The sequence below is a fragment of the Mammaliicoccus sp. F-M27 genome, from assembly GCF_022387115.1.
Classification (GTDB): Bacteria; Bacillota; Bacilli; order Staphylococcales; family Staphylococcaceae; genus Mammaliicoccus; species Mammaliicoccus vitulinus.
The window spans coordinates 1-57,671 of the sequence record NZ_JAJNIE010000010.1 but is presented as its reverse complement, the minus strand read 5'-3'; the positions used below and the strand labels follow the sequence as shown (position 1 = coordinate 57,671).

Below are 57,671 nucleotides of genomic sequence, written 5' to 3'. Positions count from 1 at the left end.
TGGGAATAGATTATGCCCTGTTTATATTATTTAGATATAGACAAATTATTAAAACTGAGAAGGATCATATTAAAGCAATCGGTTTAGCTTTAGGAACAGCTGGTAGCGCAGTTATATTTGCAGGCGTAACAGTTGTCATTGCAGTATGTGGGCTTGCATTAGTAGGCATAGGTTTCTTAGCTACAATGGGCTTTGCTTCTGCATTAAGTGTCATCTTTGCTGTACTCAGTTCAATTACGTTACTTCCGGCATTAATTAGTGTGTTTCATAAACAAATACACCCTAAAAAACGTAAAATTCATTCAAATGAAAGTTTAGACACACCTTGGTCTAAATTTGTAGTAGGTAAACCGTGGATTGCAATTCTTATCGGTTTAATTATCTTAATTGCTGCTGCACTGCCAGCTTCACATATGCGATTAGGTATACCAGATAATGGCATGAAACCTGATAGTTCAACTGAGAAAAAAGCATATGATATTATTTCTTATGATTTTGGTGAAGGGTTTAATGGACCAATTGTGATGCTCGTAGACACATCAGATAAAAAAGATGATCAACAAGCATTACAAAAAGATTTACAAAATGTCATGAAAGACGTTCAAGATATCAAAAATGTTGAAACAGTTACACCACCTCAACTCAATAAAGATAAAGATTATGCGCTAGTCACAGTTCTGCCAGAAAAAGGACCAAATGCAGAATCAACATATGATTTAGTTCATGATTTAAGAGATTATAATAAAGACTCGAAAGATAAGTATGATTTAAGTACGGAAATATCTGGTCAAAGTGTAATCAATATAGATATGTCAGAAAAACTTAATGACGCCATTCCATTATTTGCAGGTGTTATTATCTTATTAGCATTTGTACTATTAATGGTTGTGTTTAGATCGATTATTATTCCGCTTAAAGCAGTGTTAGGATTTGTATTATCATTAGTAGCAACGTTAGGATTTACGACGCTTATTATGCAAGATGGATTTATGAGTGGCGTATTTGGAGTAGATTCAACGGGTCCATTGCTCGCATTCTTACCAGTCATTACAATAGGACTGTTGTTTGGATTGGCAATGGACTACGAAGTATTCTTAATGTCCAGAATTCATGAAGAATACGTGCGTACAATGAACAATACGAAATCAATTAAAGTAGGACTTAAAGAAAGTGGACCTGTAATCGTAGCAGCCGCACTTATTATGTTCAGTGTATTTATAGGTTTCGTATTCCAAGATGATGTCATGATTAAATCTATGGGAATTGCATTAGCATTCGGCGTATTATTCGATGCCTTTATTGTAAGAATGACGATCATACCAGCACTTACTCAACTATTCGGCAGAGCATCATGGTACTTACCAAACTGGTTAAACACAATTTTGCCTAAAATAGACATTGAAGGACATGCACTTAGTGAAAATAATCATGTTGCACAAAGTTCTGAAGATACAAGTGTAGCTACAATAGAAGTCAGTCCAAAAACGAAAGCATTATACGATAAGATTGATTCAAATTCAAAAGACGAAGTATTATATGAAGCATTGCGTCAGTACGACAACGATAAAGAACAAAAAAATCAAAGTTCAGAAACTGACGACCAAAATGTTATGGCTCTATTGAATCAACAAAGTAAAAATATCGAACAAGTAAATCAATTAATAAAAGACATGATCAATAAAAATAATTAATTGTACTTAAAACAAATCACCCAATCCGTTGGCATCATTTTCGGATTGGGTGTTTTTATATTTCTGGTTTTGTAAAGTGCTGACGCCCGGGGGAATAGTATGCCGCGCGCGACTACAGGCTCGAGCCATACCCCAGGCAAGCATGCACTTTACATAATTATTATAGTTTAGGACATTTATGTCCTAGGCTATATTTTTTTGTGTAATTTCATTCCAAAAATGTAAATAAATCGTATAAATATTGAAATTAAATTCCAGAAATGAGATAATGTAAACGATTCCAAAAAGGGTGTGTTGATATGTTAGGTTTTTCAGTATATTTAGGTGAATCTTTTGATCGTGCTTATATTGAAACTATGTTAGAAGAAGGATTTCAGTATGTGTTTACTTCTCTTCAAATTCCTGAAGAGGACTCAAGTCAATATTTTGAAAAGCTAAAAGAATTGAAACGTCTTGTAGGAAGCAAAGCTGAAATTATAGCTGATGCAAGTCCTCATGCGTTTCACAATTTAGGTCTATCATATAAAGAACCGCAAGTATTAAGTGAGATTGGTATTGATTATATAAGGTTAGATATCTCTTTAGAACTTGAGGATATTATTTCTTTATTAGATGAAGTGAAAATTGTATGTAATGCGAGTACAGACGCTCTGAATATACTCACGCAATTACAATCTCAAAATATTGATATGACGCGCATTATGGTTGCACATAATTACTATCCTCGTCCTGAAACAGGGTTAGATAAACAATTCTTTATAAATAAGAACAATGAGTTGAAGTCATTATTTCCTGATATTTCAATAATGGCATTTGTTCCGGGAACAACGCTTAGAAGTCCTGTTTATCAAGGGTTACCTACATTAGAAGATCATAGAAAAGTCCATCCTCTAGTTGCTGCTAACGAGTTATTAGCACTAGGTGTAGATGATATTTGTATAGGGGATACGCATATCAATCAACCAACGATTAATCAATTCAACACCTTCTTTAATAATGGAATCGTGTCACTTCAAGTACAATCCGAAACAAAGCATTTAGATTATGTTATTGGGAGCATTTTTCATAATAGAAAAGACAAAGCAAGAGATGTGATTAGAGCGGAAGAAGCGAGGCAAACTTTTCGGGAAGAAGTGTTGCCTGAAAACACGGTTGCAAGAAAAAGGGGTGCCATTACTTTAGATAATATAAAGTATGGTCGTTACATGAATGAATTACAGATTGTGAATAAACACTTAAATCATAATGACGCGGTAAATGTTATAGGTTACGTATGCGAACAAGATTTGCCGTGCATTGACTTGATTGATGCGGGAACAGCTTTTCAGTTTATTAAGGGGGAAGATTAGATGGATATTAGCCGTTTAACGACAGAATCAAGGAATGAACATTCTTCGAAGTTAGATACTTTAACACCTGAGCAGTTTGTTGAAGTGATGAATAACGAAGATCAAAAGGTTGCCCAATTTATTAAAGAAGAAAATAAGGCTATAGCCAATCTTATTACACAAGTTATAAAAGGTTTAAACAATGGTGGGAGATTAATTTATATGGGAGCGGGAACGAGTGGTAGATTAGGCGTTTTAGATGCTGCAGAATGTGTGCCAACATTTGGTGTGACATCTGATGTAGTTATTGGACTGATTGCGGGTGGTCCTACTGCTATGACAGTCGCTGTAGAAGGGGCAGAAGATGATGAAAGTCTAGGGGAGCAAGATTTAAAAGACTTAAAAATTAATGAGCATGATACTGTCATCGGTATAGCTGCTAGTGGACGAACACCATATGTCATTGGTGGTTTGAAATATGCTCAAAGTATTAAAGTAGCTACTGGTTGTGTCACATGTAATAGACAATCTGAAGTTGGAAAGCATGCTGATTTCCCAGTGCAAGTTGATGTTGGTCCAGAAGTATTAACAGGATCAACAAGACTTAAAGCAGGCACAGCACAAAAATTAATTCTTAATATGATATCAACTGGGGCGATGGTCGGTATCGGTAAAGTGTATGAGAATTTAATGATTGATGTTAAACCAACGAATAAAAAGTTAAAGCAACGTGCAGTTAATATGATTCAAGAAGTATTAGACTGCACAGATGATGAAAGTATGAGGTTGTTTAAAGAAAGTGACGAACAAGTAAAAGTAGCAATCGTGATGGGGATGCATCAAATTACGAAAGCAGAAGCAGTTGAAAAGCTGAAACAAGCTAAGGGATTCGTAAGAAATACGTAAACTAAGGGGTGTGTAGGTTATGTCAAAAGAAAGAGAAATCGCACAAGCTATTTTGAAAGAAGTCGGGGGAAGAGATAATTTAGATAAAGTCATTCATTGTATGACGCGTGTTAGGATGAACATCGTTGACTATAGTAAAGTAAACGTTGAAGGCCTAAAGAATATTAAAGGGGTAATGGGTGTTGTAGAAGATGATATGCTTCAAGTCGTTATTGGACCAGGGACTGTTAATAAAGTAGCAAATGAAATGAGTTCAATAATTGGTGTCGATTTAGGGGAGGACATTAAACATAAAGCATCAAATAAGGAGCAAGTAGAAAAAGAAGCGGATTTATTCAAACAAAATTTAAACAAAAAGAATCAATCACCGTTTAAAAAAGTATTAAGATCTATCGCAAATATATTCGTACCTTTAATACCTGCTTTTGTTGGTGCAGGTTTAATAGGTGGGATTGCAGCAGTGATTTCAAATATGTTAGCTGCTGGAACATTAGATGGAGCAACGTGGGAACAATTTGTATTAATATTTGATATCATCAAAAATGGTATTTTTGCATATCTCGTTATTTACGTTGGGATTAATGCAGCTAAAGAGTTTGGTGCTACACCTGGACTAGGTGGTGTCATTGGTGGTACAACAATGCTCACTGGTATGGATCCTGAAAGTCCGATAAAGAACATATTTAATGGCGAGCCATTAGCTGCTGGTCAAGGTGGTGTCATTGGTGTCATATTCGCTGTCTGGATATTGTCATTAATTGAAAAGAAACTACACAAAATTGTACCAAGTTCTGTAGATATTATTGTTACACCGACCATTACATTATTTATAATGGGCCTCGGTACGATTTTCTTAATCATGCCTATAGCTGGATTTGTTTCAAATGGATTGTTAGGGGTTATCGATTGGGTGTTAGATATAGGTGGCGCATTCAGCGGATTTATATTAGGCGCGACTTTCTTACCACTCGTTATGTTTGGATTACATCAAGTTTTAACACCTATCCATATTGAAATGATTAACCAATCAGGCGCGACTTATTTATTACCGATATTAGCTATGGCAGGCGCAGGACAAGTAGGTGCTGCATTTGCGTTATGGTTTAAATGTAGAAAAAATAAAAAAATTATTAATTTATTAAAAGGTGCATTGCCAGTAGGTATTTTAGGTATTGGGGAGCCATTAATATACGGTGTTACATTACCATTAGGCAGACCATTTATTACTGCTTGTATTGGTGGGGGTGTTGGTGGTGCTGTTATCGGTGGCCTCGGTCACGTTGGCGCCACAGCAATCGGACCAAGTGGTGTATCTCTTATTCCTTTAATTTCTGATAACATGTACTTAGGATATATTGCAGGATTGTTAGCAGCTTATCTAGGGGGATTTGTTGCGACATACTTATTTGGTACAAATAAAGAAATGACTGCACCACAAGAATTGGAAGAGGACTAATGATATGGAACATCAACATTTACTCTTATTTATAAAAGAACAAATGTCTCATTTAACGAAACACGAAAAACGTATAGCTGAATATTTTATGGAACACCCTGAAAAAACGATTAATTTAAGTGCTAAAGAATTAGGAAAGATAACAAACACAAGTGCGGCTTCTGTTATTAGATGTACACATAAATTGAATTTTAAAGGTTTCACAGATTTGAAGTTAGCGATTTCTAGATATTTACCTCAACATGAACAAAGTATTTATCAAGAAATTAAACAAGACGAGACTGTTGATTCAATCAGTAAGAAACTGATAACGAGAGCTTCACACACACTTGAAATGACTGAAAAACATATTTCTGATGAAAGTATCAATCAAATTGTGGATCAATTATACGATACGCAGACGATTATCGTGTTTGGTGTGGGTGCTTCCAGTTTAGTAGCACAAGATTTATATCAAAAATTCACAAGAATAGGTAAACAAGTCATTCATTCATTAGATACACATTTTTTAGCGACAGCGATTGCTTCACATAGTAAAAGCTGTATATTGATTGGCATTTCCAATTCAGGTGAGAATAACGAAACAATATCTCTAGCAAAAGTTGCTCGAAAATATGGTGTGAAAACAGTTGGACTTACTCAGTCAGAACAATCCACTTTAGCAAAAGTTGCGGACTTTTATTTGATACACGATGCAAGCTCAGAAAAAAGTTTGAGACTTGCAGCAACAAGTTCGCTTATTTCACAACTTATGACAATAGATATATTATTTTATAGTTATTTATCTAGAAATTATGATGAGCATGTTGTAACAATGAGTAAAACTAGAGATGCTGTGGAATTGTATATAGAATAATAAGATTTTGATTGTAAAGTTCATACAAAAAAAGCATCATGTCATTAGGCGTTAACTAATGACATGATGCTTTTTATAGTAATCGTCCTTTAAATGAATTACGAAAATAATTTTTTAAATACACCGATACCTACTGCCAAGTCGAAATGAGCAGCGCCAACGGATTTGAAAATGGTCGTTTCAGTGTCATCTTCACGACCATTTATTTTGTGTAATACGAGTTGTTGTAAATCCCCGTATGTACTATCAAAACTAAAGTGGCCTTCTTTTTCAGCTTGAATAAATTCTCCAGCTTCGGTTTGAGCACCGCCAATATCATCAAATACTATTTTGGATGATTTTTTTATTGCGTTAATATCGATTTCGCGCATTGAAGGTTGGTATGAACCAACACCATTAATATGTGTACCTTCCTTTAAATCTTTAGCATTAAATACAGCTTCATTTGAACGTGTTGCACAGTTTATAATATCGCTATGTTGTACAACTTCTTGTACATCTTGAGTTACGCTGATCTCTATATTAATACCAAAATCTTGCAGCTTTTCTTTAAAGAGTTGTGCTTTTTCAAATGTTCTATTAAATAAATAAATATGTTCAATGTTTCTCACTTCAAGTATGCCTAAAACTTGTTCGAACGCCATACCTCCAGTACCAATCACACCTAAAACACGACTATCTTTTCTGCTCAAATAGTCAGTCGCTATACCACTTAATGCACCTGTTCTTAATCTTGTTAAATAACTCGCATCGATGATTGCTTTATGTTGTCCAGTTTCTAATTCAGTAATTAATATTTTGCCTTGTGTAGTAGATAAATTCACTTTTGGATTATCAGGAAAAATAGAAATAACTTTAATTGTCCCAAGCTTTTCTTTTAAATCTAAGCAAGGCATATAGAGCATAGCGTTGTGCGTATTAGGCATTTCAATAACTGTTCGATGTTCAACTATAATTTGTTCTTGTTCCAATTTGTTAAATAACGCCAGAGTATCTTTAATAGCATCCTTCATAAAATATTGTTTTTCAATTTCAGAATCTGTAAGTGTAAGCATATGTAATCGCACCTTTCCTAAGATTATTAATGTATTTCCAACATATCATGTTATGGAAATCATTGCTTAAAATTTCTATTTCTGGGTATATAAAATAGTAACAAAGGACGTGATAGAATGGCAAAGGCTAATGAAAAAAATTATGCTGAAAGAATACAGAACGTTTCAAATAAATACGAATTAGACGACAAGCAATTACGAAAGCTATTAAATCTGTCAAAAGAAAAGTACGAATTACTATTACATGGTAATCAAGGCGTATTAACAGATGTACAAAGAAATGAGATTGGAAAAAGACTCAACTATTTTGAGGCGATTGGAGAAAATAAAGACGCATTAAAATACTCTAAGTACTATATTGAAAAAACATTGAAAAAAGAGTATAATTTAACTAATAAATCTATTGCCAAATTATGTAATGTAAAGAAAAAAACAGTAAAAAATTTATTAAATAATAAAAAAATTGATCGTAAAGAAGAGAGAAATCTCATATTAAATATTCTTCAACTCTATGAAACTTTAAAATCAGTCAACTAAGTACTTATCATAATATTTCATATTTTAAGAATTAAAGAAGGCTAGCGTGAAATTATGAAACAAGTTGAAATTATAAGAATACTAGATGATACGTCATTTATTATTAATGCAGGAACAAATAAAGATATTGAATCTGGATATTTTATTGATGTATTGAAGAGAGATAAATCCTATAATTATATTGCGAAAGTTGAAGAAGTTTATCCTGAATTATCGCTTTGTAAAAGGTATGGAGAACAACGCTTATTTTATGGTGATATTGTTAGAGTTAGATATCCTGATGAGTATGACATAACGACGAAAGTTATTAAATCAAATACTACTAAAAAAAGACGTAAAAAGAGAGGATGAGATCGCCGAATCTCATCCTCTTTCCCGTTTAATATGTCTAAAAATTTAAAGCAAGTAACGTTGTAGATTTACAAGAATACTTTATCATATAATGTATATATTTTCCAGTAATAAGTGGAAAATCCTAGTATAAAAATGCTATTGTTTATATTTAAATTTAAGTTGTGCACATAATTATGTTGGCATTGGCAAAGTATAAAAAATAAATGTATAATAAAGAAAAAAACTAGAATGGACTGAGAGCACGTGGCAAATCAATATGAGCGTTCGACGAAAAAACCAAAGTCAGCAGCCTTTAAAATAGTTACGACAATAGTAATTATTTTATTATTAGCCTTCTTAATAGTGTTGGCATTTTTCGTATATAAATTTTTTGCATTAGGGAATTCAATACATAATCCATTAGACAGAGATAAATCAGAATTACGAAAGAAAGCTGTCGATGTTAACGGTGACCCGATATCGATTGCTTTATTTGGAATAGATTCAGACTCTACTAGAGCAGCTGATGGTGGGGGAGAAAGATCGGATTCAATCGTATTATTATCAATCAATCCCGATAAGAAAAAGACTGTTATGGTAAGTATTCCAAGAGATACAAGAGCTGAAATAGTAGGACAAGGTTCTGTTGAAAAAATTAACCATGCATACGCATATGGTGGTCCTAAAATGGCGATTAATTCATTAGAGAAACTTATGAATGTTCCAGTTGACCATTATGCATCTATTAATATGGATGGTGTTAAAGAATTAGTAGACCAAGCTGGAGGCGTAACAGTTACAAGTAATGCAACGTTTACAGTAAAAGGGAACTCTTATGTTAAAGGGCAAAAATATAAGCTTAATGGCGAAGAAGCATTAGCGTTTATAAGAAGTAGAAAAGAAGACGGTGCTGGAGGAGACTTTGGTAGACAAGAACGTCAACAACTTGTTATCCAAGCATTAGCAAACGAACTCGTTAGTGTTGGTTCATTACCAAAAATCAATCAAATCTTTGATACTTTAGGTGATAATGTTCAAACAGACTTGAAGATTTCTCAAATAAATAGTTTGAGATCTAAATATAGCGACGCATTAGATAATGTAGATAGAAATCAATTAGAAGGACAAGATGCAATTCTAGATGATGGATTATATTACTTCGTACCTAGTGATGCTAGTAAAAAAGAAGTTGTCGATAATTATCGTTCAAACTTAGAACTAGATTAATTAAAAAAGCGTAAATTCTTTGAAATAAGAATTTACGCTTTTTTTTATATATGATAAATAGAGCTGTTGAAATTATCAAGTCAGGCTCCACATGATAAATAGAGGCTATGAATTTATCAAGTCAAGCTCCACATGATAAATAGCAAAAAATCTTTATAATATTCTCCACGATTTTGCAAAGTGCTGACGCCCGGGGGAATAGTATGACGCGCGCGACTACAGGCTCGAGCCATACCCCAGGCAAGCATGCACTTTCAAAATCGTAAGATTTTATTTTGAGGTATCTATTTATGCTCAGTAACCTATTTTTACTCTATATTAACTTAGCTTCTATTTTGGACGATTAGTAATTTTACGCCATTTGTTTTTACATAGTATGTTTCCTCTATATTGTTACTGTTATAATCAGCCATTTGAATATCAGGAGAGCAATATCTATCTAATAAAACGGTATTCAAGTAATCTAAATTGCCGTCATTGTGATCTAATTTTCTAATTGCTTTAAATATATTGCCATTATCTTGGTCAAAAGTAATTTTCGTAATTCTAAACTTATCGAATGGTATATCTCGAAAAGATAAAATAATACCTATATTATTTTGATAATTGATATCATGAGGGTGATAAAGTTCATAATTGAATAATAAATAAAATATTTTGTTGTGTATTTCAAATTTAATGTAATTCGGTCCTTCATAAAATTGATGCCCATTAAAATGACCCAATATCGTTAACAAGTAATTTGTAGGACTTTTACAATGGTATTTTAAGTATAACGATAGCGGTTGTTTAATGGATGCATATTTATTGGATGACTCTTCCATCAGCCAGAACCCAGTTCCTGAAATATAGTTCGTAATACTTAATAAATGTTTTAACATGATTGACGCATTAAAATAAAAGTCACTACTTGAATATGTGTCACCATTTAAAACATTCCATTCTATCGGAATCACTTCTTTATCATGAGACTTTAAATATGCCATGTTTTGAATCAATTGTTCTGTATATTGATTTGTGATTTTAGCAATATCATAGTTATTCATTTCATCTAAATCATATAAATCATTAAAATTATAACTTAAAGCAAAGCCGTCTATGTCTTTAAATTGCGCTATATCTACTTCCAAATCTTCATAAACATATTCGAATGGATTCGGAGCATTTAGCATAATTTTTATATCTTGAAGTCTCTCTTTTGTTTCTCTTATTTGAGGTATCATCTGATAAACTTTTTCATAGTTCACATCAAAGAAAATTTCTCCGTTTTTATTATAAAAGTAGTTATGTATGATATCTATCAGTTCATGCCAATTCGTTTTAATATTAGGATCGTCCAAATCAATATCGTAAATCTTTATTGAAGGAATGATACGAGTATCTGAGAACATACTTAAACAAAATGCTAAATTCTGTTTATAATGATTTGTCTGATCGTCATTAAAGAATTTTTTCAAGGAACAATGAATAACAATGATAGGTGTTTGGATCATCTTCTCAACATTCACTAAAATTTCTTTGAGAAAAGGTGTGTAGAAATCATAAACATCACCAATATGTAAATACGTCTTATGATGCGCTACTAAAGTCTTAAGTGGAATATCATTTAATGATAATTTTTTATACTCATGAACGAGCGATTTATTGTGCATCATTTTTTGTAATTTTTCAATAAGGGATGCTTTATAATCTTTGGAGATTATTTCGTTTTCCTTTTTTTCTTTGTGTAGCTTATATTGCAACCTGTATTGATTTGGCGTTACATGAAATTGATCTTTAAATTGTCGATTAAAGTTATGGTAACTTGAGAAACCATGACTATTGGCAATTTGTTCAATCTTAAATTGCGTGAACAATAAAGCGTAAGTAGCTTGGAATAACCTTGTTTCTTTTAAATATTGAATAAATGTAGTGCCCATTTGTTTCGAAAATTCTCTTGATAAATGCTCGGGAGAAATATAAAACTGGCTTGCTACACTATTTAGCGAAAGTCTATCTTGGTAATGATGATCAATATATTGTTTCACTTTATAAATAAGACTGCTTAATTCTATTTCTATATGTCCATAATTTTTAGTGTCCACTCTAAATCGTTCATACATAATTTTATATATTTCTACAACATAATGACTACGTCTAATTTTTATGTTAGTTAAATCAGCTAAAAGACACCTAATAAACAAATCTTTAAGTTGATGTTTGTATCTATTCAATTCATTTGTCTTGGTTGTTTTAGGAATTTTAAAGACAAAAGCTTCCTCGCCACTTAAGCTTTCCATCGTTGAGTAACTAATATGAAGAATGGCAACTAAACCTTTGTTGATAATAGGTAAATAGTTATCATTATCTTGTAAGTAGAATAAATCACCGACGTTAAAAATATAGCTCGTATGATTTAATGTTAGTTCAGCTTTACCTTCAAGAATGAAACATAACGCGCCAAATCCTAACTTTTTAGGGTTAATAATACTCTCTTTATGTATTGTAATCTTATAATTATACAAATAATCACCTCTGTTTAAAGACAAATATTGGAATAAAACATCAAATATTGTCACATTTTAAATCTTTGTATTCCCATGATATCAAAAAAAGTAAGTAAATGTTACCTAATTCAATAAAGTGGATAAGATACTTTATAATAAATCAAATATTTTAATTGATTTAATCAAAATATGAATTTAAAACTGTTTACAATAATAATTAACGCAATTTGTGTGTTGTGAACTATTAAAAATCGGGAGAATATAAATCGGGAGGGTTTAAAATGACAGATATATTTAACCAAACAATTCAAGAAATGATTGATTATGAAAATAAAATAACAAATTTAAAAAATGATAAGCGTCTATCATTAGTTGATTTCATTATATTAGAGGAAATATTTAGAGCAAAAGAAATTACAATAAAAGAAATACTTAGTGGTAAATTAACAGAGCTTGAGACTAGACCATCAAATATAGGTACAAATTTAGCGAAACTATATCGAAAAGGTTTAATTGATAAATATAGAAGTAATCTCGATGAAAGAAAAGTTTATTATTATATGGATGAAAATCATAAAGCGCTTTATAAAGAGTTAGTACAAGATATATAAAACAAAGAAACCACACTCAAAAAATTTTGAGTGTGGTTTCAGTGTGTCGACAAAGTTTTTTAGACTTTGCCGGCATTTTTTTATGCGCATGCTTTCCGCGGGCATGTTCTCAGCCTGTAGTCTTCGAATCATGCCCTAGGCAAGCATGCACTTTCAAAATCGTAGATTTTATAAATAAAATAAAGAGAGCTAATCCGAAAATTATGGATTAGCTCTCTTTATTTGAGAATGGGTATTTATGTCCCAGTATGTTTTTGTTGTCTTAAATTATTATTTAATAAGTGGGCGAGTACTACGTTCAATATACTGTGCTGAATGGATTGAAACTAATTCGCCTTTTGATAAATCAAATAAGTTTAGTTTCATGATTTTATTCATCGCTTGTTCAACAATATCTTTTGTTAAATCCGCTTTAGGATTTTGGATTTGAAGTGTAAATGTTTTTTCAGTTGATGTTTTAAATGTTAGTTCTAATACTCTTCTCATGTTTTCACCTCCAGTTTCTTTTGAGATAGCATTAATTTTCTATTTGTATTGTTTTGACGATATAAGCATCTTTGAAATTTTCGTCGCTTAATGTTTCGATAATGCTTTTAAAGGTTTTAACTTGTTCGTTTGTGACGTTTAAATTGATGGCATTAAATTTTCGTTGAACAGTTTTTACTTTAGAAGCTTCATCTAAATCTTGGTGTAATAATATGATGTTAATATCTTTAACTGTTTCCATATTTAAAACCTCCTTTTACTTTATATATCGAAATATCTATGTAAAATCGACAAAAAGATGTAGAAATTTCTTTCATGTTACTCAAATATATATTATTATTAATATGTACCTTAATTAGGAAGGATGGACAAAATGTATGCAACAAGTATCTCCAATTAAGAATAAAAATGATATAAGAGCGATGTATGAAGTGCTTAAATCTCATAGTGAAAGAGACTATTTATTGTTTAGTTTAGCTATTCATACTGGAATGAAAGTAAATAAATTATTGAACATAACAGTTGAGGATTTATTAGATGAAGATAATGATATTAAAAATAATTGGATAAATGATGAGGAAGACTTAATCAAAGTTGTTATACCTCTACATTTAAGATCAAGTTTGTCATCTTTTATAAAAGATGAAGGACTTAAAAGAGATGACTTTGTCTTTATGTCCATCAAAACGAAAAAACAACTATCGAGGCAACAAGCTTATAGAATTATTCATGTGGCTGCTGAAGAAGTAGGTTTGAAAAATATTGGTTTGTACTCTTTAAGAAAGACTTTTGCATATCATGCATTCAAATCAGGCGTTTCAGTCTCTATTATTCAAAAGTATCTTGGTCATCAATCTTTATTAGAAACGCTAAAATTTATTGATGTCACAACAATAAAAAAAGAAACAACAATAGAACTTAATATATAAAGAGAAAGGAGTTAGTGTATGGCTTTAGTATGGCTGTTTTTCATGATTATAGTTGTAATGTCAATAGTTCTTATGACTATGAATACAAAGTTTAGTCGATTTGCAGGTTGGCTAAGTTTAATTGCTCCATTACTTAGTTCCATTTATTTTATTAGTAAAATTAAGTATATCTACAATGGTAATTCAGTTACATATTTTAAAGAATGGATACCTATTATAGATGTTAACTTAGATTTACGACTAGATGGTTTATCTTTAATTTTTGCACTTCTTATTTCATTAATAGGTGCGGGTGTCTTCCTTTACGCTATTTATTATTTATCCCATGAAAAAGACAATCTCCCAAGGTTCTATACGTATTTATTAATGTTTATGTTAGCAATGTTAGGTGTAGTACTTTCTAATAACACAATTTTATTATATACATTTTGGGAATTAACGAGTATTTCATCATTCTTACTTATTTCATATTGGTATCAGCGCGAAAAAAGTCAAGAAGGCGCTTTGAAATCATTTTTAATTACTGTTTTCGGTGGAATGGCTATGTTAGTAGGTTTAATTCTGCTATATAGTATTACGGGTACGAATACAATTACTGAACAAGTAGGTATGGTAGATAAAATTTTTGAATCGCCATGGTTTGTACTTGCAGTCATTTTAATCTTACTCGGCGCATTTACGAAATCAGCACAGTTTCCATTCCATATTTGGTTACCGGATGCTATGGAAGCACCGACACCAGTGAGTGCTTATTTGCATTCAGCGACTATGGTTAAAGCAGGTTTATATTTACTATTAAGATTTACACCAATTATTGGTCAGAGTGAATGGGTTGTATACACGGTCGTTACGATCGGGCTCATAACGTTATTGGTGGGATCATTCTTTGCAGTAAATAAGAAAGACTTAAAAGCAATGTTAGCTTATTCTACAATCAGTCAGCTCGGTATGATTATGACGATGATTGGATTAGGACTACTTGCTCTGAATAATGGTTTTAAAGCGGATAATGAAATATTTTTAGCAAGTTTATTTGCAGCGATATTCCACTTAATTAATCACGCTATTTTCAAAAGTGTACTCTTTATGGGCGTCGGAATTATTGACCATGAAACAGGCACGAGAGATGTTAACAAGCTCGGCGGATTACGAACAATTATGCCAATAACAGCAGTTGTCATGACGATAAGTGCGCTATCAATGGCTGGTATTCCTTTGTTTAATGGATTTTTAAGTAAAGAGAAATTTTTTACAAGTTTAGTTGAAACGGGACATACAGATATATTTAATCAAACAATGTCGATTGTTATGATAACAGCAGGTTTTGTAGGAAGTATTTTCACATTTGTATATTGTATGAAGCTAATCAAAGAACCATTCTTTGGGAAAATTAAACAAGAACAATTACCTAAAGTACCTCGTCACGATGGTGGTGGACTATTAATCGCACCATTTATCATTGTGTTGTTTGTTCCGGTTATATTCTTTGTGCCTAATGTGTTAGGAGAGTATTTAATTGGTCCAGCGTTGAGAGATATATTCCATGACGATCAAATTATGAATCATATACCTCATATTAAAGCGTGGCATGGTTTCACAGTAGAATTATTCTTAACGTTAGGTATTTATATTATAGGTATATTACTTGTACTCTTGCCTAAGTGGAACGTGATTTATAGTAAGATTTCTAAACAATTTGAAATTAATACACTTTATTCACAAGGTATGAGACTACTAGATCGTGTAAGTACGTTTTTGATTCAAGGTATTATGAATAATAAATTGAATCAATATTTACACATTATATACGTCATATTCTTTGTCATAATAGGATATGGTATTTATCAAGTGGGCATTTATGATATTGCTTATTATCATATTACGGAAGCTTCTACTTTTGAAATTATTATATTAATTAATATCGTTATTACTGCGACAGCATTGATGTTTATACGTGAAAGAATGACGATGACCATATTAAATGGTGTCATTGGTTATTCTATCGCAGTTGTATTTATATTTATGAAAGCACCAGATTTAGCATTAACACAACTCGTTATTGAAACAATTACAACAGTGTTGTTTTTATTAGTATTTTATCATTTGCCAAACGTACAGAAAGACAATCCAAATGTCTTAAGTGAATTCATTAAATTGGCGATTTCATTATTAATGGCTGTGTTTGTCGTAATCTTCGTGATTATGATGCAACAAGATAGTCTGTTCGATAAAATTTCTTACTATTATGCAAATGCAGATGAATTAGCAGGTGTTAAAAACATCGTAAATGGTATACTCGGTGACTTTAGAGCGCTAGATACAATGTTAGAAGGCATTGTTATATTGATTGCTGGATTAGGTATATACACACTAGTTAAATTTAAGATAAGAAAGGGTGATCCTAATGAAAGAAAATGATGTTGTATTAGAAACAATATCCAAAATAGCCATTTTTATTATTTTGACGTTTGGATTTTATATTTTTCTTGCAGGTCACGATAACCCAGGTGGCGGATTTATAGGTGGACTTGTTTTTAGTTCAGCCTTTATCTTAATGTTTTTAGCTTTTGATGTTGAAACAGTTGTTCACTCGATGCCATTAGATTTTAGAGCAGTTACAATCATTGGTTGTTTAATTTCCATTGCAACAGGCATTATACCTATGTTGTTTGGACACCCAATGTTAACTCATGAAGATGGATATATGACATTGCCATTGTTAGGTGAAATTCATTTATCAAGTGTTACACTTTTTGAGCTCGGAATACTACTCACAGTAGTAGGGGCCGTTGTAACAATCATGCTTGCGATAAGTGGTGATAACAGTTGAATTTAATACTTGTAATTATAATAGGCGTTTTGACATTTGTCGGAACATACATGATTTTATCTAAGAACTTAATTCGAATTGTTATTGGAACAGCAATTTATACACACGTAGCAAACTTAATGATTTTATCAATGAGCGAATTTGGCGGGAATAATGTTCCCCTTATAAATGGAGAAGGCAAAGATTATGTCGATCCTTTACCTCAAGCATTAATATTAACGGCAATCGTTATTGGTTTTGCTGTTACAGCATTTTTATTAGTGCTTGTTTATAGAACATTTAAGTTAACGAAAGTGAACAGAATAGAGGCGTTACGCGGTGAGGATGAAGATGTAGATGAATAATTTAATATTAATACCATTACTCGTTCCTTTAGTTACTGGATTAATACTGTTCTTCTTTAAAGAACGATTAACGTTAACAAGACGTATCGCGATAACAAGTTTAACCATTACGACTATTATAACAGCCTGGCTTTTAGTAGAAGTCAGTTTAAATAAAGCGTTAGTTATTAATTTTGGAGACTGGCAGCCACCTTTTGGTATACAGTTTGTCGGTGATGAACTGGGGCTTCTGTTCACTACTGTTTCTTGTTTTGTCGTTACGGTGATCATTTATTTTGGTTTTGGTAAACGAGAAAGAGATGCGAATAGATACTTTTTACCTTCGTTTATACTGTTTTTACTAACTGGTGTAAATGGTAGTTTTCTAACAGCAGATATATTTAATTTATATGTCATGTTTGAAATTATGCTCTTGTCTTCATTTGTGTTATTAACACTGGGACAATCGATTGAGCAATTGAGAGCGAGTATAATCTACGTTGTCATTAATGTTGTAAGCTCATGGTTCTTCTTAATGGGCGTTGCATATTTATATGGAACATTAGGTACGCTCAATTTCGGACATATTGCGATGAGGGTTAGTGACAGTAATCAGCCAACGACTGTCACTTTAGTCGCAATTATTATGATATTTGTCTTCGGTGGTAAAGCTGCGCTCGTATTGTTTATGTGGTTACCAAAAGCATATGCTGCATTAAATACAGAGTTAGCTGCATTGTTTGCGAGTCTTATGACGAAAGTTGGTGTATATGCACTAATTAGAGTTATGGTACTCATGTTCGATGAAAAGCCTGAAGTGACGCATTTCTTATTATATATAATGGCAATTATTACGATGCTAATTGGATGTATTGGTGTATTAGGATTTAAAGATATTAAGAAGATTGCAGCATACCAAGTTATTCTGTCGATAGGTTTTGCAGTACTTGGCTTAAGTGCAAATAATAGTGATGGTATATCTGGCGCTATATTTTATGTCAGCCATGATATGATTATCAAAACTTTATTATTTTTAATCATTGGTACGTTTGTATTGTTAGCTGGATCTAGATATTATGATCAATTTGGTGGTTTAATTAAATACTATCCGAGTTTAGGTGTCATATTCTTTATTACAATATTATCAATTGGTGGTGTACCGCCGTTTAGTGGATTTCCTGGGAAATTATTAATCATAAAAGGTGCATTAGAGAATGGATATACAATAGGTGTTATCGTGATGATACTCTCAAGTATAATCGCTATGTACAGCTTGCTCAGAGTATTTTTAGTCATGTATTTCGGACGAGAAGGTACGCTACAAGCAAAGAAAGTTGTATTATCTAAAAATAAATTATATGCCATGATTATATTGACGATTGCAACAGTTGTATTAGGTATAGCTTCTCAATATGTCTTAAATATTTCAGAATTGGCTGCTCATTTTAATATGAACGAACAATCATATATCAAAGAAATTATTCCAAATGTAGAAGTGGAGGCGAAGTAATAATGGCACAACTATTATTGAACATTTTAATCGCCTTCTTATGGACTTTGTTTCAAGATGAAGATAAATTTCACTTATCAACCTTCATAGGTGGGTATTTTATAGGGATATTTATTGTCTACTTAATGCATAGATTTTTTGGTCATGTTTTCTACTTAAAAAAAGTATGGATTATATTCAAGTTTATTTGTGTATACAACTATCAACTTGTAACATCAAGTATGACAACAATCAACTATATTCTTTTCAAAACGAATAAAGTAAATCCAGGTCTTGTAACGTATGAAACGTCATTAAGACAAGATTGGGCTATTACGCTGTTAACCTTATTGATTATGTTAACACCAGGTTCAGTCGTGTTAAGGTTATCGCCTGACGGTACAAGATTCTTTATACATGCTATTGATATTTCAGAACGAGAAAAACAAATTTTAACGAAGCAAATCAAGAAATATGAGAAACTAATCTGGGAGGTGCTTAAATGATGTCATTTATCATTTTAACAATTATAAAAACAGCACTTGTTATTTATGGTATTTCCATTGTTGTCGTACTTTTCAGAACGATTATTGGGCCAACTACAGCAGATAGAGTTATCGCTTTTGATGCCATTGGTGCAATATTAGTTTCAGTTGTGGGTGTGTTGAGCATTATTTATGATACATTCAGCTATTTAGAGGCAAGTCTTATAATCGCGATACTATCCTTCTTAAGTACTGTTGGTATATCGCGTTTCATAGAAGGGGGTCGTGTCTTTGAATCTAAGCGAGATCGTTAGTCTAATTGCCGCTTTATCTATCTTACTAGGATCAATTGCAGCTTTAATAAGTGCAATAGGTATTGTTAGATTTAGAGATACATTTCTAAGAAGTCACGCTGCCACTAAAAGCTCTACTTTATCAGTATTACTTACATTAACAGGTGTATTTATTTATTTCTTAGTTACGAAAGAATATTTTAGTGTACGTACTTTATTAACGATATTATTCTTATACTTAACATCACCAGTTGCAGGTCATATGATTATTAGAGCAGCGTATAATTCTGGTTCGTATATGTATATGAAAGAATTCACGAAAAAAGGAACATCTTTAAATTTCAGATATGATCGAAAAGAAACGAAAAAAGACAGAAGAAAAAGAGCAGAAAAAAGACAAATTATGAACGAAGCATTTGCTAAAAATGATAAAGAAACATTTAGTAAATATAAGCAAGTTATGAAAAAAGATGACTAAACTTTAAAATAGAATGAGTCTTGAATATCATGCCCAATTCAAAAAACATATCACGCTACTGACTTTCTCAGTAATAGCGCGATATGTTTTTTTATGTAGTTTGACGATTTTGAAAGTGCATGCTTGCCTAGGGGTATGGTTCGAGCCTGTAGTCGCGCGCGGCATACTATTCCCCCGGGCGTCAGCACTTTACAAAATCGTGAGGAATATTATAGAGATTTTTGCTATTTATCATGTGGGGCCTGACATGATAAAATCCCGGGTAAAACGCACGAAGACTCAAAAGATATCGTGCGATTCTGGTAAAATATGGATAAAACGCACGAAGACTCAAGAGATATCGTGCGATTTTGGTAAATACTGGATAAAACGCACGAAGACTCAAAAGATATCGTGCGATTCTAGTGAAATCCAGCCAAAACGCACGAAGACTCAACAGATATCATGCCCAATTCAAAAAACATATCACGCTACTGATTTTTCTCAGTAATAGCGCGATATGTTTTTTTACACGATAGTGTTGTCGTAAAGTCAATTTGTTATTTCATACTATTGTGTATTGCTTGGGCATTGTGTTCCATCATGTTGTAGTAAGAATTTCCTTTAGAATCTTTTTTACCGATTGAATCTGTAAAGACTTCTTCTTTAATTTCAAGATTTGTTTCTTCTGCTAAAGTTTGCATACTTTTCTTATCTACGCTTGTTTCGACGATTAATGATGAAAGGTTATTCTTTTTAACGAAGCTAATGGCTTGTTTCATTTGGTCTGGTGTTCCTTGTTTCTCTGTGTTGATTTCCCAAATATAACCTGGTTTTATATGATATGTTTTTGCAAAGTATTTAAATGCACCTTCACTTGTAATAAATGCACGTTTATCTTCGCTTATGTCGTTTAATGCATTTAACGTTTTGTTGTGCAATTTGTCTAGTTTATCTTTATATTTTTCTGAATTTGCCTTATATACTTTAGCATGTTCTTCATCTAAACTGCTTAAATGCTTTTCGATCGTATTCACATATTTAATGCCATTTTCAATACTTAACCAAGCGTGTGGATCAATTTTGCTTTTATCTCCATTACCACCTTTTAAGTAGATTGGTGTGACATCTTCTGTTGCTTGTATAACTTCTTTATCAGATATTTTTTTGCCGGCTTGTTCTAGCGCTTTTTCAAACCAACCATTACCACTTTCTAAGTTAAAGCCATTATATATAATCACATCGGCATCTGTAAGTGCCTTAACGTCTTTAGGTTTAATTTCGTATTCGTGTGGATCTTGTCCTATAGGTACGATGCTTGTGACTTTAGCATTTGATTTGGTAATTTCTTTAGTCATATCAGCAAGTATAGAGTTTGTTGTCACGACTTTTAAATGTTTATCATCTTTGGAAGATGTCTGATTACATGCACTTAATAATAAGATGAAAGCTATAAGCGGAAATAATAATTTTTTCATAATACGCTCCTTAAATAAATTTTAATTTAACTTTATGTATGGCAAATGTAATCATATAAACGAAACAGCAGACTAGTACGATGCAAGCACCACTAGGTAAGTTGTATAGGTAACTTATATACATGCCACAGGCCGCACATATTGCACTAATTGTACTCGCAACAATCATCATCGATTTTAATGATTTAGTTATTAAAAATGCTGTTGAGCTTGGTGTAATCAGCAATGCAACTACTAAAATAATTCCAACTGTTTGTAAGCTGGCCACGGTAACAAGTGCTAATAAAATCATGACAAAATAATGAATCAATTTAACGTTTAAACCACTCATTCTAGCAGCGATTGGATCGAAAGTTGATAAGTGTAGTGGTTTATAAAATATAATGACACAAGCAATGACGATGATACTGACGATGCTTGTTGTGTAAAAGGCATTAGAAGTTACTGCTAAAATATTCCCGAATAATATATGATACAAATCAGTTGAGGAGTTGATTTGGCTTATGATTATAATACCTAGAGAAAAGAATGCAGTAAAAATAATGCCTATCGCAGCATCATTCTTTGTCTTAGAATGTTGTGAAATATATCCTATAAGAAAACTTGTTAGCATACCTGAAACAAGTGCACCAATAAACATTGGGATATTAAATACATAACTGAGTGCGACACCTGGTAGAACAGCATGGCTCATGGCATCACCCATTAATGACAAACCTCTTAATATAATAAGGCTTCCTACAACGCCACAGACAATACCTACTATGATAGCTGTAATTAAAGCTCTACTTAAAAAATTATAGTTAATGAGTGATGAGATAAATTCGTTAATCATAATGTAACGCCTTCCTTTAAAAATACTTCTTTAATGTTTTCGTCTGATAAAGCTTCTGAAGCTGATCCAAAGAACTTGATTGATCGATTGAGGAGGAGGATTCTATCGAAATATTCTTTAGCTTTATGAATATCATGATGAACAATTAGAATCAGTTTACCTTCTGATTTTAATTGTCGTAATATTTGTATCATGATTTCTTCGCTTCTAAAGTCAATACCAACAAAGGGTTCATCAAGACATAACAAATCGCCATCTTTCATTAAAGCTTTAGCTAAGAGAACACGTTGTAATTGCCCGCCGCTTAACTGGTTTAATGTTTTGTCTTTCAAATCAGTTAACTGTAAGTCAGCCAATAGTCGATCTCTTTTTATATAAGCTTCTTTTTTAATAGGTCTAAACCAACCAGAAGTTTGATAGTAGCCAGTTATTAAACTGTCTTTAACGGTAATAGGGAAATCTAAATCAAGTTGGTTTCTTTGTGGAATGTAAGTCAATTGTGTAAGTTGCTGTTTAAGCGGTTTACCATTCCAAAAAGCTTCACCTGTTGCGTTAAATTCACCTAAAATGGATTTAATCAACGAGGATTTACCCGCACCATTTGGTCCCATAATACCTATTAACTCTCCCGAAGATTCAATTGTTAAGTTAACATCATGTAATATGTGCTGTTGACCTATAAATAAATCCATATTTTTGACCTGTAACATGTTATCACCTTTTTCTAAAAATAAGTTTAGGCTAACCTAAACTATAGTTCGATTATATTATAAAATTAGGCAAAGTCAAGAGATAGCTTGTAAAAATAAATCGTGGTACAATAAAAAATATGATAATAAAAGTGAGGTCAGATCAGATGTTGACTGAAGAACAAGAAGATTATTTAAAAGCAATTTTCGGGTTAAATGGAACAACGGATTATGTATCAAATAAAAATTTAGCTCATGATTTAGACATTAAACCGTCATCTGTAAGTGAAATGATGTTACGTTTAAAAAAGGATGATTATGTAGACATTCGTCCATATAAAGGTGTGAAATTAACACAAAAAGGTTTAAATCATACTGCAAATATTATTAAAAGGCATAGACTTATCGAAAGATTTTTAATAGAAGAATTAGAATATTCATGGGATGAAGTGCATGAAGAAGCGGAAATATTAGAGCATCGTGTATCTGATCGTTTTATTGATAAGATAGATAAATTGATGGGATATCCTGATACTTGTCCTCATGGCGGTATCATTCCGAGAGAGAATCAAATTGAAGAACGATATAACACCTCACTAAATGAATTTGAACTAGGGGACGACGTTGAAATTAAACGTGTAATGGACTACGTCAATTTACTAGACTATTTGAGCAATCAAGAATTGCATATTGGAGACATTGTTACAATCAGTAAGAAAGACAGTTTGAATCAAATTATAGAACTGAAGCTCAATAGCAAAACGATTATGATTAGTGAAACAAACGCATCTTACTTATTTGGCATAAAAAAATAACCAATAAAGAATCGGAAACAAACACGATTCTTTATTGGTTTTTTTATGTCCATAAAACATTAAACGTATACATAACAGCATAAACATTAATCACAATCCAAATAAAACTAAAGACTACTGTAGGAATTTTAGTGAGTTGTCTTAATTGACTACCATCCCATTCTTGTCGCGCTCTTGAGAACGTTAATAAGAATATCGTAATGCTAGATTGGGCAACTTCACCTAATAATGTACCTAAACTCAAATGATATATATAAGTCGTAATTTGTCCAAAGTCATGTATGTTCGGAGCTGAAATGACTTCGTATAATGCTACAGCTATAACAACTAAAATGATGCTTGGGATAAATTTCTTAGATGTAAGTATGACATAGAATAAAAACATTAAAAGAAGGATAAGTAAGAATATCGGTCCATATGTATGGTGTTTAAGCCATACGCCTAAAATAAGCATAATAGGTGGCATAATATAACCGAACAATGTCGTTATAAATTGATTTAATCTTGATTTAGAGCCTGTAATAGCATAACCTTGTCTACCGGTTTCTATACGTTCTTTTCTACGCCAGACAACCACTAAATCTTTAGGTTTACCACCAGATAGCTTATTGGCTATAACATGGCCCATCTCATGAATTAAAATAGGGAAATATCCTAAAATGATGTCTATCAAACTTAAAATAGGTTGTTGTCTTCTATGATGAACAAATACATATATTAGAGCGATGATCGTAATCATAACTAATGATAAATGAATGGGTTCTGATAAAAAGTTTGGTAAAAATTGAGTCAAAAATACGTCACCTCATATAAAATAGTTTAATACTATTCTACACTAAAGTGACGTATTTGTTGTCGGGCTTAAGCCTTAATATTATTTTTTATTTTTCTTACGTTTTAATAACCAAGTTAACAATAACAATATCCCTATAACAAGTATAATTGAAGCCGTCATAATAATCGGTCTATTATCATCGCTTGAGACTTTTTCTTTTGTTTCGTTAAATTTATGCTTGGCAGGAGATTCCACGTTGACTGTTGGTGGGCCATAGCTGTCATTTATATATGAACGATTATAATCAATATGAGCTTTACCATCTTCTAGGACAACTTTATAATCAACGCCTTTACGTACAACGTCATAAAGGTCATCTGTTACAAAATATTTTTTGCCATTAATTTCTTGTTCTCCTTTAGATAGCACTTTTTTCCATTCGTATTCTTTGAATGATTTTTCCATTAAGCTGTTACCCATCATATTTCGTTCTTTTTCACCGCCGACACTATTATAGTCTCCAGCACCGAAAAGAATTTGATTGACTCTTAAACCATCTCTTTTAGTTGAAAGACCATGGTTATAATCTGCGATATCACTCGATCCGGTTTTTAGTCCATCAGTGCCTTTTAATGACATATCAGCACCTTCTAAAGAATGATTGTACGTATAATATGTAACGTAGTGAACAGTTGGTGCTACTAATTTTGTGTACTCTAAAATATCTGGATATTGTTTTACGAGATGTTGTGTTAAGATAGCGAAATCTCGAGAAGTAGAATAATTATCTTCGTCTGTTTGATATCTCTTAGCTTTATATTCTAATAATAAGTTGTTTGATGCACCGTTAGCATTGTAGAATTTTGTATGCTTCATGCCTAATTTTTTGGCAGTTTCGTTCATGTAATCTACAAAATCAGAATCTAAATCTTTCTTTTGTTGTTTAGAAGCAGAATTTTTATTTGGATCTTTATCTTTTTCATCTATTTTTTTAGCAGAAGCTAAATTTTCGGCTTTCATAGTTTCTCTACCTAAAATCATTGCGCCAGCATTGGATGAATTTGAAACTGTAATTTGCATCAATTCAGAAATCGTGTACACATCACCAGGATATAGTTTTGTATTACTTAGTTCAGGTAATGTTGATAGACGATATTCTTCGTCTGTCATTTTAACTTTAGCATTTTTATCTAATTTACCACTGTTGATTGCTTTTTCAGTTAAATATAATGTCATCAATTTAGACATACTCGCAGGATACCATTTGGCATCTATCTTATATTCATACATAATTTGACCAGTTTCAGAACTGTAGTTGATTGCGCCTTCTGGTTCGTATATTTCTCCGAGTCCATGGCCATCTTCATTGGCAACTTCTGTCGGAGATTTTGGGTTATCAGCAGCATATGCGCTTTGAGTTACTGGAATGCTCAACATAAGTAGTGCAAATAATATTAATAGACTTTTTTTCATTAATAAGACCTCTTTATTTATTTTTAAAATTAACTACACCATTTTAACATATATTATTTAACATACGTATAATAAGAAAACAAATGAATATTAAATTTTTGTGAATTTAGTTTGCTATAATTAGTACGTATATAGCATTATGCTGTAAAATACAAATAGAATCATTATATTAATTAAAGAGGTTGTTAAAATGAAAAATGAAAATCCTCTCCTATATTTACTGAAAAAGGTAGACTGGCCGAAAAAAATGGTTTTTGCGGCAATGTTTCTTTCTATATTAGGAAGTCTTAGTGGATTGCTTGTACCACTATTTACCGGTAAATTAGTAGATACATTTAATGCGGAAAATTTAGATTTACGAATGGTATGGTTATTTATAGGAATATTTTTAGCTAATGCTGTTTTGAGCGGGATTGGTACATATTTATTAAGTAAAATTGGTGAGAAAACAATTTACTCTATTAGAGCGAAGCTTTGGAAACATTTAATCAATTTAAAGATGGGCTTTTTTGATAAGAATGAAAGTGGCCAATTGATGAGTCGTATTACAGACGATACGAACGTAATCAATTTATTCATTTCAGAAAAAGCACCGAGTGTGTTGCCTTCATTACTTACACTTATAGGATCGATTGTAATGTTGTTCATACTTGATTGGCAAATGACGCTCATGACAGTTCTTATTTTGCCAATTTTTATAGGTATTATGATTCCATTAGGAAAGAAAATGGGAAAAATATCTAAGGACACACAAACAGAAATTTCTAAATTTAGCGGGATACTAGGTAGAGTATTAACTGAAATGAAATTAGTGAAAGTCACAACGTCAGAAAAAAATGAATTAGAAAAAACAAAAGTAACATTATTAGGTATATATAACCTAGGTTTAAAAGAAGCGAAAATAAGAGCGATTATTTCACCTTTATCAGGCATCATTATGACACTGACAGTTGCGATTATATTAGGATTTGGTGGGATAAGAGTTTCAAGTGGTGCCATCACAGCAGGAACGTTAGTCGCTATGATTTTCTATGTGGTTCAATTATCAGCACCGATATTGAGCTTTTCTATGTTTATAACAGATTATAAAAAAGCAGTTGGTGCAAGTGAAAGAATTTATGAAATTTATCAAGAAGAAACAGAGAAAGAAGGAAGCGATTCAAATCGCCCAATAACAGATCATCAAGACATTACATTTAAAAACGTATCTTTTGGCTATGATGATACGACCATTATAAAAGATTTATCATTATCTATACATTCAGGAGAAGTAACAGCTTTTGTAGGTCCATCAGGCTCTGGGAAAAGTACATTATTCAGCTTAATAGAAAGATTATATCCAATAGAGCAAGGTGAGATATTGTATGGTAACGAATCTATAGAAGATATATCTTTGAAATATTGGAGACAGAAAATAGGATATGTTATGCAATCTAATGCGATGATGTCAGGAACGATTAGAGATAATCTTACATATGGTATTAATGAAGCGGTAAGCGATGAAACATTGATACATTATACAAAGATGGCACGTTGTTACGATTTCATTATGGAATTTCCACATGGGTTTGATACTGAAATAGGAGAAAGAGGTACTAAATTATCAGGTGGACAAAGGCAAAGGATTGATATAGCGAGAAGCTTCATTAAGAATCCGGATATTTTGTTATTAGATGAAGCAACAGCCAATCTAGATAGTGAAAGTGAATATTACATTCAACAAGCACTGAATGAACTTATGAAAGATAGAACGACAATCGTCATTGCACATAGGTTAGCAACTATTAAGAAAGCAAATCAAATTATCTTCTTAGACAAAGGAGAAATTACAGGTGCAGGTACACATAACGAGTTGATACAAAGCCACGATAAATATAGACACTTCGTCAACACACAAAGTTTGACGGAGTAAAATGTAGAAAATCTAAACTTTATAGAATTAAAATTAAGCATACCGTATATGGTGTGCTTTTTTATTTATTAAAGCTAAAAATTCTATCAAATCAATGTAAACGCAATCATGTAGATGGATAAAGAGATTGAAAAAATCCGGGAAACTATACTAAAATTTTACGTGAAGTTTTTCACATAATCTAAGCTAAACCTATTGACCTAGTGAATTGATGGTGTTATATTTACATTGTGAAATAAATCACAAATACAAAAGATGTGCATCTTAAAAAATAAAAAAAGAAAGAAGTTGTTCATTGTGTTATTAAATAATATTAATCCATTAGACAATGTTACTTTATCTGCAATTGTTGCTAGTATACCGATTATATTATTTCTATTATGTTTAACAGTTTTTAAAATGAAAGGTATTTATGCATCCATCACGACACTGATAGTCACATTATTTATTGGATTTTTTGTATTTGAATTACCGCATACTGTAGCGATTGGTGCTGTTACGGAAGGCTTTTTCCAAGGTGTGCTACCAATTGGCTATATTATTGTAATGGCTGTATGGCTATACAAAGTTTCTAATGGTACTGGCCAGTTCGACATTATTCAAGATAGTATTTCAGGAATATCTCAAGATCAACGCATTCAGTTGCTATTAATTGGTTTTAGTTTTAATGCATTTTTAGAAGGTGTTGCTGGTTTTGGTGTTCCAATTGCAATATGTAGTGTACTTTTAATTCAAATTGGGTTTAAACCGTTACAAGCAGCGATGTTATGTTTAATCGCAAATGGTGCTGCTGGTGCTTTTGGTGCAATTGGTATACCGGTTGGAATTGTTGATAGTTTAGCATTACACGGTAATATTACTGCATTAGAAGTTTCTCAAATATCTATACTTACACTTCCGATTTTGAATTTCTTTATTCCATTTTTATTGATTATGATTTTAGATGGCTTAAAAGGTGTTAAAGAAATTTTACCGATGATTTTAGTTGTAAGTACAACTTATACAGGCTTGCAGTTAATCATGACTTATTTCCACGGTCCAGAACTCGCTGATATTATTCCGCCATTATTATCAATGGTGGCATTAGCAATATTTTCAAAATATTATCAGCCTAAAAAAATATACAGAGTTACAAATCAAGAAGTTATCCAACCGAAAAAGCATTCTATTAAATCTATTTTATATGCATGGAGCCCATTCTACATTTTAACTATTTTCGTAATGATATGGAGTGCACCATTCTTTAAAGGATTATTTGCGGAAGGTGGTTTACTATCATCATTAGTTTGGAATATTAGTATTCCTGGTACAATGAATGAAATTACAAACAAATTAATTACATTAAAAATAGATGTTTTTAGCGCAACAGGCACAGCGATTTTATTATCTGTCATCATTACAATTTTATTATCTAAACACTTTAAATTTAGTGATGCTTCAAAATTATTAGGATTAACAATTAAAGAATTATGGCTACCGATTTTAACTATTTGTTTTATATTAGCGATTGCTAAAATTATGACTTACGGTGGTTTAACAGGCGCTATGGGTCAAGGCATTGCAAAAGCAGGCCATATATTCCCATTACTTTCTCCAGTATTAGGATGGATTGGCGTATTTATGACAGGATCTGTTGTAAATAACAATACATTGTTTGCGCCAATCCAAGCTACTGTAGCGAGTCAAATAGGCACAAGTGGTCCGTTGCTTGTTGCAGCAAACACTGCAGGTGGCGTAGCAGCAAAACTCATTTCACCTCAATCAATAGCTATCGCAACAGCTGCAGTAGGAGAAGTTGGTAAAGAGTCTGAATTACTTAAAATGACTTTGAAATATAGTATTGGATTTTTAATTTTCATCTGTGTGTGGACATTCATATTAACAATCATTCTATAAATATAAAAAGGGAGAGATTATAATGAAACAATTTAAAGGTAAAAAAGTTGTATTAGTAGGTAACGGTGCAGTTGGCTCAAGTTATGCATTCTCAATGATCAATCAAGGCATTTGTGATGAGTTTGTCATCATAGATTTAGATAAAAAGAAAGTAAATGGAGATGTTATGGATTTAAATCATGGAACAGTTTATGGCCCATCTCCAATAAAAGTTAAAGCAGGGGAATATAAAGATTGTAATGATGCTGACTTAGTAGTAATTTGTGCGGGTGCTGCGCAAAAGCCTGGTGAAACAAGATTAGATTTAGTCGCGAAAAATATGAAAATATTTAAATCTATTGTTGATGAAATTATGCGTTCAGGATTTGATGGTATATTCTTAATCGCTACAAATCCAGTAGACGTACTAACTTATGCAACTATGAAATTTTCAGGATTACCTAAAGAACGTGTTATCGGTTCAGGTACAATTCTTGATACTGCAAGATTTAGATATTTGTTAAGTGAAGAATTTGATGTAGCACCACAAAGTATACATGCTAATATTATTGGCGAACACGGTGACTCTGAGTTACCAGTATGGTCACATGCAAATATCGCTGGTAAACCATTAAGAAGTATAATAGAGCAAGATGACTCTCGTAAACATAGAGTCGAAGAAATATTTGTTCAAACAAGAGATGCAGCTTATGAAATTATTGAAGCAAAAGGCGCAACGTATTATGGTGTAGCAATGGGCTTAATGCGAATCACGAAAGCAATCCTAAACAACCAAGATGTCGTGCTCACTGTATCAGCATATTTAGAAGGTGAGTATGGACACGAAGGTGTTTACATCGGTGTTCCAGCATTAATTAATAGATCAGGCATTAAAGAAGTCATAGAAATACCATTAGATGAAGAAGAAACTTCATTGTTTAATCACTCAGTTAAAGTGCTGAAAGATATACAAGACCCATTTGAAAAAGATTTTTAAATGTAATATAAGAAAGTGGTAGCTAACGAACTGGCTACCACTTTTTTAATTGAAATTGGTATGTTGAGGCGATTTGATGATTGTGGTAGTATCTATATGTCTGCTGAAAAATAAAAAGGAGGTAAGGTCATGAAAAATAGATTATTACGAGATATGATATTAATACTAGTAGGATCTTTCTTATTTGCTACTGGCGTAAACGCCTTTATTATATCAGCTAATTTAGGTGAAGGTGGCGTAACTGGGGTTTCTTTGATTCTACTTTATGCATTTGATATATCACCTGCATGGTCAACGTTTATACTAAACGCTATTTTAATCGCGGCGGGGTACAAGTTCTTAAGTAAGAGAAGCACGATTTATACAATAATAGCGGTTATCGCAATATCGGTATTTTTAGGTCTGACTGGTTCATGGGTTGTGCATACAAATGAAATATTAATCAATACAATCTTCGGCGGATTTATGGTCGGTTTAGGTATTGGTCTCATTGTATTATCTGGTGGGACAACTGCTGGAACGACGATTCTGGCGAGAATAGCTCATAAATATTTAGATGTTAATACATCATATGCTCTTCTATTCTTTGACCTTATCGTAGTGATGTTTTCACTAACTGTAATGCCTTTAGAAAAAGCATTGCTTACTGTGATTTCATTATATGTTGGTACTAAAGTTATGGACTTTGTCATTGAAGGTTTAAATCCTAAAAAAGCCGTAACAATTATATCCCAAAACCCTGATCAAATTGCTAAAATGATTGATGAGCAAATTGGAAGAGGATGTACGATTTTAAATGGTAGAGGATATTATTCGAAAAAAGATACAGATGTACTATATGTAGTCATCGCTAAAACACAACTATCAAGAACGAAACGTATGATTAGAAAATTTGATGAAAATGCATTTGTGGTCGTGCATGATGTGAGAGATGTACTCGGAAATGGATTCCTAGTAGATGATTAATATAAATTCAAAATAAAAGATCTCTTCATTAGTTGAGCCTAGTGAAGAGATCTTTTTATATTTTAAAATCTTATGATTTTGAAAGTGCATGCTTGCCTGGGGGTATGGTTCGAGCCTGTAGTCTCTCACGCATACTATTTCCCCGGGCGTCAGCACTTTACAAAATCGTGGAGAATAATCATTTCTATAATATTTTTTCGTTTTTTCTTTTAAGTACATGCTGTATGTTGCAAGACTCACCAAACAAGTGTTAATGTCATTATAAAAATGTACATTATTGATTGTTTATATGTGTACATTTTTATATTATCATTTCCATTAATCCAAGACATAGCCTAAGTCGTGAGTTAAGTCTGACGTTAATCCAAGACATCGCCCAAGTCGTGAGTTAAGTCCGAAGTTAATCCAAGACATAGCCTAAGTCGTGAGTTAAGTCTGACGTTAATCCAAGACATTTTTGTACATTCTTAAACAATCAAAAGTGTACATTATTAAATGGTCATTTCCAATTTATAAAATGATTTGCTAATATTCGGCATTTTTTAGCGCTGACTCCTGCGGGAACAGCATGATTCGAAGACTACAGGCTGAGAACATGCCCGCGGAAAGCATGCGCTTAAAAAATGCCGCCAAACTCTAAGACTTTGTCGATACTCTGAAACAAGCTAAGAAAGGGAGATTCTTAGCTTGTTTTTATTTGCGTTAAAAATGTATATAAGGTGAAATTATTCTGTAAATGATAGAAAAAGACCCTATAAAATGATATAATACATAAATATGGATGATGATAATCATTATCATTTACAAAATTATACAATTAAGCAAACATAATAAATAGATTCAATTTTAATAGAAAGAGGGTTCTTTATGAATCGTTTAACGGGAGAAGCCATTTCAATAGGGTATGGTGAAAAATTAATAGTTAATGATTTAAACTTAGAAATACCAGATGGTAAAGTAACTTCTATAATTGGTCCAAATGGTTGTGGTAAATCAACTTTACTAAAAGCATTAAGCCGTATTTTAAATGTACAAACTGGAGAAGTTTTACTGGATGGAAAGAACTTACATTCAACCTCAACTAAAGAAATTGCCAAAAAAATTGCGATATTACCTCAGTCTCCTGATGTTGCAGATGGTTTGACTGTTGGTGAACTTGTTTCTTATGGCCGATTTCCTCATCAAAAAGGTTTTGGTAGATTAACTAAACAAGATAAAGAGGAAATAGAATGGGCTTTAAATGTTACAGGAACAAATGATTTCAAATATAGAGCAATAAATGATTTAAGTGGTGGGCAAAGACAACGTGTATGGATTGCAATGGCCCTTGCTCAAAAAACAGACATTATTTTCTTAGATGAACCAACAACTTATTTAGATATATCTCACCAGTTAGAAATATTAGAACTTGTCCAAGAGCTCAATAGAGAACAAGGTTGCACGATTATTATGGTATTACATGATATTAACCAAGCTATACGCTTTTCAGATCATTTAATAGCTATGAAAGCTGGAGAAATCGTTGCTCAAGGCAATACTGAAGAAGTGTTAACAAATGAAATTTTAGAAGAAGTGTTTAATATTGATGCAGAACTTTCCACAGATCCTAGAACTGGCAAGCCTATGCTTGTGACTTATAATTTACTATGTAAACATTATACAAAGTTATAAAAGGATGGCAGCGTAATGAATCAAACTAAAACAGTAAAAGAAAATCGCTATCCTATTATTTTAACAGTTACAATTATTTTACTTGTAGCTGTTTTACTTCTGTCATTTTTATTTGGAGCGAAAACGACTTCAATCCAAATGGTCTATGATGCTATTTTCAACTATAATCCTCAAATAGAGGAACATAATATATTAAGAGAAATAAGAATTCCGAGAGAAATTGGCGCAGTTATTGTAGGTATGGCTCTTGCTGTATCTGGCGCTGTTATGCAAGGTGTGACACGAAATGGTTTAGCTGATCCTGGATTGTTAGGATTGAATGCAGGCGCGAGTATGATGCTTGCACTGACATTAGCAGTAATACCAAGTGCGGGGTATTTCACACTAATGCTTGCTGGGTTTGTTGGGGCAGGCATTGGTGGCATACTCGTTATGAGTGTTGGTTCTTCTAAACGCGGAGGATTTAGTCCTATGAGACTTGTACTTGCCGGTGCAGCTGTTTCAGCACTATTGACTGCTGCAAGTGAAGGAATTGCGTTAATATTTAGATTGAATCAAACTTTAACATTCTGGAGTGTTGGTGGCGTAAGTGGTACAACTTGGAAACAACTTATGATATCAACGCCAATCGTTATCGTTATTTTAATCGTACTTATCATTATGAGTAGACAACTTACGATTCTGAGCTTAGGTGATACATTATCTAAAGGACTAGGCCAAAACAGTACAGTCGTTAGATATACGAGTTTAGTTGCTACAATGTTCTTAGCAGGTATTGCCGTGTCGATTGTCGGACAAATCGCGTTTGTAGGTTTGATGGTTCCTCATATCGTTAGATTCATGGTAGGTACAGATTATAAACGTGTGATACCTTTATCTGCTTTGTTAGGCGGATTTATCCTTCTATTTGCAGATATGATAGCGCGAATGTTAGGAGAAGCACCAATTGGAGCCGTTATTTCAATTATTGGTGTACCGTTCTTCCTTTATCTTGTGAGAAGGGACGGTAAAATATTATGATACATCCTAAAATTATTAGAAAACAACGTATTACGTTTATCATATTAGTAGTCGTATTGATTGCTTCAATGGGATTTGCCATGACAACCGGTGAATTCAACATGACATTTGTCCAATTTTTCAAAACGATATTTGGTCAAGGTAACGAACTTGATACAATGATATTGTTTGAATTCAGGATGCCGAGAATGATTATTACAATATTGGCAGGAGCAAGTTTGGCATTGAGTGGTGCAATACTTCAAAGTATCACGAAGAATCCATTAGCTGAACCTGGCATATTAGGTATTAATGCGGGAAGCGGCTTTATGATTACATTGTTCCTAGTTGTCGGAACGATTAAAGCAGGAGACTTTGTATATGTATTACCACTTGTGAGTATGCTAGGTGGGTTAGCTACAGCAATGGTTATTTTTGCCTTTAGCCATAAAAAAGGTGAAGGCATTAACCCAGTTAGAATGGTCCTTATCGGCGTAGGATTATCAACAGCATTAAGTGGTGCATCTATTACCATTATGTCTACATTTGACCAAGATCAAATGGAATTTGTAGCAAGATGGTTTGCAGGTAATATATGGGGAGACGAATGGCCGTTCGTGTTTGCATTTGTTCCATGGTTAGCCATCGTTATGCCATTCCTATTCTATAAAGCAAATGTACTAAACGTATTAAGTACAAACGAACAAGTTTCAGTAGCGTTCGGTATAAATAATAATAGAGAAAGAATCCTTCTCGTATTTTTAGCTGTCGTGTTATCATCAGCAGCTGTGTCAGTAGCAGGAGGAGTTGGTTTCGTAGGTTTAATGGGGCCACATATTGCAAGAAGTATAGTAGGGCCGAGACATCAACTATACTTGCCAATCGCAGTATTAAACGGTGCTATATTGTTAGTAGTAGCAGATACAATTGGTAAAATTGTATTAGAACCAAACGGCTTACCAGCAGGAATCATTGTTGCAATAGTCGGAGCACCATATTTCTTATACTTAATGCAAAAATCAACGCATATATAAATAAAAGCTGAAATCGTCATTTGATGATTTCAGCTTTTTCTTTAATTAATAATGTTTTTAGTAATTAAAAAGTAATTTAATATTGATTTAATACAATTACATAGTGTATATTTACGATATTGTTGCATAAATATAATGAGAGAATGGGTGATTAATAATGGAATGGAAATCATATGAAAATTTAAATATACCGAATGAAGTCACTGATTCACTTAAGAAACAGCAAGGTAAATACAATTTAGTGGAACGTCTTATATATTTTATTAATGAAGGAAAGTATGATGATTATTCAGTATCAGTTCTATATAGTGATGAAAAGGTTGTTGCACTTCTCGTCCATACGCCACCATACCCTATACAAATTGTACGGTTAACAATAAATGATGATATAACTTCTTTAGTAGTAAAAGAATTAATTCATAAATATCATATACAATTTGGCATTGCTGGTGATAAGACTTCAACTATACATATCGCAAATAATATTTATAATACTTGGCAAGAAAAAAGTAGAGAAGGTGTATATGTTTGTCATGAAGTGAATAAAGATTTTCAAACTGTACAAGGTGAAACGAAAGTTTTATCTCATGAAGACTATGACTTAATAAAAGAATGGTATAGAAAAAGTATGATTGATATGAACTTAGAAGATGAACTAAAACATATGACAGATGAACAAGAAGAAAAATTGATTCAACAATGGATTGAGGATGAAGCGGGTCAATTTTTTATAAAAGATGGAGTGCCTGTATCTTTTGTGAAATATGCTAAAGTAGGTCGCTATTTTGCACATGTAGGCATGGTTTATACACCTCGAAAGTATAGAAAAAATGGATATGCTGGTCGAAATGTTGCGTTAATAACGCAAAGATTATTAAATGATTTTGAGTATACTACATTATATACAGATTTAAATAATCCAACTTCTAATAAGATTTATAAGGAAATTGGATATAATCAACTTGCCGAGTTTATTAAAATTTTACCAAAAAGTATAAATTAAATATAAAATTTTTGTTTTTAAAATCATTTTAGGGGTATAACTATGAGTAGTAATAGAACTTTACATAGGAGGTGCAGTTGCCAGTGAGAAGATTAAAGAATTTTTTCCTAGGCTTATTCATAATAGTAGTTGTAGGCACGCTTCTTTTTATGTATTTAGATATTAGCCAAATTAAGAGCTATCAACAACAATTATTAAAATATAGTTGGTTTGAACCTACGTTGATTGCTTGTGCGGGCGTACTAATATTCTTTGGTTTATTAATGTTCTTTGCAACATTTAAACCGACACATAAAAAACCAGGCTTACATCGTGACTATGAGGATGGTCACATTTATATAACTAGAAATTCTGTTGAAAAATGTGTTTATCGAACAATTCAAAAATACGATGAAGTTCGTCAACCAAATGTTATTGCTAAATTGTACAATAAGAAAAAGAATTCTTATGCAACAATTAAAGCTGATTTCTTTGTTGTTTCAGAGACAAGTGGTGTTCAAACTTTAACTGATCGTATCAAATCGGATATTAAAGAAAATGTCGAACATTTCTCTGAAATACCTGTAAAAAATATTGAGATTAATGTTAGAGATCAAAAAACAAGTGATACAAGAGTATTATAAGACTTAAGGATAGGAGGTTCCGATTATGCCAAACGAAAATCAAGATCCGAATCAATTCATTAATTTTATTAAAGAATATAAATGGAGAATTGTTGGTTTTATAGCGATGTTAATTTTAGCAGTTTTATTTTTAACAATTGGTTTTTGGAAAACGATTTTAATTCTTGTCCTATGTTTAATAGGTGTGGGGCTGGGGTATATTAAAGACTGTACTCAGCAGTTTTTGAATTTCCTGAACAGAATTAGTTAGACTGCTAATCATATAAATAAAAATTAAAACAAATTATAAACTAAGGGAGAGAATTTATTATGGCAAACGTAGACAACAACAAAGTGAAAAGTAATTACAATGAACAAACTGGTGTAAATGAACAAGAGCGTGAAGCTCAACAACAACAAGCTCAAGCTCAAGAACCACAATTTTCAAATACATTATCTTTCTCAGATGAAGTAATAGAAAAAATTGCTGGAATTGCTGCTCGAGAAGTTAGAGGTATTTTAGATATGAAAGGCGGCTTTGCTTCAAACTTAACTGGCCGTTTCACATCTGGAAATAGCGTGACTCAAGGTGTAACTGTTGAAGTTGGAGAAAAACAAGCAGCTGTAGATTTAAAAGTTATTTTAGAATATGGTGAGTCAGCTCCTAAAATCTTCAAAAAAGTTTCAGACTTAGTAAAAGAACAAGTTAAACATATGACTGGACTTGAAGTTGTTGAAGTTAATATGCATGTTGATGATGTTATGAGCAAGAAAGAATACGAACAAAAAAATGCTTCATCAAATGAAGAAGAACAATCACAAAGTGGTAAAGAATTACGATAATATTAAATGCAAAAAGCGACCGAAATTAATTTTTCGGTCGCTTTTTTTATGCTGCTTGTTGAGTTTTAGGTTGTTTTTTTAAAGTTAAGCATATTAAAAATGCGACAAAGCTTAATGCAGCTGCTACATATAAACTTGAAACGACATTAAAGTAAGAAACGAAAATGCCTCCTAATAGTGAACCTGCGCCTATACCTGCATTTAAGCTGGACATGTTCCAACTCATTGCTGCACTAGTATCTCCTTCAATTTGAGAGATAATACCAATTTGAATAGGTGGATTCGATCCCCATTGAACGATGTTCCATGCGAATACACCTATTAACGTAATGAATAATATAGGTAAGAATGATTCAAATATTACCATTAATACTGTATAAGTACTTAATGATATTAATAACCATTTTTTACTTCCTAATGTGTCTGTTATATATCCACCGAGTGATGTACCAATTATTGCCCCGATACCTGCAACGAGTAATACGATTGATACAATATTTAAATCATAACCATAAATAGATAACAATGGACTGATATAAGTGACAACAACATAATTAGCTGCAAGGATAAGGAATGTAATACTTAAATATTTTATAATTTCAAGTTTATCAATGATTTTATATCCTTGGTTTTGTTGTGATGATTCAACAGTATCTATTTTATTGCTTGCTACATTAAATGTGATCATAATAAGTGCAACAACACCTACAAGAGATATAAAGATAAATGACATTCTCCATCCTACTAGGTCACCAATTTTTGTACCTAGTGGCACGCCTAATACATTGGCCGCACTGAAACCAGTGTAAACGAGGCCTATCATTTTACCGCGTTCACTTGGGCTAGAATATACGACTGTTAACGATAATATTTTAACAACAATTATGGCTGCTGCTGCTGAAGATAATATTCTACCTATAACTAATATAGTGAAATTAGGTGAAAAAGCAATTATGCAATTTCCTATTATGAATATAGCCATGCTTATTAATAAAACAGTCTTTGGAGATACGTTCTTAGTTATTTTAACAAGTATTGGACCGCTAATTGCGAACGTTAATGCATAAACTGTTACGAGTTGGCCAACTATTGCTTCAGATACATTTAAATCTTTACTCATTAAAGTAAGGATACCTGCAATCATCAATTCAACCATTCCTACAACAAATACACTTAACATAAATGTGATTAATCGTGCTTTCGACATCGTATTACTCCTTCTTTTTGACATATAAACATGATTATAACAGTGTGATTTATAAAAATACAGACAAAATTTAATACCCGAACAATCGTAAAATGAGTTCATATTTTATGTATAGAATGAATCAAAAAAGGGTGAACAATCAATTTATCATACGGATAATATTCAATTAATTGAATATTTAAAAATTCAGTTAATAACTTATAATGAATTTTAGGACATATTATTATCTTTTATTATTTTTTATTTTACAAAAATAAATGACAGCGCTTACATAAAAATATATAATAAGATTAGAGATGAATAGTATTGAATATTTATTTATTATTGTGTATAGTTAGTCTTGCGAAAAGGAGAGAAAGTATGAAACAATCAAGTGTTTTAGTGGGAAGATTAAAATTTATAATATTATCATTATTAGGGATATATCTCTTTTTAATCCCAATAACAGTAACAGATGATAAAGGCAATCCAGAAACTAGTTTACCTGTTGCATTTTTAGCAAATACTGCTCTAGATTGGATAGGAGATTATGCAGGGTTAATCATTATGCTTTTAATTTGTGTCTCTGCAGTTATGTCATTAATTTATTCTACAGCTTTTAGTAGTTCTACTAAAAGAACGATAACTAATGAGTTGTTCAATGTGAATTGGATTTGGGTAGTTGTACGTATAATAGGTGCCATATTTGCTGTTTTTATATACTTTGACTTTGGACCAGGTGTTGTAATAAACGAAAACACAGGTTTAATGGTTTATAATGATTTATTACCAACTTTATTAGCTGTATTTTTCTTTGCAGGTTTATTCCTTCCGTTGTTAATGGACTTCGGTTTACTAGAATTTTTAGGGCCTATGTTTGCACCTGTAATGAGACCAGTGTTTAAATTGCCGGGAAGGTCTACAGTTGATAATCTCGCTTCATTTATTGGTGACGGAACAGTTGGAGTTATGATTACAAGTCAACAATATGAACAAGGTTTTTATACGAGAAGAGAAGCTACTGTAATAGCAACAACTTTCTCAGTTGTTTCTATCACATTCGCAATTGTTATTGCTCAAACAATTGGTTTAATGGATTATTTCTTCAAGTTTTACTTATCAGTTATTATATCTTGTGTTGTTGCAGCATTTATAATGCCTAGAGTTTGGCCGTTGAAGCAAATTCCGGATCAATACTCTAACGGAAGTACTGAGCAATTAAACGAGAAAATACCTAAAACACATAACCCAATTACATGGGGGTTTGAACAAGCTACAGAAAAAGCTGTTAAATCACCAGGGGTTAAACAATTTTTTATAAATGGTATTAAGACTATTTTGGATATGTGGTTAGCAGTATTGCCAGTCGTAATGACAATAGGTACAATAGCAACAATTGTTGCAGAGTACACACCAACATTCAGTATTCTTGGAGCGCCATTTGTACCATTACTTGAATTAATGCAAATTCCTTATGCTAAAGAAGCATCTGAAACGTTATTGATTGGTTTTGCAGATATGTTTTTACCATCTTTATTAATCAGTGATGTACCGAGTGATATGACGAGATTTATTGTAGGTGCTTTAAGTATTTCACAATTAATTTACTTATCAGAAGTAGGAGGGGTAATACTAGGTTCGAAAATACCAGTAAGCCTAGGAAAACTCTTTATGATTTATATCATTCGTACGATAATTGCACTTCCGATAATTGTTATACTAGCTCACATATTCTTTTAATGAATAAAGAAGTTGAGACATCATGCTCAACTCAAAATAAATAAGCATATCACGCTACTGATATTTTTCAGTGAATAGCGTGATATGCTTATTTTTATAGTGCATGCTTGATAGAAATGTTATTTACAAAAGCTTTTCCCTATTTAGGTTCAATTGTTGTTTCTACTTTTGCTATCGCAATTTCTGATCCTAACATTGGTGATTCACCTTTGTCTTTATTTGAATCGCCACCATGGTTATGTGCTTGTTTGAAAGCATCGCTATTTTTCCAAACTTCGAAATCTTCTAATTCTTCCCACCACATGTTTACATGTAATTCATCATGCTCTTCTATATCTTGCATATTCCAAGTTTCTACTTTGATGAAACCTTTCATCTCTTGTAAAGCGCCACCTTTAGTAAACATTGGTGCTAATTTTTCTGCAAAGCCTTTTTTCATTTTAATTCTATTTGTTACTACATACATAATGATCTCTCCTATTCTTTTGGTGTTGGGTTAGTCGCCCAAATTTGTGCTGTTTTCATAAATGTTCTTGGCTGTAATTTAAGCTGTGCTATTACGACATCTGCAACGTCTTCCGGATGCGTCATTGTATCTTCTTTTAATTGTGTTTCACCAATCAAATCAGTTAATACAGCTGATGGTGTTAAATAAGATACGCGAATATTATGCTTTCTCATTTCTTGCATAATACCTTCAGTCATTCCAATTACTGCATATTTAGTGGCAGAATAGATACTGCTTGTTGCATTTGCTTTTAAGCCCGACATAGAAGCAATATTTATAACATCGCCACTTTTTTGTTTTACTAAGTAAGGTAATGCTTCTTGTAATACGTAGTAAATGCCTTTAACATTCGTTTCAAATAATTGATCAAATTCAGATTCACTTACTTCTAAAAATGAATTATTTTTCATAATACCAGCATTATTAATGATGATATCTATTGAACCGAGTGCATGATAAGAATCTTCAATGAAGCGTTGGACATCTAATTGATGTGCAATGTTTGTTTCTTTATAAAAAACTTTCACATCAAATTGTTTTAATTCATCGGCAGTTGCTTTCAAAGTTTCGACATTTCTACTCGCTATTGAAACGTTTACCCCTTCACGTGCTAAGGCAATAGCTATAGATTTACCTATACCTTTAGAACCACCTGTAATAACAGCATTTAAGCCATTTAATTCTCTTAACATAATTAACATCACTCCTCTTCTATATGTTAGCATGCATTGAAAATGTATCATAATATTTAATATGATATATGCCAAAAATAACACCGCGAAGTCATCATTAAACGACTTCGCGGTGTTTATTTTAAATGCTATAAAGTTCAAACTTACGCTTTCGTGAGTTCGTTATAAATTTTCTTATCAGCATGTGTATAAATAATGTATTCTTTCTCATTTGTTTCAATAATGACACGATTTGTTTTACCAAAAGTTGAACCAATTCTTACGATATGATCCTGATCTTCATTAGACAAAGCGTGAATATCCTGATCTTCCTTAATGTCTTTAATCTCATTATTTGGAATTGTAATGTCAGCGACTCTCCATTGAATATGAACTTGATTATTGTCTTTTGATACTCTCATTGCCATATCTAAACACATCCTTTTGTTTGATGACTACATCATAACGTATAATGTATCCGTTTTCAATAGATAACAAGGAAATTGTGTTATCTTTTTTGTTTAATATGTCATACTAATCAGTATTAGTATTTTTATGCAATATATTGAATAACTATTTACAAATGAGATTCTATGTTGTAATATTATCTTTATAAATAAATAAGGAGCTGGTTTCATTGGGACGGAGTTATCTATGTTAAAGGAATTAAATAAGATGAGTTTTTTAAAAGAAGTTGATTTTTCTAAAGAAGAGTTAGAAACACTTATTGATTTAGCAATAGAACTAAAATTCAAAGAAAAGCATCAGATCCCACATCGTTACTTAAACGGGAAACATATTGCTTTATTATTTGAAAAAAATTCTACGAGAACACGTTCAGCTTTTACAGTAGCTGCTACTAAAATGGGTGCAAGTGTGTCGTATCTTGGTAAAGAAGATTTACAATTAGGCAAAAAAGAATCTGTTGAAGATACAGCGATTGTATTAGGTTCAATGTTTGATGGAATAGCTTTTAGAGGATATGAACAAAAGACAGTAGAAGACTTGGCTAAGTTTTCAAATGTACCAGTATGGAATGGCTTAACAAATGAGTGGCATCCAACACAAATGCTAGCTGACTTTTTAACGATTAAAGAATATTTTGGCACTTATGAAGGAAAGACACTTACATTTATAGGTGATGGTCGCAATAACGTAGCGAATTCGTTGCTTGTAACAAGCGCGATACTTGGTGTGAATATACATATCGTCGCACCGGAAGAGCTACATCCTAGTTCAGAAATTCAAGAAATGGCTAAATCACTTAGTGAAAAATCACAAAGTGAAGTGTTAATTACAAGCGATATTCAAGAAGGTATTTATGGTAGTGACGTCATTTACACGGATGTTTGGTGCTCGATGGGTGAAGAAGATCAACTTGAAGAACGTTTCGAACTATTAAAAGATTATCAAGTGAATCAACACCTTATCAATTTAACAGGTAAAAATGATACTTTATTTTTACATTGCTTGCCGGCTATTCATGATTTGAATACGGAAATGGGCGCACTTTGTTTCGAAAAATTTGGTGTACCTTGTATGGAAGTAACGGATGATGTTTTCAGATCAGAATATTCAAAAGTATTCCAACAAGCTGAGAACAGAATGCACACAATAAAAGCATTACTTGCTACAACATGTGGCGAAATATTTTAATAAATAAAAGAGGCACTTCATTACGAAGTGCCTCTTTTAAATTTCTATATATCTTTTATTAATTTTTTGCGGTTACGACTGATTTCTACATATTTAGTGTAGCTATAAAGGATGATACCTGCCCAAATAAATATGAATGTGATCAATTGATCGATATCAAAGTGTTCATTTAATAAGAAAATACCTATAAAGAACATGATAGTTGGCCCGATATATTGAATGAATCCTGTTAGTGAAAGTGGTATTTTTCTTGCACCAGCACTAAATAAAATAAGTGGTATAGCTGTTACTGCTCCTGATAGTAATAACCATCCGCTTGAAACATTCATACCAAATGTAATGGCATCGGTTTGCGATAAGTAAAATATATAAAGCAATGCTGCTGGCATTGTGACAATACATTCTATTGTTATGCTACTAAATGCATCAATGTCTACAACTTTTTTAATTAATCCATACAATGCAAACGATGTTGCTAGAATGATGGATACGTATGGAAATTCTCCAACTTGAAACGTCATATAAATCACGCCGATAAATGCTAATAAAATGGCTATCCATTGTGCTTTTGAGAAACGTTCTCCTAAAAATACAAATGCTAGAAAGATACTCATTAAAGGATTGATATAATAGCCAAGACTTGCTTGAAGTACATGATGGTTATTAACTGCCCATATAAATGTACCCCAGTTAACTGTAATGATATAACCTGCTGCAATGATAGCGAACAACATTTTTTTATGTTGGAATAACTTAACTGTTGCATGCTTAAACATGGAAAGTTGTTTAGTTAATAATAGTAATAACAACATAAATACTGTGGACCAAATAATTCTATGTGCGAGTATTTCGAAAGGTCCTATTTCATTTACGAGGTTCCAATAAATTGGAAGGACACCCCAAATGATATATGCAAATGCAGCATATATAATGCCTTTTTTAGTTTCTGTCATTGATTAAGACTCCCATTGTGATTGAATTACTTCTGCTTGATCGTGATAGATATTTGAAGCGATGTTTGCTAATAATCTCGACGTTCGATTATCGATATCAAATCGTGGTGATAATTCAGCTATACTGATGCTTGAGCTTTTATTTGAGTTTGTAACGAGCTGCAAAATTGTTTGTACGATTTGAGGTTGTAACCCCATAATACAAGGTGCACTAACAGCAGGTGCATAACTAACATCTATTGAATCTGTACATAATGTTATAAGAATTTCGTCATATCCTTCAATAAATGAGTTAATAGAAGTTATCGTTTCTATAGATAAATGACTACGTAGTTCATCTTCACGTATGTATTGAACGCCATACTCATCGGCTCTTTCAAACAGAGCTTTCGTATTTCCGTTTTTTTGTATACCTAACACAAAATAACCAACTTGATCATCTTGGTCTAAAATTTGTTTGAACATCGTTCCAGAAGAAGGTTGTTCATCATAATCTCTCATATCAAAATGAGCATCTATATTTATAATTCCGATTTTTTTATTTCTATTAGCTCTTCTTACACCAAGGTAATGGCCGTATAGCACTTCATGACCGCCACCAACAATGATTGTAAAATGGTTATATAATAAAATTTTTGAAATTTTATATCCGAGTTCTTCTTGAGCTTCTTCCATTTTAGTTTTGTTGCAAATGACATTACCATAATCGGTTAAGTGTAAATATTCATTATGAATCGGTAAAGGACTCAATGACTTTCTAAAATGTTTCGGACCATCTACAGCTCCCGTTCTACCGTTGTTTCTAGATACACCTTCATCACATTCAAAGCCTATAAGCGCCATGTTTATTTGGTGTTCAAATTCTTTCTTAGGCTGAATATCTTGTTTTTCGATATTAATCGATTCAACAATTTGATGGAACCTAAATGCAGATCTTAAAGACGTGCTATCAGTTCTTCCAGTCCACTCATCCTTTTTAACATCTTTGTACATAACAAATACCTCCTACATGTTACAATAGTTTTTACTAATATAAGTTTATCATGTATGATATTCATATGTTTTAATAAATGCTTAATTATTTTATAAGAAAGAAGTGTCTTTAAATGAATAGAAAGAAAGATAAAGCAAAAAGGCCGAGGAGTGATTCTATGAAATGGATATATGGTCTCTTAACAGTTTGCTTATTATTTCTAGTAGCATGTGACAATCAATCTTCTAAGAATAATGAACCGAATAATGGTGGAAAGTCATCTGAAACAAAAACGACAGAAGAAAATACAACGGAAGTTAGAACGAAAGAAAAAAGTAGTGAAAATACAACTGAAAATAAACAAAGTGTTGATCATACAGAACAACAATCTACAGAAGAAATTCCAGTAGAAGAAAATGTTAATGGCGTAAAGCCGAGCAAACATACTGAAACCGAAGAATTTGATACTGAAACATATAATACTGCAAGAAATTGTCTGTTAAACCAAGGTAATTCTCAAGCAGAATGTGATGAAGTAGAAAGCACTTTAGAGTTTACGCGAGCTTGGCAAAATTTAAGTCACGATGGTTATTTATGTAAAGATGACGGTTGTACGTTACCTAAAGATAATCAACAACAAAATCAAGATAGTAATCAACAGTCAGATCAAAATTCAAACTATCAAACAAATGAGTCTAATACTGGCGATGATCATAAACAACAAAATCCATCAAATGATAGCAATCAACATTATGATGAAACAAATAACAACGAACAAAACCAACAACAGCAACATAGAACAAGTGAATCAACTCATGAAAATAACAGCAATCAAGAGAATATAAATAAAGAAGCAAGTTAAAGAAAAAGGGTAGAACATTATTCCTTTTCTCAAAATGAATCACCCAATCCGAAAATGAAACAAACGGATTGGGTGATTTTTGTATTTATGAATCTTACGATTTTGCTTGTACATGCTTGCCTTATGAATATGGCTCGAGCCTGTAGTCGCGCGCGTCTAAGATTGCCATCCAACTTATTCAAATAGAACGCTAAACGTATAGACTTAATTGTGGCTTAACAAAAAAGACTGCCAACTAGTTCACTTTTAGTGACTTTGTAGACAGTCTTGTTTGTTGTGAAATAAGGGGGTTATTTCAACAATGGTATAGGGTTATGTTTAATATGACTTACACTTATAGTTTAACAGGGTATATATACAAATCAACACTTATGTGATTATTTTCACAAATTTGTCATTTGAAATATCATTTTGTGATATATATCACTCATAAGTCACAAAGTGTTCGTATACTTGTTCGGTATTTTGTGATAAAATAAATAAAAACGATTTTGAAAAGAGGATCATTTAATATGACAGGAAAAACACATCTAGCTTGCGGTATATTCATCGGGTCATCATTAAGTATATATTATGGAGAAGATGTATTTACTTCTTTTACTATAATTAGTTTATGTGGTGTATCAAGTTTAGTACCAGATATTTGCCACTTCAAAAGTAATCTCGGGAAGAAATTATTCCCAATTAGTTTTATTATAAGACTGATTTTTGGGCATAGAACGTTTACACATTCTTTATTATTTTTATTTTTAATCTATTGGGGATTGAATTCGATATCTGCACCAGAACCATATTTAGTTTCTATTTTATTAGGCATGTTATCTCATATCGTTTTGGATATGTTAACGCCTAGAGGTGTTAAATTGTTCTATCCATTAGATGTATCTGTAAAGTTGCCTATTGTATTTAAAACAGGTGGAGCAGTGGACTTAAGTCTGTCTTCAGCTTTTTCGATTGTTACGATTATATTATGGTGGAAAGACATTTATCGTTTATTTATATAAAAAAAGCTACATACACGAACTGTGTATGTAGCTTTAATACTTATTATGTTATTTTCCGAATTTACCTTTTAAATCTTCGCCTTTATCTTTAGCGAAATCTTTACCTTTTTCAGTATACTCGTCTTTATTTTCGTTTACGTGGTCCTTACCTTTATCAACTGCTTTGTCTTTCGCGTCGTTGAACTTATCTCCTAAACTCATAATAAAATCCTCCTTGGCCTATTATAATAGGAATATTTTGTGTTTGAATCAACACATTACTATATTTACCCACATAATTTAAAAATAATCATTTTATTTATAATTATTTTGTGATATTTTTAGACAAATCATTCTAAAGTCGTATAATGATAATGAGTCAAATATTCGGAGGTATTATAATGCTAGATGAAACGATGTTAAAAAGACATGGGCAAGACCACTTTTTAGAGTATAGTAAAGTGATGAGTCGTAGTGAAAAAGAACAATTAGTATCAGATGTTAACAGATTAGATTTAGATGAAATTGAAGCTTTATATAAAGATGTTTATGAAAATAGAAAACCAATTGAAATAGCAGATGATATAGAACAAGTTGCTTTTGATGTTAAAAGTCAGTTTACTCAAGACGAGTTGAAATCATATAGATCTCTAGGTCTTAAAGCTATTAAAGATGGGAAGTTTGCTGTCTTATTAATGGCTGGTGGACAAGGTACAAGATTAGGACACAAAGGTCCAAAAGGTACTTTTTCTTTTAATGATAAAAGTTTATTTGAAAGACAAGCGGAACAACTTCGTGATTTAGTGAATGAAGTTGGCACGCCGATTCATTGGTATATTATGACAAGTGACGTTAACCATAAAGATACACTATCATTTTTCTTAGAACATAATTATTTCGATTATGACAAGAATTATATTCACTTTTTTAAGCAAGATCATATTGTATCTTTAACTACTGAAGGTAAGTTGATTTTAAATACTGATAAGCGTATTATGCGTACACCTAATGGCAACGGTGGTGTGTTTAAATCATTAGATAAAACAAATTCATTATCAGAAATGAAAGATAATGGTGTTGAGTATTTATTCTTGAATAATATTGATAATGCTTTAGTTAAAGTGTTAGACCCAGAATTTGTCGGTTACACTGTTGAACAGAATAGTGATGTTACGACTAAATCAATTAAAGCTTATGATGATGAAAAAGTAGGTCGTCTAGTATCTTTAGAAGGAAAAAAACGTGTGCTCGAGTACTCTGAATTATCACCTGAAGATGTCAATAAACTTGATAATGCTAATATAGGCATTCATGTGTTTAAACTTGATTTTCTAATAGAGGCAGCGTCTAAACCGTTACCTTATCATTTAGCTATTAAAAAACTTAAGCAATTAGATGAAGATTTCAGCGTAGTTGAAGTTGAGTCATTAAAGTTTGAGTTATTCTACTTTGATATTTTTAAATATGCAAATACATTTGCTACACTACAAGTAGATAGAAATAAAGAATTCAGTCCTTTAAAGAATAAAGAAGGACAAGATAGTATAGAAACAGCTCAAAAAGATTTAGAAAATAATCAACTTTTATAAAAGAGGTATTTGAATGGAACAAATAAATAATGAGACGTCTCAACAAAGAAAAAATGGGAAAGTTAAAGAAGCATTTAAAGATATCATGCCTCTTTCTTTTGGAGAAGAAGTAGGGAATGCTGTTTCACATGGTATTCCAGCATTTTTACTTTTATTCTTTTTACCATATGCAGCAGTAGAAAGTTATATTAGTGATGGCGCACTTAAATCAACAAGTGTATCAATTTATATTATTAGCATTATGCTTATGTTTTTATCATCAGCAGTTTATCATTCAATGTCTTCATCTTCACCTCAAAAATATATTATGAGAATTATTGATCATAGTATGATTTATATAGCTATTTGCGGAACTTATACACCAATTGCTTTAGCATTAGTAGGCGGATGGTTAGGTTGGTTTATTATGGCTGTACAATGGGGTATTACCATTTGGGGCATTGTTTATAAATCTACAGCTAAAAATGTAAATCATAAATTGAGTTTGGCCATGTATTTAATAATGGGTTGGATGGGTGTGCTCATGTTACCAGCAATTATTAACAAAACTTCATTAATATTTATGTTATTCATACTATTTGGTGGCCTTAGTTATACAATAGGTGCTTGGTTCTATGCCCAAAAAGATAAAAAGTACTTCCATATGATTTGGCACTTCTTCATTCTTATTGCTTCAATATTTCATTTTCTAGCAATTATGTACTATATGTAGGAGGTAAAAATGAACTATCGTTTGTATTACACCGTGCTTACTATTATTGTTTTAATTCAAGGTTATTTCTTTTATTACTTTGTATTTACTGATGGCAAACAAGCTGGGTTACAGTTTATGGGGTTCATTTCTCTGATATTCGGTTTAATATTAGTCTATATCATCATAATGTTAGTTAAACATCAACGAAGAAATAATAGCCAAAAGTTCAATGAACATATTAATAAAGGCGAACAAAGACGATTAAAATAGCGCGAATAAGAACGATCAACTAAGAAAAAATTCATTAGTTGATCGTTCTTTTGTTAGATTTTTATAAAACGGGTAAATAAATAGTATTAAGAAAGTTATCGATATGAATAGGGGGATATAATCATGTCAGATGAAAAAAAGTTTGAACCATTCCACCGTGATCAGTTAAATAAGAACGAAGAGATACAAAGTGAGACAGTTAAAGATAGAAGTGGTCACAAAATAGACCAAGCCGATGATAATTTCTTAGATATGAGTCAAAGTGAAATTAAAGGTAAAAATCAAATTGAAAAGAAATTATTAGAGCAATTAGATGAACTTGTGCAGCAAGGTGCTACATTAGAAAGACAAGAAGAAGTTACAGAATTGCATAGAGAATGGCTTACTTATAGTTGGCCAAATTATACAGAAGATAAACATTTAGAAATCATAAATATGTATGAAGCGGATGAAAGGTATCGTGATTATTTTGGTGAAGATAGAACACAAGAATTAATTACGGCAGTCAAACACGTATTGCTTTAAGTTAATTGCTTAAACAGCAATATATAAGACATCGATTTTATCGGTGTCTTTTTCGCTTTTAAATATGTAAAATTAACATAAGTCATTTTTAAAGAGGAGATGGGTCTGATGAAGAAGTTATTTAAGAATGGAACAGTATACACAATGAATCATTCTGAAGATACATATGCAGGTGTTATAGTTGATAATGGAATTATAGAAGCAGTTTTATCTCAAGAGGATCTAAAGGGGATTAATCAAAATAATTTTGAAGTGATCGATTTAAACGGGGGTACAATGTTACCAGGATTTGTTGAAACGCATATTCATGTTATGGGCACAGGTGTATGGTTATCTTCTGTTATTTTAAACGGTGAAACAAATATAGAGAACGTTAAAGAAAAAATTAAGCAAAAAGCTAAAACGCTCGAAGCAGGTGAGTGGTTAGTAGCTGAAGGATATGATGAAAACTTATTAAATGGTATTCGGTTAGATAAAAGCGATTTAGACGAGCTATGTAAAGATCATCCAGTGATTATTAAACGAGTTTGTCGACATGCAGCAATCGTTAATTCGAAAGCGCTCGAAGTGATAAACATACAAGATGACGTAGAAAATCCTGATGGTGGATCGTATGAAAAGCGTAATGGTCAATTAACAGGGTGGGTTTACGATACTGCTATGGAACCATTTGAAGAATTGGCTTCCAATGAAGATGAGCAATCACTCACTAAACATTTAGAACGTGCTATTGATTATTTATATCAATTTGGTATAACGGGATCGCATACAGAAGACTTAGGTTATTACGAAGATTATAAAGATGTATTGAACGCTTATAAAACAGTTGTTGGAGATAAGGACAATCAAAGACCGTTTAGAGTACGATTGTTACGTCATTTTAGTGTTTATGAACAAATGATGGATGAACAAGCTACCTTTGTTGATGGATGGTTAGAACCTGATGCTATGAAATTCTATGCCGATGGTGCTTTTGGCGGTAGCACAGCCTTAATGAAAGAATCGTATTCAAATGATCCAACAGGAGAAAATTATGGATTGGCAATATATACACAAGAAGCATTAAATGAAAAAGTTAAACTAGCTAGAAATTATGATGGCGCTATAGCCGTTCATATGATTGGTGATAAAGCTTGTGAAATGGTATTAGATGCTATTGAAAAATACCCAGCACCTAAAGGTTTAAGAGATAGATTAATTCATATTAGTACTTTGAATGAAACATTATTAAATCGTGTTTCTAAATTACCTGTAATATGCGATGTGCAACCTCAATTTATCACGAGTGATTTTCCATGGGTTCAAGAGAAAGTTGGAAATGAAAGAGCTAGATATTTATATCCATTTAAATCAATGTTAGACTTAGGTATTATTATCGGTGGTGGATCAGATGCACCAATAGAAACACCTAATCCTATGCTTGGTGTTCATGCAGCTGTTAACAGACAATCTTATGGTGAAGACGGCGCATATTTTATTGAGGAAGCATTATCTATATTTGATGCAATCAGTTTATATACAACGCAAGCAAGTGAGATTGCACAAACAACTGATCGAACTGGAAAAATAAAATCTGGATATGAAGCGGATTTTACAGTGTTAGATAAAGATCCATTTAAGACTAATCCAAAAGAGTTAGCGAATATTCAAGCAACTAAAACGATTGTTAATGGAAAAATTGTATATGAAAGAGTGTAAATTATGAGTAAGAATAAAGGGATTGTGTTGGCGCTCGTACTTATAATGTTTATGAGTGCTATTGAAACTTCTATCGTGTCATTAGCAACACCAACAATGCAAAGAGATTTTAATATTGATACAGAAGTCGCGCTAATCTTTACTGTTTATTTAGTTGCTGTCGTATTTATGACACCAATTGTTGGTGAATTAGTAAAACGTATAAATATTAAATTGGTCGTGTTATTTGGTATATCAGTTTTTATAATTGGTAGTGTATTTTGTGGATTGAGTGAGATGACCAACAGTTTCCCATTGCTTGTCATCTCAAGAATTGTGCAAGGTCTTGGTGCAGGTGTCATGATGACTTTAGGACAAGTTATACCAAAGCTAGCATTTCCTATACCTCAAAGGTATAAAGTAATGGGGATAGTTGGAAGTGTTTGGGGAATATCTAGTATTGTAGGTCCACTACTAGGCGGTGCAATATTAGAATCTTTAAATTGGAGCTTTCTATTCTATATAAATGTTCCGATAGCTTTAATATCAATGTGGCTTGTCATTAAATATTTTAATTTTGAACAAGAAACAGTTGAGAAAACGAAATTAGATTATAAAGGATTATTAATATTTTATGGTGTAGTAGCCAGTTTCTTATTAATAGTAGCTGAGCACATACCTTTTATAGTAAGAATGATTTGTTTCATCATATTAATTGCACTTGTTTTCAGTTTATATAAAGTAGAAACAAGTATCAAAAATCCATTCGTTCCGATTGAAGCATTCAACAGGAAAATAATATTAGTACTATTTACAGACTTAATATATTCTACGATGTTGATGGGGTATACTATTTTTATGCCGATATATTTGCAGAATGAACAAGGCTTTTCACCTTTACAAAGTGGGTTAACGATATTCCCTATGTCAGTAGGTTGGCTATTTATTACATTCATATTAGGTAGATTAGATAAATTAAAACTAAAATTTATTTATATGCTTGCATTCTTAGCGATGTTTGTAGGCAGCTTTGCAATGTTAACTGGCGTAGAATGGATTGTAATTATCCCATTCGCAGTATTTGTCATGGGTATATCTTTCGGAACAGTATATACAAAAGACGTAGTGGTCGTTCAAGAAGAAGCACCATCACAACAACTAGGATCAATGATGTCGATTTACACACTATTTAAAACAATTGGAAGCACAACGGGATCGTTAATTGTAGCTTCAATATATGTATTAGATCTTTCTTTTTTAAATTATGGTATTCAAAACATTATGCTTTATATGATGCTCGTTGCTGTAACATTAACGATTGCATGGTCAATCATTTTTAAAGAAACAAAAAGTATTTAACGAAGAAAACTCATCTAAAGGGAGTAACAATGTATGAAAAGGAAAAATAAGCGCTTTGATGTTTTTCAATTATTGTCCATATTGATTATTATAAGTATTTTCACATTGTCTGGTGCAGTTTTCATTGTGTTACTTTCATTTGGTATGTTCGGTTTAAGTAGAATTTTAATTTATTATGGTTTGGCTGAATTTAATTACAACAAAAGTATGATTGATAACTTGTTCTATTACGGTAGTTATATACTGTTTGGTTATTTTACTTTAGTGGCTATTGAATTTTTATTAGACAGATTTAAAAACAAATTAAATGATAATCCGTATTTTAAAGGTATGACCTTTCATTTATTAACCATTACTGTTAGCACATTTATGTTTTATTTCACAGTCCATATTTATTATTCACAAATCAAAATTGAGTTTTGGGTAATTTTAATTATTATTACGATTCTCTATATATGTACTGAGATATTCTATCCAGATAGCAAAAATTTAAATAGATGAAACATTTATTTTGATTTCCGAAATAAAATAGGGCATAATAGCAAAGGTATATTTGGAAGGAGTTGAAACCATGAATGTTCAGGACATTTCAAAAGGTAAAAGAAATCTAGTTGTAGCTGTGATGTTAGTGAGTGCCTTTGTGGCGATTTTAAACCAAACTTTATTAAATACAGCGATACCTGAAATCATGGTACATTTAAAAATTGATGCTAACCAAGGACAATGGTTAATGACAGGATTTATGTTAGTTAATGGTGTTATGATACCAGCCACTGCCTTTCTAATGGATAAATTTAATACAAGACCACTTTATTTAATGGCGATGATATCATTTACTATAGGTACTTTGGTAGCAGCACTTTCGCCTAATTTTAGTATATTAATGTTAGCAAGAGTACTACAAGCTATGGGCGCAGGTGTTATGATGCCTCTTATGCAATTTGTACTCTTTAATTTATTCCCAAAAGAAAAACGTGGTTTTGCGATGGGTATGGCAGGTTTAGTTATTTCATTTGCACCTGCATTAGGTCCAACATTATCAGGGTATTTAGTTGATAATTTTAGTTGGAGAAGCCCATTCTACTCAATTATTCCGTTTTCAGTTGTAGCATTAGCTTTTGGTGCGAAATACTTAACAAACATTTCTAAACCAAAAGATGTACATTTAGATGTACCATCTATTATTTTATCAACAGTAGGATTTGGGTCGTTATTATACGGTTTCAGTAGTGCCGGTTCGCTAGGATTTTCGTCACCTATCGTTATAGCTTCACTCATTATCGGTATTGTTACGTTAGTAGTATTCGTATTAAGACAGTTAAAACTAGAGACACCATTGTTAAATGTAAGAGTGTTCAAATATAAAACATTTGCGTTAACAACGGTTATTGGTGTCTTCTCAATGGTATCTTTAATTGGTCCATCATTATTGATGCCAATGTATATGCAAGATGCAAGAGGTTATACAGCGCTAATATCAGGATTGCTACTATTACCGGGTGCGATTATAACAGGTGTAATGTCGCTCGTAACAGGTCGATTATTCGATAAATATGGTGCGAAATGGCTAGCGATTATAGGTTTCTCAATTATAACAGTCACAACATTGATGCTCGCATTCTTGAGCTCAGACACATCATTAGTATATTTAATTGTTGTTTATACAATTAGAATGTTCGGTGTTTCAATGATTATGATGCCAGTAAATACAGCTGGTTTAAATGCGATACCGAATGAGGTCTTATCGCATGGGACAGCAATGATGAATACATTAAGAACAATTGCTGGTTCAATCGGTACAGGAATATTAGTAACAATTATGTCAATTGGTGCTAAAAACTTTAATCCGTCCCAAGAACAATTAGAAACAGCTAGTGCTGGCGATAAAGCACAAATATTGCAATCACAAGCAATGATACACGGTATAAACATCGCATTCTTAGTATTAACAATCATTGTATTCTTTGGTGTGGTACTTTCATTCTTTATTAAAACAGAAAATAAACATCACAATACTAGAATACCTAATCATTCAAAATAAGATTTCAAAAACCACCTTGTTAAATAGGTGGTTTTTTTGAACATTAAACTACCTATTATCATATTTTTTTTGTTACACTAATGATAAAGATGGATAGATAAACATTTAAGAAGGGGAGTCATAGCTTTGTTATCTGTAGAACAGGTTAAAGAACTTGTGGGAGCATTACATGATCCGATTGTAGATGTACCACTAAAAGAAACAGGCGGTATTATTGAGGTAAGCATTAAAGAAGAGAAAGAACATATTAGTGTGAAGATTGCCATTGCTAAATTAGGCGGTCAACCTCAATTAGATTTACAAATGGAGATTGTTGATTTATTAAAAGAAAATGGTGCTAAGACGGTTGGAATTAGATTTGATGAATTGTCAGAAGAAGCACTTGATAAATTTAAAGCAGTTATGGAAGAACAAACTATAGAAGGATTACTATCTAAAGATAATCCTGTTGAATTTATAGCTATCGCTTCAGGTAAAGGCGGTGTTGGTAAATCAACAGTCGCAGTCAATTTAGCAGTATCTCTAGCAAGACAAGGGAAAAAGGTTGGACTTGTTGATGCTGATATTTATGGTTTTAGTGTGCCAGATATGATGGGTATCCAAGAAAAGCCTGAAGTAGAAGGTGAACAAATTATACCTGTTGAACGCGAAGGCGTTAAAGTTATTTCAATGGCTTTCTTTGTAGAAGAGAATGCACCAGTTATATGGAGAGGTCCTATGCTAGGTAAAATGATCACAAGTTTCTTTACAGAGGTTAAATGGGGAGAATTAGATTATCTTATACTTGATTTACCTCCGGGTACAGGTGACGTAGCACTTGATGTACATACAATGTTACCTTCTAGTAAAGAGATTATTGTTACGACGCCACATCCAACTGCAGCATTTGTAGCAGCACGAGCAGGTGCAATGGCTAAACATACAGATCATTCTATCATTGGTGTTATTGAAAATATGTCTTATTTCCAAAGTGAAGAAACAGGTAATAAAGAGTATGTGTTTGGTAAAGGTGGAGGCGCGAAGCTAGCGCAAGAACTTCAAACAACATTATTAGGAGAACTTCCTTTAAGTCAACCAGAGTGGGATGAAAATAATTTTTCTCCTTCTATATATAAAGAGAATGAAGATTTAGGTAAAGTATATAGTCAAATTGCTAAAAATATAATCAATATAACAATGGAAGAGTAGTGCGGAGGTAAGCTAGTGACCTTAAAATATTTAATTCAATTTTATAGAAACACATTGCTTATTGGTGTTGTCGTTACATATATATCATCTTTGGTCTTTGGTTATGATAAAGTGACGAAGTATTTATTTGCAGGAGATATTGGTAATTTTATTGCAGCATCAGTATGGTTTGTAGTTGTTGGATTGCTAGTTGCTACTATAAGTCAATTAGCATATTTCATCTATTTGTTTATAAACCAGTTAGGTATAGGTATATTTGGAAAGATATGGCCACATGTACAAATTGTCGTTACGATATTTGCGATATTTGATTTAGTCTATTTTAGATTTTTAAGATTTGGTGGTACTGATCAAATACTTTCATTTATTTGGCTACCGATAGTCGTGATTATTTTTGCGATTATTACAAGCAATGTTAAAAACAAACAATCTAAAAAGAATTTATGGATTCCATCTATGTTCTTTATGATCGTTATGACAACAGTAGAACTTATACCATTTTTAAGAGTGGAAGATACAAGTTGGATTTATTTAACGATATTTGGCTTATTATTATGTAACGCATATCAACTTATTACATTGCCAAAATTTAATGCACTATCTTTAGAAGAAAGAAAAACAAAGAAACTAAATAAAGAGAATGGTATGAAAAGTAAGTGATTTATGATGAAAAACACAAGATTAAAGGTTTATTACACCTGGATTTTGTGTTTTTTAATTTTTTGTAAAAAAGTTCGGTAATATCGTTGACTTTTAGAACACCACTTGATATTATAAATAGGTCGCTGAAAACGACAGCACAACAACACGAACACAATTTAAAGTTTTTGTTAAAAGTGTAAAATTGACTCTTGTTAATACGGTTTAAATGTTATATATTTATAAACGTGTTAAAAAACAGTTAAGAAATAAGTTGAAAACAATCATTGTTTTTAGTACAATATTGTTTAGACAAATAACAAATGAACATTGAAAACTGAATGACAATATGTCAACGTTTAATTCCGATAATTGAGTACTGAAAGTACTTCAAAGAGTGATTGGCTCAACC

The 57,671-nt window shown here is 32.1% G+C and carries 59 protein-coding genes (1 of these 59 running past the window's edge); 43 read left to right on the top strand and 16 right to left on the bottom strand.

The genetic code is table 11. The annotated features are described in order from the left end of the window. The 5 genes from LQ598_RS10310 to LQ598_RS10290 all read left to right on the top strand — a co-directional run. On the top strand, positions 1-1,691 hold the 3' portion of the coding sequence (locus LQ598_RS10310) for an MMPL family transporter (RefSeq protein WP_107536669.1). 721 nt of this gene lie to the left of the window's left edge; 1,691 of the gene's 2,412 nt are visible here — the last part of the coding sequence; its start codon lies beyond the left edge, outside the window; the stop codon is at positions 1,689-1,691. A 299-nt stretch (positions 1,692-1,990) separates the two neighbouring features. After that, positions 1,991-3,040 carry a MupG family TIM beta-alpha barrel fold protein gene (locus tag LQ598_RS10305; protein WP_107536668.1) on the top strand — a complete coding sequence of 350 codons (1,050 nt, stop codon included), beginning with the start codon at positions 1,991-1,993 and terminating at the stop codon, positions 3,038-3,040. After that, positions 3,041-3,925: an N-acetylmuramic acid 6-phosphate etherase gene (gene murQ, locus LQ598_RS10300; RefSeq protein ID WP_107536667.1), complete on the top strand. Its 885-nt coding sequence runs from the start codon at positions 3,041-3,043 to the stop codon at positions 3,923-3,925. Positions 3,926-3,944: 19 nt separating this feature from the next. After that, positions 3,945-5,381, top strand: a complete 1,437-nt coding sequence (locus LQ598_RS10295) for a PTS transporter subunit EIIC (RefSeq protein WP_107536666.1) — start codon at positions 3,945-3,947, stop codon at positions 5,379-5,381. 4 nt (positions 5,382-5,385) lie between these two features. Then, positions 5,386-6,237, top strand: a complete 852-nt coding sequence (locus LQ598_RS10290) for a MurR/RpiR family transcriptional regulator (RefSeq protein WP_016912460.1) — start codon at positions 5,386-5,388, stop codon at positions 6,235-6,237. A 98-nt stretch (positions 6,238-6,335) separates the two neighbouring features. Here the strand turns inward: LQ598_RS10290 and LQ598_RS10285 are convergent, their stop codons facing one another. Next, on the bottom strand, positions 6,336-7,292 hold the full coding sequence (locus tag LQ598_RS10285; protein ID WP_107536665.1) for an ornithine cyclodeaminase family protein: 957 nt from the start codon (positions 7,290-7,292) through the stop codon (positions 6,336-6,338). Between the two features lie 117 nt (positions 7,293-7,409). On the opposite strand from LQ598_RS10285, the gene LQ598_RS10280 reads away from it, so the two are divergent. From LQ598_RS10280 to LQ598_RS10270, 3 genes are all read left to right on the top strand, one after another. Continuing rightward, positions 7,410-7,829: an HTH domain-containing protein gene (locus tag LQ598_RS10280; protein ID WP_107557066.1), complete on the top strand. Its 420-nt coding sequence runs from the start codon at positions 7,410-7,412 to the stop codon at positions 7,827-7,829. A 54-nt stretch (positions 7,830-7,883) separates the two neighbouring features. After that, positions 7,884-8,180: a hypothetical protein gene (locus LQ598_RS10275; protein ID WP_016912463.1), complete on the top strand. Its 297-nt coding sequence runs from the start codon at positions 7,884-7,886 to the stop codon at positions 8,178-8,180. A 246-nt stretch (positions 8,181-8,426) separates the two neighbouring features. Continuing rightward, a complete protein-coding gene (locus LQ598_RS10270; RefSeq protein ID WP_016912464.1) occupies positions 8,427-9,389 on the top strand; it encodes an LCP family protein in 963 nt (320 codons plus the stop codon). A 323-nt stretch (positions 9,390-9,712) separates the two neighbouring features. Here the strand turns inward: LQ598_RS10270 and LQ598_RS10265 are convergent, their stop codons facing one another. Continuing rightward, complete coding sequence (locus LQ598_RS10265; protein WP_239745477.1) at positions 9,713-11,893, bottom strand: AraC family transcriptional regulator; 2,181 nt, start codon at positions 11,891-11,893, stop codon at positions 9,713-9,715. 263 nt (positions 11,894-12,156) lie between these two features. On the opposite strand from LQ598_RS10265, the gene LQ598_RS10260 reads away from it, so the two are divergent. Further along, positions 12,157-12,486, top strand: coding sequence for a MarR family transcriptional regulator (locus LQ598_RS10260; RefSeq protein WP_016913207.1), 330 nt, complete (start codon positions 12,157-12,159; stop codon positions 12,484-12,486). A gap of 270 nt (positions 12,487-12,756) precedes the next feature. Here the strand turns inward: LQ598_RS10260 and LQ598_RS10255 are convergent, their stop codons facing one another. Next, positions 12,757-12,972 carry a DUF2922 domain-containing protein gene (locus tag LQ598_RS10255; protein WP_016912797.1) on the bottom strand — a complete coding sequence of 72 codons (216 nt, stop codon included), beginning with the start codon at positions 12,970-12,972 and terminating at the stop codon, positions 12,757-12,759. A gap of 31 nt (positions 12,973-13,003) precedes the next feature. Further along, positions 13,004-13,213, bottom strand: a complete 210-nt coding sequence (locus tag LQ598_RS10250) for a DUF1659 domain-containing protein (RefSeq protein WP_239745475.1) — start codon at positions 13,211-13,213, stop codon at positions 13,004-13,006. 136 nt (positions 13,214-13,349) lie between these two features. Between LQ598_RS10250 and LQ598_RS10245 the strand changes: the two genes are divergently transcribed. Genes LQ598_RS10245 through LQ598_RS10210 form a run of 8 tightly spaced genes read left to right on the top strand, consistent with a single transcriptional unit; the run spans position 13,350 to position 19,799 of the window. Further along, positions 13,350-13,901 (top strand): tyrosine-type recombinase/integrase, encoded by a 552-nt coding sequence (locus LQ598_RS10245; protein WP_016912799.1) that lies wholly within the window; start codon positions 13,350-13,352, stop codon positions 13,899-13,901. Positions 13,902-13,919: 18 nt separating this feature from the next. Further along, positions 13,920-16,319, top strand: coding sequence for a DUF4040 family protein (locus tag LQ598_RS10240; protein ID WP_107557238.1), 2,400 nt, complete (start codon positions 13,920-13,922; stop codon positions 16,317-16,319). Continuing rightward, positions 16,306-16,731, top strand: a complete 426-nt coding sequence (locus LQ598_RS10235) for a monovalent cation/H+ antiporter subunit B (protein WP_016912801.1) — start codon at positions 16,306-16,308, stop codon at positions 16,729-16,731. Before LQ598_RS10240 ends, LQ598_RS10235 begins: the two co-directional genes overlap by 14 nt. Further along, positions 16,728-17,075, top strand: coding sequence for a Na(+)/H(+) antiporter subunit C (locus LQ598_RS10230; protein WP_016912802.1), 348 nt, complete (start codon positions 16,728-16,730; stop codon positions 17,073-17,075). The genes LQ598_RS10235 and LQ598_RS10230 overlap by 4 nt, the downstream gene beginning before the upstream one ends. Then, the gene (locus tag LQ598_RS10225) at positions 17,068-18,564 is read left to right on the top strand and encodes a Na+/H+ antiporter subunit D (RefSeq protein WP_016912803.1); all 1,497 of its coding nucleotides are present in this window, start codon (positions 17,068-17,070) and stop codon (positions 18,562-18,564) included. The genes LQ598_RS10230 and LQ598_RS10225 overlap by 8 nt, the downstream gene beginning before the upstream one ends. 2 nt (positions 18,565-18,566) lie before the next feature. Then, a complete protein-coding gene (locus LQ598_RS10220) occupies positions 18,567-19,049 on the top strand; it encodes a Na+/H+ antiporter subunit E (protein WP_016912804.1) in 483 nt (160 codons plus the stop codon). Continuing rightward, positions 19,046-19,342, top strand: coding sequence for a Na(+)/H(+) antiporter subunit F1 (locus tag LQ598_RS10215; RefSeq protein ID WP_016912805.1), 297 nt, complete (start codon positions 19,046-19,048; stop codon positions 19,340-19,342). The genes LQ598_RS10220 and LQ598_RS10215 overlap by 4 nt, the downstream gene beginning before the upstream one ends. Next, a complete protein-coding gene (locus LQ598_RS10210) occupies positions 19,320-19,799 on the top strand; it encodes a Na+/H+ antiporter subunit G (RefSeq protein WP_107537122.1) in 480 nt (159 codons plus the stop codon). The genes LQ598_RS10215 and LQ598_RS10210 overlap by 23 nt, the downstream gene beginning before the upstream one ends. Before the next feature lie 539 nt (positions 19,800-20,338). Here the strand turns inward: LQ598_RS10210 and mntC are convergent. From mntC to LQ598_RS10195, 3 genes are read right to left on the bottom strand one after another with little or no spacing between them, the layout of a single operon-like run. After that, positions 20,339-21,256, bottom strand: a complete 918-nt coding sequence (gene mntC / locus LQ598_RS10205) for a manganese ABC transporter substrate-binding lipoprotein MntC (RefSeq protein ID WP_016912499.1) — start codon at positions 21,254-21,256, stop codon at positions 20,339-20,341. A 10-nt stretch (positions 21,257-21,266) separates the two neighbouring features. Beyond that, positions 21,267-22,088 carry a metal ABC transporter permease gene (locus LQ598_RS10200; RefSeq protein ID WP_026023260.1) on the bottom strand — a complete coding sequence of 274 codons (822 nt, stop codon included), beginning with the start codon at positions 22,086-22,088 and terminating at the stop codon, positions 21,267-21,269. Continuing rightward, positions 22,088-22,801 carry a metal ABC transporter ATP-binding protein gene (locus tag LQ598_RS10195; protein ID WP_107537123.1) on the bottom strand — a complete coding sequence of 238 codons (714 nt, stop codon included), beginning with the start codon at positions 22,799-22,801 and terminating at the stop codon, positions 22,088-22,090. Before LQ598_RS10195 ends, LQ598_RS10200 begins: the two co-directional genes overlap by 1 nt. A gap of 146 nt (positions 22,802-22,947) precedes the next feature. Between LQ598_RS10195 and LQ598_RS10190 the strand changes: the two genes are divergently transcribed. After that, positions 22,948-23,595, top strand: a complete 648-nt coding sequence (locus tag LQ598_RS10190; RefSeq protein WP_016912496.1) for a metal-dependent transcriptional regulator — start codon at positions 22,948-22,950, stop codon at positions 23,593-23,595. Between the two features lie 43 nt (positions 23,596-23,638). Here the strand turns inward: LQ598_RS10190 and LQ598_RS10185 are convergent, their stop codons facing one another. Then, positions 23,639-24,388, bottom strand: a complete 750-nt coding sequence (locus tag LQ598_RS10185) for a M50 family metallopeptidase (protein ID WP_103322638.1) — start codon at positions 24,386-24,388, stop codon at positions 23,639-23,641. An 81-nt stretch (positions 24,389-24,469) separates the two neighbouring features. Beyond that, positions 24,470-25,843, bottom strand: a complete 1,374-nt coding sequence (gene pbp4 / locus LQ598_RS10180; protein ID WP_016912494.1) for a penicillin-binding protein PBP4 — start codon at positions 25,841-25,843, stop codon at positions 24,470-24,472. A gap of 190 nt (positions 25,844-26,033) precedes the next feature. Between pbp4 and LQ598_RS10175 the strand changes: the two genes are divergently transcribed. From LQ598_RS10175 to LQ598_RS10125, 11 genes are all read left to right on the top strand, one after another. Further along, positions 26,034-27,755, top strand: coding sequence for an ABC transporter ATP-binding protein (locus tag LQ598_RS10175; RefSeq protein WP_016912493.1), 1,722 nt, complete (start codon positions 26,034-26,036; stop codon positions 27,753-27,755). Positions 27,756-28,052: 297 nt separating this feature from the next. Further along, the gene (locus LQ598_RS10170) at positions 28,053-29,651 is read left to right on the top strand and encodes an L-lactate permease (protein WP_016912492.1); all 1,599 of its coding nucleotides are present in this window, start codon (positions 28,053-28,055) and stop codon (positions 29,649-29,651) included. A gap of 22 nt (positions 29,652-29,673) precedes the next feature. Continuing rightward, a complete protein-coding gene (locus tag LQ598_RS10165) occupies positions 29,674-30,627 on the top strand; it encodes an L-lactate dehydrogenase (protein ID WP_107537290.1) in 954 nt (317 codons plus the stop codon). A gap of 129 nt (positions 30,628-30,756) precedes the next feature. Next, entirely contained in the window at positions 30,757-31,593 is an 837-nt protein-coding gene (locus LQ598_RS10160) for a YitT family protein (RefSeq protein WP_016912490.1), read from the top strand. Between the two features lie 867 nt (positions 31,594-32,460). Beyond that, a complete protein-coding gene (locus LQ598_RS10155; RefSeq protein ID WP_016912512.1) occupies positions 32,461-33,264 on the top strand; it encodes an ABC transporter ATP-binding protein in 804 nt (267 codons plus the stop codon). A 15-nt stretch (positions 33,265-33,279) separates the two neighbouring features. Then, the gene (locus LQ598_RS10150; RefSeq protein WP_107537337.1) at positions 33,280-34,284 is read left to right on the top strand and encodes a FecCD family ABC transporter permease; all 1,005 of its coding nucleotides are present in this window, start codon (positions 33,280-33,282) and stop codon (positions 34,282-34,284) included. Further along, positions 34,281-35,297 carry a FecCD family ABC transporter permease gene (locus LQ598_RS10145; protein ID WP_016912510.1) on the top strand — a complete coding sequence of 339 codons (1,017 nt, stop codon included), beginning with the start codon at positions 34,281-34,283 and terminating at the stop codon, positions 35,295-35,297. Before LQ598_RS10150 ends, LQ598_RS10145 begins: the two co-directional genes overlap by 4 nt. A gap of 157 nt (positions 35,298-35,454) precedes the next feature. Beyond that, positions 35,455-36,300, top strand: a complete 846-nt coding sequence (locus tag LQ598_RS10140; RefSeq protein ID WP_107537336.1) for a GNAT family N-acetyltransferase — start codon at positions 35,455-35,457, stop codon at positions 36,298-36,300. A gap of 83 nt (positions 36,301-36,383) precedes the next feature. Then, a complete protein-coding gene (gene amaP, locus LQ598_RS10135; protein WP_026023261.1) occupies positions 36,384-36,923 on the top strand; it encodes an alkaline shock response membrane anchor protein AmaP in 540 nt (179 codons plus the stop codon). 22 nt (positions 36,924-36,945) lie between these two features. After that, a complete protein-coding gene (locus LQ598_RS10130; RefSeq protein ID WP_371868286.1) occupies positions 36,946-37,173 on the top strand; it encodes a DUF2273 domain-containing protein in 228 nt (75 codons plus the stop codon). 59 nt (positions 37,174-37,232) lie between these two features. Then, the gene (locus LQ598_RS10125) at positions 37,233-37,745 is read left to right on the top strand and encodes an Asp23/Gls24 family envelope stress response protein (RefSeq protein ID WP_107537478.1); all 513 of its coding nucleotides are present in this window, start codon (positions 37,233-37,235) and stop codon (positions 37,743-37,745) included. A gap of 46 nt (positions 37,746-37,791) precedes the next feature. Here LQ598_RS10125 and LQ598_RS10120 read toward each other — a convergent pair whose 3' ends face one another. Beyond that, a complete protein-coding gene (locus tag LQ598_RS10120; protein WP_016912505.1) occupies positions 37,792-38,952 on the bottom strand; it encodes an MFS transporter in 1,161 nt (386 codons plus the stop codon). A gap of 360 nt (positions 38,953-39,312) precedes the next feature. Between LQ598_RS10120 and LQ598_RS10115 the strand changes: the two genes are divergently transcribed. Next, entirely contained in the window at positions 39,313-40,671 is a 1,359-nt protein-coding gene (locus LQ598_RS10115; RefSeq protein WP_016912504.1) for a YjiH family protein, read from the top strand. A gap of 139 nt (positions 40,672-40,810) precedes the next feature. Here LQ598_RS10115 and LQ598_RS10110 read toward each other — a convergent pair whose 3' ends face one another. The 3 genes from LQ598_RS10110 to LQ598_RS10100 form a co-directional block, all read right to left on the bottom strand. Next, entirely contained in the window at positions 40,811-41,137 is a 327-nt protein-coding gene (locus tag LQ598_RS10110) for a heme oxygenase (protein ID WP_016912503.1), read from the bottom strand. 11 nt (positions 41,138-41,148) lie between these two features. After that, positions 41,149-41,871, bottom strand: a complete 723-nt coding sequence (locus LQ598_RS10105) for an SDR family NAD(P)-dependent oxidoreductase (protein WP_016912502.1) — start codon at positions 41,869-41,871, stop codon at positions 41,149-41,151. A gap of 143 nt (positions 41,872-42,014) precedes the next feature. Next, on the bottom strand, positions 42,015-42,278 hold the full coding sequence (locus LQ598_RS10100) for a SunI/YnzG family protein (protein ID WP_016912501.1): 264 nt from the start codon (positions 42,276-42,278) through the stop codon (positions 42,015-42,017). A 226-nt stretch (positions 42,279-42,504) separates the two neighbouring features. Between LQ598_RS10100 and argF the strand changes: the two genes are divergently transcribed. After that, entirely contained in the window at positions 42,505-43,506 is a 1,002-nt protein-coding gene (gene argF / locus LQ598_RS10095; RefSeq protein WP_016912500.1) for an ornithine carbamoyltransferase, read from the top strand. A gap of 44 nt (positions 43,507-43,550) precedes the next feature. Here the strand turns inward: argF and rarD are convergent, their stop codons facing one another. Both rarD and hutG read right to left on the bottom strand, forming a co-directional pair. Beyond that, the gene (gene rarD / locus LQ598_RS10090) at positions 43,551-44,459 is read right to left on the bottom strand and encodes an EamA family transporter RarD (protein WP_107536948.1); all 909 of its coding nucleotides are present in this window, start codon (positions 44,457-44,459) and stop codon (positions 43,551-43,553) included. A gap of 3 nt (positions 44,460-44,462) precedes the next feature. Further along, positions 44,463-45,452, bottom strand: a complete 990-nt coding sequence (gene hutG, locus LQ598_RS10085) for a formimidoylglutamase (RefSeq protein WP_016913195.1) — start codon at positions 45,450-45,452, stop codon at positions 44,463-44,465. A gap of 158 nt (positions 45,453-45,610) precedes the next feature. Between hutG and LQ598_RS10080 the strand changes: the two genes are divergently transcribed. Then, entirely contained in the window at positions 45,611-46,294 is a 684-nt protein-coding gene (locus LQ598_RS10080; RefSeq protein WP_107557365.1) for a hypothetical protein, read from the top strand. Positions 46,295-46,806: 512 nt separating this feature from the next. After that, entirely contained in the window at positions 46,807-47,298 is a 492-nt protein-coding gene (locus LQ598_RS10075; protein WP_016912641.1) for a metal-dependent hydrolase, read from the top strand. 48 nt (positions 47,299-47,346) lie between these two features. On the opposite strand, the gene LQ598_RS10070 is transcribed toward LQ598_RS10075, so the two are convergent. Further along, positions 47,347-47,499, bottom strand: coding sequence for a hypothetical protein (locus tag LQ598_RS10070; protein ID WP_016912642.1), 153 nt, complete (start codon positions 47,497-47,499; stop codon positions 47,347-47,349). A gap of 179 nt (positions 47,500-47,678) precedes the next feature. Here LQ598_RS10070 and LQ598_RS10065 point away from each other — a divergent pair, with 179 nt between their 5' ends. The 10 genes from LQ598_RS10065 to LQ598_RS10020 all read left to right on the top strand — a co-directional run bounded on the left by LQ598_RS10065 (position 47,679) and on the right by LQ598_RS10020 (position 57,280). Then, complete coding sequence (locus tag LQ598_RS10065) at positions 47,679-48,866, top strand: UTP--glucose-1-phosphate uridylyltransferase (RefSeq protein WP_107557364.1); 1,188 nt, start codon at positions 47,679-47,681, stop codon at positions 48,864-48,866. A gap of 13 nt (positions 48,867-48,879) precedes the next feature. Next, the gene (gene trhA, locus LQ598_RS10060) at positions 48,880-49,578 is read left to right on the top strand and encodes a PAQR family membrane homeostasis protein TrhA (protein WP_016912644.1); all 699 of its coding nucleotides are present in this window, start codon (positions 48,880-48,882) and stop codon (positions 49,576-49,578) included. Between the two features lie 9 nt (positions 49,579-49,587). Beyond that, on the top strand, positions 49,588-49,830 hold the full coding sequence (locus tag LQ598_RS10055; protein ID WP_016912645.1) for a hypothetical protein: 243 nt from the start codon (positions 49,588-49,590) through the stop codon (positions 49,828-49,830). A gap of 123 nt (positions 49,831-49,953) precedes the next feature. Beyond that, entirely contained in the window at positions 49,954-50,355 is a 402-nt protein-coding gene (locus LQ598_RS10050) for a TipAS antibiotic-recognition domain-containing protein (RefSeq protein ID WP_107557363.1), read from the top strand. Positions 50,356-50,463: 108 nt separating this feature from the next. Then, a complete protein-coding gene (locus LQ598_RS10045; RefSeq protein WP_107557362.1) occupies positions 50,464-52,053 on the top strand; it encodes an amidohydrolase in 1,590 nt (529 codons plus the stop codon). A gap of 3 nt (positions 52,054-52,056) precedes the next feature. Beyond that, complete coding sequence (sdrM, locus tag LQ598_RS10040) at positions 52,057-53,391, top strand: multidrug efflux MFS transporter SdrM (RefSeq protein WP_103323009.1); 1,335 nt, start codon at positions 52,057-52,059, stop codon at positions 53,389-53,391. Between the two features lie 33 nt (positions 53,392-53,424). Next, positions 53,425-53,892 carry a SepA family multidrug efflux transporter gene (locus LQ598_RS10035; RefSeq protein WP_016912649.1) on the top strand — a complete coding sequence of 156 codons (468 nt, stop codon included), beginning with the start codon at positions 53,425-53,427 and terminating at the stop codon, positions 53,890-53,892. A gap of 70 nt (positions 53,893-53,962) precedes the next feature. Continuing rightward, a complete protein-coding gene (locus LQ598_RS10030) occupies positions 53,963-55,432 on the top strand; it encodes an MDR family MFS transporter (RefSeq protein WP_016912650.1) in 1,470 nt (489 codons plus the stop codon). A gap of 126 nt (positions 55,433-55,558) precedes the next feature. Then, positions 55,559-56,620 carry an Mrp/NBP35 family ATP-binding protein gene (locus tag LQ598_RS10025; RefSeq protein ID WP_107557361.1) on the top strand — a complete coding sequence of 354 codons (1,062 nt, stop codon included), beginning with the start codon at positions 55,559-55,561 and terminating at the stop codon, positions 56,618-56,620. 15 nt (positions 56,621-56,635) lie between these two features. After that, a complete protein-coding gene (locus LQ598_RS10020) occupies positions 56,636-57,280 on the top strand; it encodes a KinB-signaling pathway activation protein (protein ID WP_016913232.1) in 645 nt (214 codons plus the stop codon). Positions 57,281-57,671: the final 391 nt, after the last annotated feature.

Excerpts from the sequence above, each read along its gene's own strand:
- LQ598_RS10215 (WP_016912805.1), top strand. The coding sequence starts at position 19,046 with ATGATGTCATTTATCATTTTAACAATTATAAAAACAGCACTTGTTATT.
- LQ598_RS10220 (WP_016912804.1), top strand. The coding sequence starts at position 18,567 with ATGGCACAACTATTATTGAACATTTTAATCGCCTTCTTATGGACTTTG.
- LQ598_RS10190 (WP_016912496.1), top strand. The coding sequence starts at position 22,948 with ATGTTGACTGAAGAACAAGAAGATTATTTAAAAGCAATTTTCGGGTTA.
- LQ598_RS10110 (WP_016912503.1), bottom strand. The coding sequence starts at position 41,137 with ATGTATGTAGTAACAAATAGAATTAAAATGAAAAAAGGCTTTGCAGAA.
- LQ598_RS10165 (WP_107537290.1), top strand. The coding sequence starts at position 29,674 with ATGAAACAATTTAAAGGTAAAAAAGTTGTATTAGTAGGTAACGGTGCA.
- LQ598_RS10105 (WP_016912502.1), bottom strand. The coding sequence starts at position 41,871 with ATGTTAAGAGAATTAAATGGCTTAAATGCTGTTATTACAGGTGGTTCT.
- LQ598_RS10155 (WP_016912512.1), top strand. The coding sequence starts at position 32,461 with ATGAATCGTTTAACGGGAGAAGCCATTTCAATAGGGTATGGTGAAAAA.
- LQ598_RS10225 (WP_016912803.1), top strand. The coding sequence starts at position 17,068 with ATGAATAATTTAATATTAATACCATTACTCGTTCCTTTAGTTACTGGA.
- LQ598_RS10035 (WP_016912649.1), top strand. The coding sequence starts at position 53,425 with ATGAAAAGGAAAAATAAGCGCTTTGATGTTTTTCAATTATTGTCCATA.
- LQ598_RS10045 (WP_107557362.1), top strand. The coding sequence starts at position 50,464 with ATGAAGAAGTTATTTAAGAATGGAACAGTATACACAATGAATCATTCT.
- LQ598_RS10240 (WP_107557238.1), top strand. The coding sequence starts at position 13,920 with ATGGCTTTAGTATGGCTGTTTTTCATGATTATAGTTGTAATGTCAATA.
- LQ598_RS10145 (WP_016912510.1), top strand. The coding sequence starts at position 34,281 with ATGATACATCCTAAAATTATTAGAAAACAACGTATTACGTTTATCATA.
- LQ598_RS10285 (WP_107536665.1), bottom strand. The coding sequence starts at position 7,292 with ATGCTTACACTTACAGATTCTGAAATTGAAAAACAATATTTTATGAAG.
- trhA (WP_016912644.1), top strand. The coding sequence starts at position 48,880 with ATGGAACAAATAAATAATGAGACGTCTCAACAAAGAAAAAATGGGAAA.
- LQ598_RS10245 (WP_016912799.1), top strand. The coding sequence starts at position 13,350 with ATGCAACAAGTATCTCCAATTAAGAATAAAAATGATATAAGAGCGATG.
- LQ598_RS10115 (WP_016912504.1), top strand. The coding sequence starts at position 39,313 with ATGAAACAATCAAGTGTTTTAGTGGGAAGATTAAAATTTATAATATTA.
- LQ598_RS10140 (WP_107537336.1), top strand. The coding sequence starts at position 35,455 with ATGGAATGGAAATCATATGAAAATTTAAATATACCGAATGAAGTCACT.
- LQ598_RS10250 (WP_239745475.1), bottom strand. The coding sequence starts at position 13,213 with ATGGAAACAGTTAAAGATATTAACATCATATTATTACACCAAGATTTA.
- rarD (WP_107536948.1), bottom strand. The coding sequence starts at position 44,459 with ATGACAGAAACTAAAAAAGGCATTATATATGCTGCATTTGCATATATC.
- murQ (WP_107536667.1), top strand. The coding sequence starts at position 3,041 with ATGGATATTAGCCGTTTAACGACAGAATCAAGGAATGAACATTCTTCG.
- mntC (WP_016912499.1), bottom strand. The coding sequence starts at position 21,256 with ATGAAAAAATTATTATTTCCGCTTATAGCTTTCATCTTATTATTAAGT.
- LQ598_RS10050 (WP_107557363.1), top strand. The coding sequence starts at position 49,954 with ATGTCAGATGAAAAAAAGTTTGAACCATTCCACCGTGATCAGTTAAAT.
- LQ598_RS10075 (WP_016912641.1), top strand. The coding sequence starts at position 46,807 with ATGACAGGAAAAACACATCTAGCTTGCGGTATATTCATCGGGTCATCA.
- LQ598_RS10255 (WP_016912797.1), bottom strand. The coding sequence starts at position 12,972 with ATGAGAAGAGTATTAGAACTAACATTTAAAACATCAACTGAAAAAACA.
- LQ598_RS10030 (WP_016912650.1), top strand. The coding sequence starts at position 53,963 with ATGAATGTTCAGGACATTTCAAAAGGTAAAAGAAATCTAGTTGTAGCT.
- LQ598_RS10065 (WP_107557364.1), top strand. The coding sequence starts at position 47,679 with ATGCTAGATGAAACGATGTTAAAAAGACATGGGCAAGACCACTTTTTA.
- LQ598_RS10100 (WP_016912501.1), bottom strand. The coding sequence starts at position 42,278 with ATGGCAATGAGAGTATCAAAAGACAATAATCAAGTTCATATTCAATGG.
- LQ598_RS10160 (WP_016912490.1), top strand. The coding sequence starts at position 30,757 with ATGAAAAATAGATTATTACGAGATATGATATTAATACTAGTAGGATCT.
- LQ598_RS10275 (WP_016912463.1), top strand. The coding sequence starts at position 7,884 with ATGAAACAAGTTGAAATTATAAGAATACTAGATGATACGTCATTTATT.
- sdrM (WP_103323009.1), top strand. The coding sequence starts at position 52,057 with ATGAGTAAGAATAAAGGGATTGTGTTGGCGCTCGTACTTATAATGTTT.
- LQ598_RS10175 (WP_016912493.1), top strand. The coding sequence starts at position 26,034 with ATGAAAAATGAAAATCCTCTCCTATATTTACTGAAAAAGGTAGACTGG.
- LQ598_RS10150 (WP_107537337.1), top strand. The coding sequence starts at position 33,280 with ATGAATCAAACTAAAACAGTAAAAGAAAATCGCTATCCTATTATTTTA.
- LQ598_RS10260 (WP_016913207.1), top strand. The coding sequence starts at position 12,157 with ATGACAGATATATTTAACCAAACAATTCAAGAAATGATTGATTATGAA.
- LQ598_RS10055 (WP_016912645.1), top strand. The coding sequence starts at position 49,588 with ATGAACTATCGTTTGTATTACACCGTGCTTACTATTATTGTTTTAATT.
- LQ598_RS10125 (WP_107537478.1), top strand. The coding sequence starts at position 37,233 with ATGGCAAACGTAGACAACAACAAAGTGAAAAGTAATTACAATGAACAA.
- LQ598_RS10305 (WP_107536668.1), top strand. The coding sequence starts at position 1,991 with ATGTTAGGTTTTTCAGTATATTTAGGTGAATCTTTTGATCGTGCTTAT.
- LQ598_RS10080 (WP_107557365.1), top strand. The coding sequence starts at position 45,611 with ATGAAATGGATATATGGTCTCTTAACAGTTTGCTTATTATTTCTAGTA.
- hutG (WP_016913195.1), bottom strand. The coding sequence starts at position 45,452 with ATGTACAAAGATGTTAAAAAGGATGAGTGGACTGGAAGAACTGATAGC.
- LQ598_RS10235 (WP_016912801.1), top strand. The coding sequence starts at position 16,306 with ATGAAAGAAAATGATGTTGTATTAGAAACAATATCCAAAATAGCCATT.
- LQ598_RS10290 (WP_016912460.1), top strand. The coding sequence starts at position 5,386 with ATGGAACATCAACATTTACTCTTATTTATAAAAGAACAAATGTCTCAT.
- LQ598_RS10295 (WP_107536666.1), top strand. The coding sequence starts at position 3,945 with ATGTCAAAAGAAAGAGAAATCGCACAAGCTATTTTGAAAGAAGTCGGG.
- argF (WP_016912500.1), top strand. The coding sequence starts at position 42,505 with ATGTTAAAGGAATTAAATAAGATGAGTTTTTTAAAAGAAGTTGATTTT.
- LQ598_RS10120 (WP_016912505.1), bottom strand. The coding sequence starts at position 38,952 with ATGTCGAAAGCACGATTAATCACATTTATGTTAAGTGTATTTGTTGTA.
- LQ598_RS10070 (WP_016912642.1), bottom strand. The coding sequence starts at position 47,499 with ATGAGTTTAGGAGATAAGTTCAACGACGCGAAAGACAAAGCAGTTGAT.
- LQ598_RS10195 (WP_107537123.1), bottom strand. The coding sequence starts at position 22,801 with ATGTTACAGGTCAAAAATATGGATTTATTTATAGGTCAACAGCACATA.
- LQ598_RS10280 (WP_107557066.1), top strand. The coding sequence starts at position 7,410 with ATGGCAAAGGCTAATGAAAAAAATTATGCTGAAAGAATACAGAACGTT.
- pbp4 (WP_016912494.1), bottom strand. The coding sequence starts at position 25,843 with ATGAAAAAAAGTCTATTAATATTATTTGCACTACTTATGTTGAGCATT.